Genomic DNA, 57,671 nt, shown 5'->3' on the forward strand with positions numbered 1-57,671 from the left:
GTGACGTTCGTCAGCATCGTCACGGCGTGCATCTTCGCCATCGACGACTGCATGGAGGCGTCCTCGGCGCCCTGCTCGAAGCGGCGCGCCGCGTGCAGCACGAGCTGCTTGGCCGCCTCGATGTCGGCGGCGTTCTCGGCGAGCATGAACTGGATCGCCTGGCGCTGCGTCAGCGCCTTGCCGAAGGTGACCCGGCCCCGGGCGTACTCGACCGCGAGCTGCTGGGCCCGCTCCGCGAGACCGACGCAGCTCATCGCGACCGAGATCCGCGAGGGCGTCAGGAAACCGCCGAGGAAGACGTCGAGCCCCTCGCCCTCCGCGCCGAGCCGGTGGTCGACGGGGACGGGCGTGCGGTCGAAGGTGAGCGAGGCGTGGTCCGTACCGGTGACGCCCATCGTGTTCGAGGTGTCCTCGACGCGCACGCCCGGCGCCTCGCGCGGCACGAGCAGCGCGACGGTGCCCTCGTGGCCCGTGCTGCCCTCGACCCGCGCGGCGAGCAGGTAGTAGTCGCAGCGCACGCCGAAGGTGATGAGGTGCTTCTCCCCCGAGAGGTAGTACGTGTCGCCCTCGCGCACCACGGACGTCGTGATGTCCGCGCCCGTGCCGTTGCCCGGCTCGGTGAGCGTGAAGGCGATCTTGATCTCGCCGGTGATCGAGGGGATGACGAAGCGCTTGCGCTGCTCCTCGGTGGCGTGCCCGTCCATCGCCCGCCAGATGCCGTTGACGACGTGCACGATCATGCGGACCGAGCCGTGCGAGCGGGAGAAGACCTCCATCAGCTCCATCCAGCGCGAGAACGGCAGCCCGTGCCCCCCGTACGCGACGGGCGCCGCCATCCGCAGGAAGCCCAGCTCGTTCAGCTCGGCCCACAGCGCCTCCGGGACCTCCCCGGTCTCCTCGATGCGCTCCGCCCAGCGCTCGCCGGGGCCCTCCACCCACTGTTCGACCTGGGTGCGGAGCCGCTCGAAGGACTGCTCGTCACTCATGTGCTGCCTCTTCATTCATCTCGTACGGTCCAGCTCTGCGTCGACGGGGGCACCGCGCGGCCCTCCCCGCCGTACCGGGCCCTCACGCCCGGAAGGGCCGGAGGGCGGCGCGCCGCCCTCCGGCCCCGGGGACTCAGTCCTCCTGCGGCCTCAGTTCCCTCGCTCTCTCGCGCAGTGCGAACTTCTGCACCTTGCCGATCGGGTTGCGCGGCAGCACGTCGAGCGGTTCGAGCCGTTCGGGCCAGTACTGCTTCGCCACCTGGTGCTCGTCCAGGTACGCGCGCATCCCGCCGAAGCCGAGCCGCTCGCCCTCCTTGAACACCACGAAGGCGCACGCGCGTTCACCGAGCCGCGCGTCGGGCATCGCGACGACGGCGACGTCCTCGACGGCCGGGTGCGCGAAGAGCAGCTGCTCGATCTCGGCGACAGGGATCTTCTCGCCGCCCCGGTTGATGACGTCCTTGACGCGCCCGGTGATCCGCAGATAACCGGAGGCGTCGAGCGTCGCGAGGTCGCCCGTGCGGTACCAGCCGTCCTGTGTGAACACCTCGGCGGTCAGGTCGGGCCGGTCCAGGTAGCCGTCGAACACGGTGGGGGAGCGCAGCTCGAAGTTGCCCTCGACCCCGGCCGGGAGCACGTGCCCCTGGTCGTCCGTGATCCGCAGCTCGATCCCGTCCAGCGGCCGCCCGTCCGAGCCCCAGCGCTGCGCCGGCTCGTCCCCGGGCGCCGAGAGCGCGCCGAGGCACGTCTCGGTCGTCCCGAAGGCCCCGCACACGTCCGCGCCGAGCACTCGCCCGGCCCGCTCGGCGAGCCCGCGCGGCACCTGCGCCCCGGTCGCGACGAAGATCCGCAGCTTGCGCGGCATGTCCCCGCCGTCCTCCACCGCCTTCACGAGGTCGGTCAGGAAGGGCGTGGCGGCCTGCACGAAGCTCGCGCCGTGCGTGTTGAGCGAGGCGAGCGCGCGCTTCGCGTCCCACTCGGCCTGCGTGATCTGCGGGACACCGAGGACGAGCGCCAGCGTCATCCCGTACAGGAACCCCGTCTGGTGCGCGAGCGGCGAGGGCACCCAGATCGCGTCCCCGGCGTGCAGCCCGAGGTGCCTGATCTCCATCGAGACCGCGCGCACGAGGTTCTGCGAGGGCTGCGTGACGCCCTTCGGCTCCCCGGTGGTGCCCGAGGTGAACAGGAGCTGCGCGGTCGCCTCGGGTGAGGGGACGTACGCGTCGAGCGCGGCCCGGTCCACCTCGGTGCCCGCGAGCGCCTTCTCCCAGTCGCGCACCGCGACGCCCGAGCCGTCCGCCTCGGGCAGCGCCGCGCTCCCGCCGTCCTCGGCGAGCACGAGGAGCTGTGACAGCTCGCCGCGCTCCTCCCCGTCGAGCCCGAGCACCTCCTCGGCCGGCTTCCGGTTGCGGTACCGGTCGGCGACGACGAGCACCTTCGCCCGGGAGCGGCGCAGCACGAAGCCGAGTTCCCGCTCCCGGAAGAACGGGATGACCGGGCAGCAGACCGCGCCGATCCGCAGCGCGGCGAGCGAGAGCACGACGAACTCGACGCGGTTCGGCAGCTGGTACGCCACGTTGTCCCCGGCCCGCACCCCGAGTCCGAGCAGCAGCGAGGCCGCCCGCTCGACCCGCTCGTGCAGCTCACGCCATGTCACGGTCTCGTCCGTGTCGGCCCGTACGTCGACCACCGCGACGTCGTGCGGACGGCTCGCGGCCCGCCGCCGCAGCCACTCCGGGAGCGTCACGCGCGCCGCGAGCTCCGGCTTCGTGACCTCCTTCTCCAGGCGGCGCTGCCGCGGTCGTCCCGAGGGAGCGGGCCCGTCCTCGACGCTCATCGGGACGCCGAGCGTGTTCATCGCGTCGAGGAAGGTCGGGTACGAGATCCGGTACGCGTTCGGGTACGTCAGCGTCGAGTGGCCGCGCGCCCGCGAGGACGCCACGGCGAGCGACATCAGCACCCGGTGGTCGTTGAACGAGGAGAGCTTCGCGCCCACGAGCCCCTCGACGCCGCGCACCCGCAGCGCGTCCCCGTCCAGCTCCAAATCCCCGCCCATCGCGTTGAGCTGGAGCATCGCCGCGGCGCGGTCGGACTCCTTGAGCCGGGTGTGCGCGATGTTGTGGAAGACGGACTCGCCGTAGGCGAAGGAACCGAGCGTGGAGAGGATCGGCAGCATGTCGGGCACGTCCCGGCAGTCCACCTCGACCCCCTTGAGCATCGGCGCCTCCTGCCGGATGCGCACCCCGCCGGCCGCCTCGTCCAGCTCCATCGGGACCCCCATCGCCCGGGCGATGTCGAGGAAATGGAACTCGGGGTGGTCGGCGGGACCGCCCTCCAGGCGGTTCATGCCCTTGAGCAGGACGTCCGAGGGGTGCAGCGCGGCGGCGGCGATCCCGAAGGCGGCGGAGCCGATGTCGGGCGGCAGCGTCAGCTCCGTCGCGACGGCCGATTGCCCCGGCTCGACGTCGAAGCGCCGCCAGTCCTCGGAGACCGTGACCCGCAGGCCGAACTGCCGCATCATCGCGACGGTCAGCTCCAGGTACGAGCGCTCGTTCAGCTCGCCCTCGACCTCGATCGTCGTGTGCCCGGTCGCGAAGGGCGCGAGCAGGATGAGCCCGGAGATCCACTGCGACAGCGTCCCGGCGATGCGGACGTGCCCGCCGCTCGGGCGCCGCGCGGTGACCCGCACGGGCGGGCAGTCGTCGGCCGACTCGACCCCGGCGCCCATCTGCCGCAGCGCGGCGAGCAGGGGACCCACGGGACGGCGGCGGAAGTACTTCTGCCCGGTCACCGTCACATCGCGGTCCGAGAGCGAGGCCAGGCCGATCATGAAGTAGAGGGTGGTGCCGGAGGAACCGGCGGAAACAGCGGCGCGGCGCGGGCGGTAGTGCCCGCCGAGACCGTGCACCACAAAGGTGTCGCCCTCGGTGGTGATCTTGACCCCCAGGCCGCGCAGGAGCTGCACGGTGTACTGGACGTGCCGGGCGTCGGAGAGCCCGTGCACGCGGCTGACGCCCTCGGCCAGCGAGGCGAGGATCAGCGCGCGGTGCGCGTGGTACTTGGAGTTGGGGACGAGGACTTCACCGGTGAGCTGGTGCTGAATCCCTTTGACAAGAAGGTGCATGGGGTCGTGCTTCTCCCTGGCCATGGGCGGGCACACCGAACCGCGCACGCACACGCGCCTCCCCGCCGGCCGCACACACGACCGGTGGCCGGGCAGCACGAACAGGGCCGCGGGGCATCCGTGGCTCGGTGATGGAGCCGTCTCGGGGACGGCAGTGGTTACGTTATGGAAGCGAGGCCCTACAGGCGTGCGACGTCGCCGTAGACAGCGGCGCATGGCCCGTTCGGGGGACGGGTGCCGTCTGGGTCGACGACGACTCTTGGACACGCGCGGACGGCGACATCCGGCAACGCCTGGAGAAACAGATCGGACGGCTGTCATGGCACGGGGCCTGGGTGGGGCCCGTAAGTCGTGGCAGGAGCCGAGGTGCGCTCGCGCGGCCGGGCAGGGGCCGCGCACACATAAGCGTCCGGATGACCGGCCCACGCGAAACAACGCGTTGCTCAGTCACACAATCTTTATATCAATGCGCGATGCATCTAGACAGCCCAGGTCCCGCTATGTGGCCGCAACCGTGCTGACCTGCTGTTTCTTCACGCCGAGGGGTTCGCGTAGTCGCCCATGTGAAGCCCGAGGTGCTCGTGTGGGCTTCTTCGTCGCGCAGAGAGGAGCGGCGTGGGGCGGGGTGGGCGCGCGTGCGTACGGGCATACGACTGAGGGCCCCGCTTTCGCGAGGCCCTCTTCTGTGTCCGAGGGGGGACTTGAACCCCCACGCCCGATAAAGGGCACTAGCACCTCAAGCTAGCGCGTCTGCCATTCCGCCACCCGGACAGGGTGTTCGCTCTCGGCGGTTCGGCCGGGGCGACGTGGAAAACAATAGCAAACATCCGGGGGTGTTCGATCACCCTGGCCCGCCCCCTGGTCCACCCCCGCGCCCGTGCGCGGTCCGCCCCCGGCCCCGTGTGAACGGTGTGTGTCCCGGGGGAGGGCGGTCTTGGGGGCGCGGTGGGGGGCGCGCGAGGATGGGGGGAGCGCGGCGCCGAGCAGGGCGCCGGCCGACCGACCGCCAAGGAGAGCAGCGTGAGCGAGCCGAGCACCGGAAGGGCGGCTTCGGGCCAGGACGAGGTCGTCGACCTCACCCGGGACCTGATCCGTATCGACACCAGCAACTACGGGGACCACTCGGGCCCCGGCGAGCGCGCGGCGGCCGAGTACGTCGCCGAGAAGCTGGCCGAGGTCGGCCTCGAACCGCGGATCTTCGAGTCCCACCCGGGCCGCGCCTCCGTCGTGGCCCGCGTCGAGGGCGAGGACCGCTCGCGCCCCGGTCTCCTCATCCACGGCCACACCGACGTCGTCCCCGCCAACGCCGCCGACTGGACCCACGACCCCTTCTCCGGCGAGGTCGCCGACGGCTGCGTGTGGGGACGCGGCGCCGTCGACATGAAGGACATGGACGCGATGACCCTCGCGGTCGTCCGCGACCGCCTCCGTACGGGCCGCAAGCCCCCGCGCGATGTCGTCCTCGCCTTCCTCGCCGACGAGGAGGCCGGTGGCACGTGGGGCGCCCGCCACCTCGTGGACCACCACGCGGACCTCTTCGAGGGCGTCACCGAGGCGATCGGCGAGGTCGGCGGCTTCTCCTTCACCGTCAACGAGAAGCTGCGGCTCTACCTCGTCGAGACGGCCCAGAAGGGCATGCACTGGATGAAGCTCACCGTGGCCGGGACCGCCGGGCACGGCTCGATGATCCACCGCGACAACGCGATCACGGAGCTGTCCGAGGCCGTCGGGCGCCTGGGACGGTACGAGTTCCCGATCCGCGTCACCAAGACGCTCCGCCACTTCCTCGACGAACTCGGCGACGCGCTCGGCACCGAACTCGACCCCGAGAACATGGACGAGACCCTCGCCAAGCTCGGCGGCATGGCCAAGCTCATCGGCGCCTCGCTCAAGAACACCGCCAACCCGACCCAGCTCGGCGCCGGCTACAAGGTCAACGTCATCCCCGGCGAGGCCACCGCGCACGTCGACGGCCGCTTCCTGCCCGGGTACGAGGAGGAGTTCCTCGCCGACCTCGACCGCATTCTCGGCCCCCGCGTGCGCCGCGAGGACGTGCACGCCGACAAGGCACTGGAGACCGGCTTCGACGGCGCGCTCGTGGACGCCATGCAGACCGCGCTCGGCGCCGAGGACCCCATCGCCAAGGCCGTCCCGTACATGCTCTCGGCCGGCACCGACGCGAAGTCCTTCGACGACCTCGGCATCCGCTGCTTCGGCTTCGCGCCCCTGCGGCTGCCCGCCGATCTCGACTTCGCCGGGATGTTCCACGGCGTCGACGAGCGCGTCCCCGTCGACGCGCTCCAGTTCGGCGTGCGCGTCCTGGACCGCTTCATCGACGCCTCCTGAGACGAGGCGAGTGAGGGCGCCCACTCTCGCGAGCGGCGCGCGCGCCGTGTCCGTACGCCCCCCCTGTCGCGTACGGAGGCGGCGCGCGTCCGCGCTGGTCGGCGCCGTTTTCCGGGGCTCGTCGCGACGGCCGCGCGGGTCCGGCCCGGTGCGACGCCCTGCTCGCCGCGACCGGCCGGTAATCGAGTGTCTGTACCAGTCCCACTGGTACGGGTGAATGCACTCATCCGGTCGTAGCTCGAATACTCCCTCCTCGTTACAGGTGTTGCGGTCCGTGGCTGGGACCGCGCTGTCCACCTAGGAGGAAAAATGATCAAGAAGATCGTCGCCACGGTCGCCGCGACCGGTGGCCTCGTGCTCGCCGGTGCGGGCCTGGCCTCGGCCGACGCGGGCGCCCAGGGTGCGGCCGTCGGTTCCCCCGGCGTGCTCTCGGGCAACGTCGTGCAGGTTCCCGTGCACATCCCGGTGAACGTCTGCGGCAACACGATCTCCGTGATCGGTCTGCTCAACCCGGCCTTCGGCAACACCTGCGTCAACGCCTGATCCAGGCAGGACGCCACCCCCGGCCGGGGGTGTCCTCGCGGCCCCGGAGCGCGCTCGCGCTCCGGGGCCGCGGCTCTCACCACACCGCGCACGCGCGAGGTGCCGTGCGCTTCGAAGCTGTGACTACGACAGGGAATTGCTATGCGACAGGTCACGCGCAAGGGCCTGATGACTGTGGCGGCCGCCTCCGGCGTACTCGCCGTCACCGGTGGCTACGCGGTCGCCGACTCCGGCGCCCAGGGCGCGGCCGTGGGGTCGCCCGGCGTCCTCTCGGGCAACCTCGTGCAGGCACCGGTCGACGTGCCGGTCAACGTGTGCGGCAACACGGTGGACGTCGTCGGTCTGCTCAACCCGGCCTTCGGCAACCACTGCCAGAACGGCTCGGGCCAGTCCCGTCCGGGCGGCTACGGCGACGAGGACGGCGGCGGCCACCAGAGCGGCGGCCACCACACCGGCGGCCACCAGAGCGGCGGCGGCCACACCGGCGGCGGTGCCCACGCGGGTGGTCACGCCACCGACTCGCCGGGCGTCGGCTCCGGCAACCAGGTGCAGGTCCCGGTGGACGTGCCGGTCAACGCGTGCGGCAACAGCATCTCGGTCGTCGGCCTCCTCAACCCGGTCTTCGGCAACGACTGCGCCAACGAGTCGACGCCGCAGCACCCGGGCCACCCCGAGCACCCGGGCCACCCGGAGCACCCCGGCAACCCGGGCACGCCCGAGAAGCCGGAGCCCCCGAAGACCCCGGAGACGCCGAAGCCCCCGGTCGAGCGCACCACGCCCCCGACCTCGCAGGTCTCGGTGAAGACCCCGGCGCACACCCAGCAGCTCGCCGAGACCGGCAGTGAGGTCCCCGCGGGCGCGCTCGGTGCCGCCGCGGCCGGGATGCTCCTCGCGGGCGCCGTGGTCTACCGCAAGGCCCGCGCGAACGCCTGAGCCGCGGCCGTGCGCGAGCGCGCGCCGACGCCCCCGCGCACGGCATGCCGAAGGGCCCCGCTCAGGGAGAGCGGGGCCCGACAACACGAGGAGAGCTGGTCGCCCGTCCGGGTGAGGAACGGGACGCGCGGCCGCGGCCGCCGCCCCCCGGTCTCACCACGTGGCCCGCGGCTGGCGGATGATCCTGCGCCGCAGCCGCACCCGGCGGCTGCCGTCGGGATGCAGCCTGAGGCGGTCCAACTCCCAGTGCCCGTACTCCGCGTGGTCGGTGAGCAGGCGGGTCGTGTCCTTGCGGCTGACGCCCCTGGGCACGTACACGTCGACAAATTCGTATTCCGGCATCGTATCTATTGTGCGTCCACCGGCCCGGTACGGATAGCGTCTGCACTATGTCTGATGTTGAGCAGCCCCCGGTTGCCGAGGTACGTGCCGCCGCCGAGGCGGTGAAGGCCGCGCTCGACCGTCACCTGGCCGCGGTCGAGAACCGCTCGGGCGAGGACGATCCCGCCGTCTACCAGGCTTTCAACGAGCTGGCCACCGCCGCGGAGACCTACGACGAACTGCTCTACGAGCGCTACGACGAGGTCACCCCCTTCGAGATCCCTGGGGCCGAGGACTCCTTGCCGCCCTACACCGGGCCCGAGGACCCCAGCGCCCTGAGTGTGCTGATCCGCAGGGACTACACCGTCGCCCGCCCCGACCTCCTGCTCGGCCAGGCCGAACGCGTCGCCGACCTGCACCCCGAGTCACCCGGCGCCGGGCTGCACGCGGCGCTCGGTGTTCTCTTCGGCGAGTACGAGCCGGACGAGATCGCCTCGCGACACCGGGAATTCGGCTTGGAGGAGGGCGACTCCACGTTGTGGGTCGCCGCCACCGACGACCCGCCCGAGCCCGGTGAGTGGCTCGACGCGCCCTTCGAGGGCGCCGACCCGCAGTCGGTCATCTGCCGCTTCGACGTCAGCGCGGTCTTCGACGACGACCCCGAGGACGACGTACGGCCCGCCCACCGCCCGGGCCTGCGCGGCCACGGCGGGGAGGCGGAGGACGAGATCGACGAGGACGAGGGCGAGGAGTTCTGAGAGGCCGCTGAGGGGGCGAGCGGAGCGCTCTCTCGCCCCTCAGCCCTCCGCAGGCCTGCTCAGCAGCGCCGTGAGGCGGGTGCGGCGCTCTGTGGCGGGGCGCGCGGCCACCGCCTGGGCGAGGGCCTCGCCGGTGCCCTGGACGACGGAGAGGTGCCGTTCGGCACGTCCCGCCGCCGTGTAGAACCACGCGCGGCTCAGGACAGGGACGGCGTCGCCGGGGACCACGACCACGACGGCCGCCCAGCGGTGCCCGACCGCCTGGTGCGCGGTGAGCGCCCAGGCGTGGCGCACCGCGCGCCCCGTGTCGGCGGGCGCGACGCGTACGGGGGCGCCCTCGCACTCCAGGCGCAGCCCCTCCTGGTCCGCGCCGACCACCCGTCCGAGCGCGGTGCGCCCGGGCGCGGGCGACCACACGATCCGGTCGCCCGGATCGAAGCCGCCGAATCGCCCCGGCCCCGGGTTGAGCCTTTCCTTCAGCGCCGCGTTGAGCACCCGCGTACCGGCCGCGCCGCCGTGCCCCGGGACGAGGACCTGCGTCTCCTCGGGGGCGACGCCGAGGGCGCGCGGTACGGAGTCGGTGACGAGCTGCACCGTGCGGTGCACGGCCTCGCCCGGGTCGCGGACCGGGACGACCACGACCTCGTGCCCGCCCGTGCGCGGCACCTCGAACTCCCCGACGCCGAGCCCCGAGACGAACTCGCCGACCGGGCCGGGATCGGGCGTGCGCGAGACGACGTGCGGTGCGAAGCGCGCGGCGAGCAGGTCCCCGAACACCCGCCCCGCGCCCGCCGAACCGAGCACGCCGGGGTCCCCGCTCAGCACGAGCCGCGCCCCGTCCGGGACCGACTCCGCGAGCAGGGCGGCCTCCTCGACGCCGAGCTGGGGGGCGTCGAGCACGACGAGCAGATCGAGGGCGAAGCGCCCCTCCTCGTCGCGCGCGGGCCCCTGCGTACCCGAGAGCAGCCCTGCGACGGTGAGCGCGGGCTCCTTCGCGCCGAGCAGCGCGGCGAGCGCGCGACGCCCCTCGGCCGTGTGCGTCGCGGCGAAGGCGGCGAGGCCCAGGCCGCGCGCGGCGGAGACGAGCGCGGCCGCCTCGGCACGGGCCGCCTCGCCCCCCGTGTGCAGGACGAGGGTGTGCGCGGCGGCGGCACGGATCAGCTCGGCCGCGCTGCCGCGGCCCGCCGCCTCGGCCGCGGGTCCCCAGCCGTCCTCGGTCCCCGCCTCGGCGGCGGCGATCCGGCCGAGCGCGTCCGCGAGGCTCTCCTCCGCGAGCGCGTACCGCTCCAGGCCGACGAGCACGGGGACCGGCGGCGCTTCCTCCTCCTCGCCCCCGGCGGGCGGGACACCGTCCTGGAAGAGCAGCGCGTCGCCCTCGGCGACGGCCTCCTGCACGGCCTCCTCGGCGTCGGGGACGCCGTGCTTGCCGAGCGCGGCGGCGAGTTCGGCCAGCTCGCGGACGGTGTGCCCGCGCAGCGCCGCGTCTTCGAGCAGCCGTACGGTCAGTGCCCGTCCCCGGCGTACGTCCCCGGGGCCCGCCCCGGCGCCGAGCAGGGCGCGCGCGAAGGCGTCGGCGTGCTCGGGCGTGACCCCCGTCAGCCGCAGCAACTGCCACGGATCGGACTCCAGCTCACCCGCGGCGCCGTCGCCGAGCGCGCGCACGGCGGCCGGGGCAAGCGCCTCGGGCGCGCCCCCGCGCGTGAGCAGCGCGGCGACGGCGGAGAGCGCGGCGGGGTCCGGCGCGGTGGACGGCACGGGCGCGGGTTCGGCCGGGCGGGGCGGCGGGGGAGCGGTGCGGCGCGGGGCGACGGGGGAGGCGGGGGCGTCGAAGGTCGCGGCCGGGCGCTCGCCCTGCTCGACCGCGCGGACGGCGGCGAGCAGTTCGGCGGCCTTCCCCGTGAGCTTCGTCCCCGCGTCGACGGGCTCCTCGCGGGCGGCCTTGCGCGCCGCGATCCGCGCCCGCTCGACCCGCTGGGCGGCGAGTTCGGCCTCGGCCTCGGAGAGCTGCGCGCCGGTCTTCTCGCCGGCGTCCCCGTCTTCGGCGGCGGAGGCCCCGGTCCCGTCCTCGGCGGCGGGGCTCCCGGTCCCGTCCGTGCCGGTCTCCTCGCCCGTGCCGGTCTCCTCCTCCTCGGTACGGGGCGCGACCGCGTCGGCCGCCTCCTCCGTACCGGTGTTCTCGGCTGCCGGCTCCGTGCTCACAGCGTGCTCCAGTCCTGATCGGGATAGCGGTGCACGGGCGCGGACACGTCGTCCAGGGCCCGGCAGATCTCGTCAGGAAGACTAAGGCCCTCCACCGACAGCGCCTCGCTCAGCTGCTGAGCGGTGCGCGCGCCGACGATCGGGGCGACGACTCCGGGGCGGTCGCGCACCCAGGCGAGCGCGACGTGCAGCGGCGTCGCCGCGAGCCCCTCGGCGGCCGTCGCGACCGCCTCGACGACCGCCGAGGCCGTCCCGTCGAGGTACGGGGCGATGAAACCGGCCATCGCCTCGCCCGCCCCGCGCGAGCCCGCCGGACTCGCGCCCTCGCGGTACTTGCCGGTGAGCACCCCGCGCCCGAGCGGTGAGGAGGGCAGCAGCCCCACGCCCAGGTCGCGCGCGGCGGGCAGCACCTCGCGCTCCACGCCGCGCTGGAGCAGCGAGTACTCCATCTGCGTACTCGCGAGCCTGGTCCGCGTGCCGCCGCCCGCGAGCTGCCAGGTCGCGGCCTTGGCGAGCTGCCAGCCGCTGAAGTTGGAGACGCCCGCGTACCGGGCGCGGCCCGTGCTCACCGCGAGGTCGAGCGCCTGGAGGGTCTCCTCCAGCGGCGTCACGGGGTCGAAGGCGTGCACCTGCCACAGGTCCACGTAGTCCGTCCCGAGGCGCCTGAGCGAGGCGTCGAGCGCGGCGAGCAGGTGGCCGCGCGAGGCGTTGAAGCGCCGGTCGGGGTCGGGGACGCTGCCCGCCTTCGTCGCGATGACGAGGTCGCGGCGCGGGACGAGGGACTCGACGAGCTGCCCGAGCAGGTACTCGGCCTCGCCGTCCGCGTAGACATCCGCGGTGTCGACGAGCGTGCCGCCCGCCTCCCAGAAGACCTTGAGCGAGGCGGCCGCCTCGTGCTCGTCGGTGTCCCGGCCCCAGCCGAGGGTGCCGAGCCCTATCCGGGACACACGCAGGCCGGTCCGGCCGAGATGCCTCTGCTCCATGGACGCTGAGATTACGCGTCGGACATCCGTTTGTGGGGTGGTGCGTGTGCCCGCGTTCCGCCGTGGCGCGGACCGGCGGGACGAAGCTCACCTGCTCGCCCGTGCCGCCTCCCTGTCGCCCCGTGGCAGGGGGCAGTAGAGTCCCCCGCGGTAAACGTTACTGATCAGTAAGGGGTGTGGCGCATGCGGCTCGGAATCAACCTCGGCTACTGGGGCGCGGGCATGGACGCGGACAATCTCGCCGTCGCGCAGGAGGCCGACCGGCTGGGATACGCGGTCTGCTGGGCCGCCGAGGCGTACGGCTCGGACGCGCCCACCGTCCTCGCCTACGTCGCGGCCAAGACCGAGCGCATCGACATCGGCTCGGCGATCCTCCAGATCCCGGCCCGGCAGCCCGCGATGACCGCGATGACCGCGGCGACCCTCGACTCGCTCTCCGGCGGCCGCTTCCGGCTCGGCCTCGGCGTCTCGGGCCCGCAGGTCTCCGAGGGCTGGTACGGGGTCAAGTTCGACAAGCCGCTCGCGCGCACCCGCGAGTACGTGGAGATCGTGCGCCGCGCGATGAGCCGCGAGCGCCTCAGCTTCGAGGGCGAGCACTGGACCCTCCCGCTCCCCGGCGGCCCCGGCAAGCCGCTCAAGCTCACCGTGCACCCCGAGCGCCCGCACATCCCGCTCTACATCGCCGCGATCGGCCCGAAGAACCTGGAGCAGACCGGCGAGATCGCCGACGGCGCGCTCCTCATCTTCCCGGCCGCCGCGCACCTGGAGGAGACGGCGATCAAGCCGATCCGCGCCGGCCGCGAGAAGGCGGGCAAGACGATGGAGGGCTTCGACGTCGTGCCCACCGTGCCCCTCGCGCTCGGCGACGACATCGAGGCGCTGGCCGACACCTTCCGCCCGTACACCGCGCTCTACGTCGGCGGCATGGGCAGCCGCAAGCAGAACTTCTACAACCGCCTCGCCCAGCGCATGGGGTACGAGAAGGAGGCGGCCGAGATCCAGGACAAGTACCTCGCGGGCGACAAGGACGGCGCCGCGGCCGCCGTCCCGCACAGCCTCATCGACTCCACGACCCTGCTCGGCCCCGTCGACCGCATCGCCGACGGCATGCGCGCCTACGCGGCGGCCGGGGTCACGACCCTCACCCTCGCCCCCGCCGGCTTCACGCGCGAGGAGCGCGTCGCCGCGCTGCGCGCGGGCGCCGAGGCGCTGGAGCGGGCCGGGGTGGCCTGAGCGGAGGCGGTACGGGACCCGGGCCGGCCCGCCCGGACCCCGGCGAGGGGGCGCGCGTTCACCGCGAGCGCGCGCCCTCGCCGTACCTCACCCGAACGGTCCTCCCCTCTCCGGCGCCCGCTTGCCGGACCCCGGGGCCGCGCCTTGACTCGTCGGGCGGGCACGTGCGCGCCCCGATGTGGAGGTACGGAGATGCTTTCGGCCAGGAGTCTCTTCCAGGAGATCATCGACAACGACGAGACCTACAGGCTCTTCTGCTCGGTGGCCGCCAGTGGCGAGGCCCAGGGCGGCTGGGAGAACGGGCGGATCGCCGCCCTGCTCCCCGCGAGCATGGTGCGTCTGGCTCCCAAGGTCGCCCGGCACGGCGCCGACGAGGACAAGCACGGGCGCATCTTCCACGGCCTCATGCGCCGCCGCGGGGTCGAGCCCGTCGACGTCCCGCCGGAGACCGACTACACGATGCTCCTCGAACGCGCGGGCATCGGCCTCCCGCACGCCAAGCTCGACGCCGACGAGCCGCTGAGCGAGGAGGAGGTCATCACGTACCTCGCGCACAGCCGCGTCACCGAGCAGCGGGCCTCGGACCAGATGGACATGCTGCGCCGCTACTTCGCCACGCACCCCGAGGTCGGCAACGCGGTACGGATCATCTCGGCCGACGAGGACAACCACCTCGCCTACTGCCACGAGGAGCTGCTGCGCCTCGCGGGCGAGGGCCACGGCCGCGTCATCCAGCGCGTCCTGCACGAGTGCGCGCGCGCCGAGAACCTCATCTACCGCGACGTGAGCCTCGCCGTCATGGAGCACATCGGCCGCATCCTCGGCTGGTCCCGCCCCAAGGCCGCCGTCCTCGCCACCGCCATCCACGCCGCCTACGCCTGGGAGCGCGCGGTCGGCTGGCGCCGCATGGTGACCCTCACGATGCCGCACCGCCGCGACGCCCTCGGCGGCCCGGCGACCCCGGAGCCCGAGTTCGCCTGAGGCACCCGCCACCGCCCGCCCGGCCCCCGGGGCTGGCGGGCGGCACGCGCGGTTCAGAGCCAGCCGCGCCGCTTGAACTGCTGGTACAGCAGGACTTCCAGGACGATCATCAGGGCGATGACCGCCGGGTACGACCACACCCAGTGGAGCTCCGGCATGTGGTCGAAGTTCATCCCGTAGATGCCCGCGATCATCGTCGGTACGGCCGCCATCGCCGCCCATGCCGAGATCTTGCGCATGTCGTCGTTCTGGCGCACGCCCATCTGCGCGAGGTGCGCCGAGAGGATGTCGGACACGAGGCGGTCCAGGCCCTCGACGGACTCGTTGACGCGGGTGAGGTGGTCGCTCACGTCGCGGAAGAAGGGCCGTACCGCGTCGTCCACGAAGGGCACGGCCGCGGCGAAGGGGCCGTTGCCCGCGAGCCGCAGCATCGGCATCGCGAGCGGGCCGGTGGCGCGGCGGAACTCCAGGATCTGGCGCTTGAAGTTGTAGATGCGCGAGGCGGTGCTCGCCCCCGTGCCGGAGGTGGAGCCGTCGGGCGAGAAGACGGCGGTCTCCAGCTCCTCCAGGTCGTTCTGGAGCTCGTCGGCGACCACCAGGTAGTGGTCCACCACCTCGTCCGCGATCGAGTAGAGGACCGAGGTCGGCCCGTGCCGCAGCATCTCGGGCTTCTCCTCCAGTCGCTTGCGCAGCTCCGCTATCGGCGTCCCGTCGCCGTGCCGCACGGTGACGACGAAGGAGTCGCCGAGGAAGAGCATCAGCTCTCCCGAGGAGACCGTGTCGCTGTCGGGCTCGTAGTGCACGGGCTTGAGGACGACGAAGAGCGAGTCGTCGTAGACCTCCAGCTTCGGGCGCTGGTGCGCCTTGAGCGCGTCCTCGACGGCGAGCGGGTGCAGCTTGAACTCGTCCGTGACGTGCGTGAACTCCTCCTCGCTCGGCTCGTGCAGGCCGATCCACACGAAGGCGTCGCCGGCGGCACGGGCGGCGTCGAGAGCGTCGGAGAAGTCGCTGGGGCCATCGGTGCGATGGCCGTTCCGGTAGATGCCGCAGTCCACGATCACGGAACCCATAGTGCCCTGCCCTCCGGGGGGTATACGTGGCTGGTGGGCCTGCTTGCGAGGAGGTTCGCCGCTCTGCCGGGCCGGGCCGCCTCGGGGCTCCGCCCCGGACCCCGCTCCTCAATCGCCGGAGGGGCTGGAATGTGGTGCGGGCCGGGGAACGCCGGAGGGGCTGGAATGTGGTGCGGGCCGGGGAACGCCGGAGGGGCTGGAATGTGGTGCGGGCCGGATTTTCGCTCCGCGTAAGGTGGAGCGCATGACCACCCTCATCCTCGTGCGCCACGGACGGTCGACCGCCAATACCGAAGGGGTGCTGGCCGGGTGGATGCCCGGGGTGGCCCTGGACGAGCGGGGGCGGGAGCAGGCCGCGGCGCTGCCGGGGCGGCTGGAGGGGCTGCCGCTCGTGGCCGCCGTGGCGAGTCCGCTCCAGCGGTGCGAGGAGACGCTCGCGCCGCTGCTCAGCGCGCGGCCCGGGCTGCCGCTGCACAGCGAGGAGCGGATCGGGGAGTGCCACTACGGGGACTGGACGGGCCGCAAGCTCAAGGAGCTGAGCGGCGAACCGCTCATGGACGTGGTCCAGAACCACCCCTCCGCCGCCGCCTTCCCCGGCGGCGAGTCCATGCGCGCGATGGCCGCCCGCTCCGCCGAGGCGGTACGGGAGTGGAACGAGCGCCTCACCGAGGAGCACGGCGAGCAGGCGATGTACGTCATGTGCTCGCACGGCGACATCATCAAGTCCCTCGTCGCCGACGCCCTCGGCCTCCACCTCGACCAGTTCCAGCGCATTCACGTCGATCCCTGCTCCGTGACCGTCATCCACTACACGCGGTTGCGGCCCTTCCTCGTCCGGCTCGGCGACACGGGTGACCTCGCGGGACTCAGGCCCCGTGCCGAGGGCGGCGAGCAGGGGCAGGCCACGGTCGGCGGCGGCGCGGGAGCGGCCTGATCGTCACCGGCAGTAGGCTGTCCGGTACCCGTGGCCCCGTGGGCCCCGCTCCCCCCGACTTCTGATCCCAAGGAGAGTCAAGGACGTGTCCCGTCAGGTGTTCCTCTACGACCCGCCGGAGCGCTTCGTGGCCGGTACGGTCGGGCTCCCCGGGCGCCGTACCTTCTTCCTCCAGGCTTCGGCCGGTGGCCGGGTCACCAGCGTCGCCCTGGAGAAGACCCAGGTGGCGGCGCTCGCCGAGCGCATGGACGAGCTGCTGGACGAAGTGGTGCGGCGCAGCGGCGGCAACGCCGCGGTCCCGGCCGTCGCGCCCGCCGAGGTCGCCGACTCGGGGCCGCTCGACACCCCCGTCGAGGAGGAGTTCAGGGTCGGCACGATGGCGCTCGCCTGGGACGGCGACGCCGAGCGCATGATCGTCGAGGCCCAGGCCCTCGTCGAACTCGACGCCGAGTCCGAGGACGAACTCGCCGCCGCCGAGGAGCAACTCCTCCAGGACGACGAGAACGGCCCGCCCATGCTGCGGGTCAGGCTCAGCGGCTCCCAGGCCCGTGCCTTCGCCAAGCGCGCGCTCGACGTCGTCAACGCGGGCCGGCCGCTGTGCCCGCTGTGCAACCTCCCGCTCGACCTCGAAGGACACGTGTGCCCGCGACAGAACGGATACCGCAGGTCGGCGTGAGCGAGCCCACCGAAGCCCTCGATCCGGCTCTCGTCCGTGACATCCTCACGCGTGGCGAGCTGACGGTACGCGGGCAGATCACCCAGGCGTCCAACGCCGTCCTGCTCTGCGACGCCGTACTCGACGGGCGGAGCCTCGCCTGCGTGCACAAGCCCGTCGCGGGGGAGCGGCCCCTGTGGGATTTCCCCGACGGCAACCTCGCCCGCCGGGAGGTCGCCGCGCACGAGGTGTGCCGGGCGATGGGCTGGGACTTCGTCCCGCTCACCGTGCTCCGCGAGGGGCCCTGGGGCGAGGCGATGACCCAGCTGTGGATCGAGACGTCGGCGGACGGCGGCGGGCTCCTGGCCCTCCAGGACGGCGAGGAGCCCGAGGAGGGCTGGAAGGCGATCGGGCTCGCCGAGGTCGAGGAGGACCGCACCGCCCTGCTCGTCCACCGCGACGACCCCCGCCTGCGTCTCCTCTCCGTCCTGGACGCCGTCATCAACAACGCCGACCGCAAGGGCGGCCACCTGCTCCCCACCCCCGAGGGCCGCCTCCACGCCATCGACCACGGCGTCACCTTCCACACGGACAACAAGCTCCGCACGCTGCTGTGGGGCTGGGCGGGCGACCCGCTGCCGACCGAGGCCGTCGACGCCCTGGCGCTGCTGTCGGAGGCCCTGGACGGCCCCCTGACACCCACCCTGACCCCCCTCCTCACGGAGCCGGAGATCACCGCCCTGCGCACCCGGGTGGCGACCCTGCGCGAAACGGGAGTCCACCCGGAACCGAGCGACGAGTGGCCGACGATCCCGTGGCCACCGGTGTAAGAAAGTTCAGCCCGTCCGGCGGCGAACCAATACCCAGCCCGTCCGGCGTTTGAGGACCCGCCGGAGGCGAGAAACCCGCGCACAGGGCGAACCCGACCACCGGGCCCGCCCCAGGCCGGTTAACCTCGACTTATGCATTCCTGGCCCGCTTCCGAGGTCCCCGCTCTGCCCGGCAAGGGCCGCGACCTCCGAATACACGACACCGCCACCAACGGTCCCGTGACGCTCACCCCCGGCGAGGTGGCCCGTATCTACGTCTGCGGGATCACCCCGTACGACGCGACACACATGGGACACGCGGCCACCTACAACGCCTTCGACCTCGTCCAGCGGGTCTGGCTCGACTCCGGGCGCCAGGTGCACTACGTGCAGAACGTCACCGACGTCGACGACCCGCTCCTCGAGCGGGCCGTGCGCGACGGCGAGGACTGGACCGGGCTCGCCGAGCGTGAGACGGCCCTGTTCCGCGAGGACATGATCGCGCTGCGGATGCTCCCCCCGCGTCACTACATCGGCGCCGTCGAGGCGATCCCCGGGATCGTCCCCCTCGTCGAACGGCTGTGCGCGATGGGCGCCGCCTACGAGCTGGAGGGCGACATCTACTTCTCGGTCGCCTCCGACCGCCACTTCGGCGAGGTCTCGAACCTCGACGCCGAGGCGATGCGGCTGCTCTCCGCCGAGCGCGGCGGCGACCCGGAGCGTCCCGGCAAGAAGAACCCGCTCGACCCGATGCTGTGGATGGCCGCCCGAGAGGGCGAGCCGAGCTGGGACGGCGGCAGCCTCGGCGACGGCCGCCCCGGCTGGCACATCGAGTGCGTCGCCATCGCGCTCGACCACCTCGGCATGGGCTTCGACGTGCAGGGCGGCGGCTCCGACCTCGCCTTCCCGCACCACGAGATGGGCGCCTCGCACGCCCAGGTCCTCACCGGCGAGCACCCCTTCGCGCGCTCCTACGTGCACGCGGGGATGGTCGGTCTCGACGGCGAGAAGATGTCGAAGTCGAAGGGCAACCTGGTCTTCGTCTCGCAGCTTCGCAAGGACGGCGTCGACCCGGCGGCGATCCGCCTCGCCCTGCTCGCGCACCACTACCGCGCGGACTGGGAGTGGACCGCCGAGGGCCTCCAGGAGGCCGTGGACCGGCTCGCCCGCTGGCGCGCCGCCGTCTCGCGGCCCGACGGCCCCTCGGCGGAGGCGCTCGTCGAAGAGGTACGGGACGCGCTCGCCGACGACCTCGACTCGCCCCGCGCCCTGCTCGCCTTCGACCGCTGGGCCGCTCGCCAGCAGGAGACCGGCGGCGAGGACACGGGCGCGCCGGGCCTCGTCTCGCGCACGGCCGACGCCCTCCTCGGCGTCGCGCTGTGACCCGTACGGCGCCCCGCGCGGCCTAGGCGCGGATACGGAGGAGGGGCGAGCTGCCGACCGGCACCTCGCCCCTCCTCCGTATGCGCAACCCCGGCCAGGACGCCAGGACGCCGAGCTCAGTCCTTGCCCGGCCCGTCCTCGTCCGGGCGCTTCTTCTCCTTGGCGGAGGACTCCGGCGCGTCCGTCTCCGGCGCCTCCGCCTCGGGGGCGTCCGCCTCCTGGGAGTCCGCCTCCCGGGCGTCCGTCTCCGGCGCCTCCGGCTTCTCGTCCGTCGGCCTCGGCTCCTTCGGCTCCTCCGCCCGCGTGGGCCGCGTGGACCGCGCTCGGTCCCCGCCGGGGCCCGTCTCGCGCCCGAATCCGCCCGGCGCTCCACCCGGCCCTCCGCCCGGTTCCCTGCGCCGCAGGTACCGCTCGAACTCGCGGGCGATCGCCTCGCCGCTCGCCTCCGGAAGCTCCGCGGTGTCCCGCGCCTCCTCCAGCGACTGCACGTACTCGGCGACCTCGCTGTCCTCGGCCGCGAGCTGATCGACCCCGAGCTGCCAGGCGCGCGCGTCCTCGACCAGCTCGCCGAGCGGGATGCGCAGGTCGAGCAGGTCCTCCAGGCGGTTGAGGAGGGCGAGCGTCGCCTTCGGATTCGGCGGCTGCGAGACGTAGTGCGGTACGGCGGCCCACAGGCTCACCGCCGGGACCCCGGCGTGGGTGCACGCCTCCTGGAGGATGCCGACGATGCCCGTGGGGCCCTCGTACTTCGACTCCTCCAGGTCCATGGTGCGCGCGAGATCGGGATCGGAGGTGACCCCGCTCACCGGGACCGGGCGGGTGTGCGGGGTGTCGCCCAGGAGGGCGCCGAGCACCACGACCATCTCGACGCCCAGCTCGTGCGCGAAGCCGAGCAGTTCGTTGCAGAACGAGCGCCAGCGCATCGAGGGCTCGATACCGCGCACGAGCACGAGGTCGCGCGGGCGTTCACCGGTGATCCGGACCACGGAGAGTCTGGTGGTGGGCCAGGTGATCTTCCGCGTGCCGTCCTCCATGAAGACGGTGGGCCGGTTGACCTGGAAGTCGTAGTAGTCCTCGGCGTCCAGCGCCGCGAAGACCTCGCCCTTCCACTCCTGCTCCAAGTGCGCGACCGCGCTGGAGGCGGCGTCGCCGGCGTCGTTCCAGCCCTCGAACGCGGCCACCATGATGGGGTCGATCAGCTCGGGGACCCCTTCGAGCTCGATCACCCACCGCCTCCTTCGGACGTGTTCCCAGACATACGCCCCACCTTACGGCGTGGGCGGGAGACCACCGCGGTCCCCTGCGGGGAGAACGCCGGATCACTGCCCCGCACGCCCCGGCTTACTCCTCCCCGCTCTCCCCGCCCTCCTCCCACAGCGTCGTCGGCGCCTCGCGGCGCACGACAGGGAGCACCTCCTCGGCGAAGCGCCGCAACAGCTCCAGCTGCTCGCCGCGTTCGAGCCCGAAACCGTCGACGCTGATCGACTGGAGGTCGTGGCGGTACGAGGCGTGGAAGCCGAGGAGCTTGTCGATGACCTGCTGCGGCGAGCCGATGAGCTGCGGCCCTTCGGCGATCGCCTCCTCGATCGTCGCGAAGGGGGTGTTGTAGCCGGCCTTGCCCGCGAGGTGGGGTTTGAAGTTGCGCCGTACGGAGGCCTCGTACAGCTCGCGGTAGCGGCTGATCGCCTTCTCGGCCGTGTCCGCGAGGAGCAGACCGCCGGAACCGGCGGCGACGCGGGCCTTCGCGGGGTCGTGCCCGTGGGCGGCGAACCGCTCGCGGTAGTGAGCGACGAGACGTACGTACGCCTCGCGCGGCTGGATGGCGTTGGCGGTGAAGAGGGGGTCGCCGTGGCGCGCGGCGAGTTCGGTGGAGTGGAGGCTCGTCGCCGAGCCGTGCCAGACGGTGGGCGGGCCCGCGTACGGGCGCGGCACCGTCGTGACGTCCTTGAGCGGCGGCCTGAACTCGCCCTCCCAGTCGACGCCCTCCTCCCGCCACAGCCGGCGCAGCAGCGCGTACTTCTCCGCCTGGAGGTCCCACTGCCGTTCCTCGTCGAGGCCGTAGAGCGAGAAGTGCCCGGCCTCCGCGCCCTTGCCGATGACGAGTTCGAGGCGGCCGGCGGCGAGCTGGTCGAGCGTCGCGTAGTCCTCGGCGACCCGCACCGGGTCGAGGATCGCGAGCACCGTCACCCCGGTGAGCAGCTTGATCCGCTCCGTACGGGCGGCTATCGCGCCGAGCACGACGGTGGGCGAGGAGGAGAGGAAGGGACCGGCGTGCCGCTCGCCGACCGCGAAGGCGTCGAAGCCGAGCGCCTCGGCCGCCTCGGCGAGCGCGAGAACGTCCCGGAACCGCTCGGCCGCCGGTCGCGAGGCGGAGGTGAGGGGATGGGGTGCGTGCTGGATGAGGCTGAGCACCTGAAACTTCATGACGACCACTGTGCGCGGCGAGTGTTGCGGCACTGTGGCGGCGGTGCGAAGGCGGGGCGTGCGGGGGAGTGGTGCGGGAGCGGGAAGGGCGGGCAGTGGTGCGGGTACGGGGGCGGGGCGGCCGCTCGTTCGCGTACCGCCCCGCCCCGCCCCGCCCGCGCCCGTGAGACGCCAGACGCCCGTATGAGACACCCGTATGAGACGCCCGTACGAAACACCCGTATGAGACGCCCGTACGAAACGCCCGTACAGGCCCCCCGCGGCCTCTCAGCTCTGGCGCTCCGCCAGGACCTTGGCGACCCGCTCGCGCAGCGCGTCGTCCGTGAGGCCGCGGATGGTCAGCGTCGTGCGGCGCCGCAGCACGTCGTCGGGGGTCTCGGCCCACTCGTGGTCGCGGGCCCATACGACCTGCGCCCAGATCTCCGGCGCCTCCGGGTGGATGCGCTCGCCCAGCTCGGGGTGCTCGTTGGCGAGGCGCGCGATGTCGAAGGCGAGGGAGCCGTAGTGCGTCGCGAGGTGCTGCGCGGTGTCGGCGGCCATCTCGGTGCCCGCGCCCTGGTGGTCGACGAGCAGCCGGTGCTTGACGGCGAGCGGGTTGGCGACGCCGGGCAGCGGCATCTTGGAGGGCAGCTCGGAGATGGGCTCCATGTCGTCGCCGAGTGGGTGCCCGGGGAGCGAGGCGAGCTTGTTCATGACCGTGCGGCCGATGTGCCGGAACGTGGTCCACTTGCCGCCCGCGACGGAGAGCATCCCGCCCCTGCCCTCGGTCACGACCGTCTCGCGCTTCGCCTTCGAGGTGTCGCCCGGACCGCCGGGGAGCACGCGCAGGCCCGCGAAGGAGTACGTGATGAGCGAGCGGTCCAGCTGCTGGTCGCGCACCGAGAAGGCGGCCTCGTCGAGGATCTGCGTGATGTCCTTGTCGTTGACCGCGACATCGGCCGGGTCGCCCTCGTACTCCTCGTCGGTCGTACCGAGCAGGAGCATGTCCTCCCAGGGGAGGGCGAAGGTGATGCGGTACTTGTCGATCGGCGTCGCGAGCGCGGCGTTCCACGGCGAGGTGCGCTTGAGGACGAGGTGCGCGCCCTTGGAGAGCCGGACGGACGGGGCCGCGTTCGGGTCCTCCATCCGGCGCAGGTGGTCCACCCACGGGCCGGTCGCGTTGAGGACGAGCCGCGCGTTGACACCGAACTCGGTGCCGTCCGTGCCGTCCTTCAGCTCGGCGCCCGTGACGCGCCCGTTGGTGAAGCGCAGCCCGGTGACGGCCGCGTGGTTGAGGACGACGGCCCCGGCCTCGACGGCCGCGCGGACGGTCATGACGGCCATGCGCGCGTCGTTCATCTGGTCGTCGCCGTAGACCGCGACCGCCTTCAGGTTCTCGGTGCGCAGCTCGGGCACGTCGCGCTGGGCGCGCGCGGGCGAGAGCAGGTGCCCGACGCCGTCGCCGAAGGCGGAGAGCGCCGAGTAGGCGAAGACACCCGCGCCGAGCTTCGCGGCCCCGTGCGGGCCGCCCTTGTAGACGGGCAGGTAGAAGGTGAGCGGGTTGGCGAGGTGCGGGGCGACCTGCCGGGAGACCGCGCGCCGCTCGAAGTGGTTCTCCGCGACGAGCTTGACCGCCCCCGTCTGGAGGTAGCGCAGACCGCCGTGGAGCAGCTTCGAGGAGGCGGAGGAGGTGGCCCCCGCGAAGTCGCCGCTCTCGACGAGGGCGACGCGCAGCCCGGACTGCGCGGCGTGCCAGGCGGTGGAGATGCCCAGGATGCCGCCGCCGATCACCAGGAGGTCGTAGCTCGCGCGGGCGAGCTGTTCGCGGGTCTCGGCGCGGCTCGGGCCTGTCCCCGTGGCCGGGTGGGTCCCGAGGCTCGGCAGGTGCTGGACAGTGGTCATGTCGTGCTCCTCGTCATGCGTTCCGGAGGTGGTCGCGGGGCGCGCCTTCTGGGCGGGGCGACCGCGACGCCCTCCGGTGATCCGGGTCGGTTCCCGGAGGGGGGCCGGGGCAGGGTCCGGAGCGGGGGGCGCGACCTCTTCGTCACGTGCGCCCGCCCCGGGCCCCGGCCCGGTGGGGGTTCAGCTCTCTTCGTCGTCCAGCCAGCCCATGGTGCGCTGGACGGCCTTGCGCCACTTCTTGTACTCGGCCTCGCGGGTCTCCTCCGGCATCTTGGGCGTCCACTCGGCCGCCCGCCGCCAGTTGGCCCGCAGTTCCTCGACGTCGTTCCAGAAACCGACCGCGAGGCCGGCCGCGTACGCCGCTCCCAGACACGTGGTCTCGGCCACCATCGGCCGCACCACGGGCGCGTCGAGCACGTCCGAGAGCGTCTGCATCAGCAGGTTGTTCGAGGTCATGCCGCCGTCCACCTTGAGGGCGGTCAGCTCGACCCCGGAGTCCTTCTTCATCGCGTCCGCGATCTCCCTGGTCTGCCACGCGGTGGCCTCCAGGACGGCGCGGGCGATGTGCGCCTTGGTCACGTACCGGGTGAGCCCGGCGATCACGCCGCGCGCGTCCGGGCGCCAGTAGGGGGCGAAGAGCCCGGAGAAGGCCGGGACGAAGTAGGCGCCGCCGTTGTCCTCGACGGAGGAGGCGAGCGTCTCGATCTCGGCCGCCGAGTTGATGAGGCCCATCTGGTCCCGCATCCACTGCACGAGCGAGCCGGTGACCGCGATCGAGCCCTCCAGGGCGTACACGGGAGCCTGGTCGCCGATGCGGTAGCCGACCGTGGTGAGCAGTCCGCTGTACGAGTTGATCGCCTTCGTGCCGGTGTTGATCAGCATGAAGGTGCCGGTGCCGTACGTGGACTTCGCCTCGCCCTCGGCGAAGCAGGTCTGCCCGAAGAGCGCGGCCTGCTGGTCACCGAGCGCCGAGGCTACCGGGATGCCGCCGAGCACATCCCCGAGCAGGCCGCCCTTGACCTCGCCGTAGACCTCGGCGGAGGAGCGGATCTCGGGGAGCACCGACGTGGGCACGCCGATCGAGGCGCAGATCTTGTCGTCCCACTCCAGCGTGCGCAGGTTCATCAGGAGGGTGCGCGAGGCGTTGGTGACGTCCGTGACGTGCACGCCGCCGTTGACGCCGCCGGTCAGGTTCCAGATGACCCAGGAGTCCATCGTGCCGAAGAGCAGGTCGCCCCGGTCGGCGCGCTCCTGGAGCCCGTCCACGTTGTCGAGCAGCCAGCGGATCTTCGGGCCGGCGAAGTACGAGGAGAGCGGGAGGCCCGTCTCGCGCCGGAAGCGGTCCGCGCCGACGTTGCGGCCCAGCTCCTTGCAGAGCGCGTCGGTACGGGTGTCCTGCCAGACGATCGCGTGGTGCACCGGCTCGCCGGTGTGCCGGTCCCACAGCATCGTGGTCTCGCGCTGGTTGGTGATGCCGATCGCCTTGACGTCGGCCTTGGTGATCCCGGCCTTACGGATCGCCCCGGCGACGACCTCCTGCACGTTGTCCCAGATCTCCGAGGCGTCGTGCTCGACCCAGCCGGGCTTCGGGAGGAACTGCTCGTGCTCCTTCTGGTCGACCGAGACGATCCGGCCGTCGCGGTCGAAGACGATGCAGCGACTCGACGTCGTGCCCTGATCGATCGCGGCGATGAAGGGGCCGGTGCCGTGTCCTGTGGTGGGGGTGCTCATGAGTGGCGCTCCTGTTTACGTCATACGTCGGTGTACGTCGTGGGCGCGGGCGGGCCGTGGGACCCGGGCCGCGGTACGGGGCTTCGCTCAGGCGAAGCAGAGCTTGTAGACCCCGCCGGCCGCCGCGGCGCCGATGAGCGGCGCGATGACCGGAATCCACGCGTACCCCCAGTCCGAGCCGCCCTTGTTCTTGAGCGGGAGGAGGGCGTGGATGATGCGCGGGCCGAGGTCACGTACCGGGTTGATGGCGTACCCGGTCGGGCCGCCGAGCGAGAGGCCGATACCGACCACGACGAGGGCGGTGATGAGCACGCCCAGGGTGCCGAGACCCTTGCCGCTGTCGTTGAGGCCCTGCGTGAGGATCGCGAGGACCAGTACGAAGGTGGCGATGATCTCGGTCATCACGTTCTGCACGGGGTTGCGGATCTCGGGGCCCGTGGAGAAGACGCCGAGGACGGGGCCCGCCTTGGGGGACGCCTGCTTCTCGATGTCCACGAGGCCTTCCTCGCCCTTGGGGCCGGGACCCACGAACTCGGGGTCCGAGAGGTGTGCCCGGAACTGCCCGTAGTACGCGAGCCAGACGAGCACGGCGCCGACCATGGCGCCGGCCAGCTGCGAACCCATGTAGAGCGGTACGTCGCTCCACTTGGTGCCGCCCTCGATGGCGAGGCCCAGCGTGACCGCCGGGTTGAGGTGGGCCCCGGAGGGCCCGCTCGCGATGTAGGCACCGGTGAGGACCGCGAAACCCCAGCCGAAGGCGATGGCGACCCAGCCCGCCTCGAAAGCCTTCGACCGCTTGAAGGTGACGGCGGCGCACACACCGCCACCGAGCAGGACCAGTACGGCGGTTCCGATGAACTCGCCGAAGAAAATGTCGGAGCTGGACACCCGCGACTCCTTTGTCCTTCGTCCAGGGGTGGCGAACCCCTCTTCCCCGGGGGGGTGGGCCACCTCCGATGGAGAGGGGCGCCGCCGACCCGTGGCGTCTAGCCACCCTAACGCTGATTCTCGGCAACTGTTCGACAATGCCGACCAATGACCGGCAGTTTTCTCCTCAGGCGGCACCCCGTCAACCCTCCTGCGCGCTGGATCGCGGGCCACTCGCCTCCTCAGTGTGGTGTGCGACACACCGTCCGGCGAGCGGGCGGCGAGCTCCCGTACGGCGGTGCGCGCCTTTTGCCCGTGTACGCGCGGGAAGCGGCCGTGCCCGCCCCGGAACCGCGCCTGCGGCGAACGGGTGACGGGGCGGGGGCGCGGGACGAGGCCCTGAAGGCCCCGGGACCCCGGTGGGCGACCACGCGGGGCCGGGGTGCGTGCCGAGCCCCGCCTCCCGTCAGCCCGCTAGAACCGGGCCGCCCCCAGGTCCCTGGAGACGGCGCGGGCGCATTCGCGGACCGCGGCGATCAGCTCCGGGCGCAGGGTGCCGTCCGGGCACAGGCGCTCGACCGCGCCCGTGACGGCGACCGCGCCGACCGGGAGGGCGCGGCGGTCGTGGATGGGGGCGGCCACCGAGGTCACGCCCTCCCAGGTCTCCTCCAGGTCGGCGGCCCAGCCCCGCTTGCGGGTCTCGTCGAGCGCCGCCGTGAACTCCTCCGTGCCCGTCACCGTGCGCGCCGTGAACGGCTTGCGCTCGTTCTCCAGGGCCTCGCTGCGGGCCACCGGGTCGAAGGCGCACAGGACCTTGCCGAGACCCGTGGAGTGCAGCGGCTGCATCGCGCCCACCTCCAGGACCTGCCGGCTGTCGTCGGGCCGGAAGACGTGGTGCACCACGAGGACGCCGCCCAGGTGCAGCACGCCCAGGTGCACGCTCTCACCGCTGGAGCGCGCCAGGTCGTCGGCCCACACGAGCGCCCTGGCCCGCAGCTCGTGCACGTCGAGGTAGCTGTTCCCGAGCCGCAGCAGCTCCGCGCCCAGCTGGTACCGCCCCGAGGCCGGGTCCTGCTCCACGAAGCCCTCCGCCTGGAGGGTGCGCAGGATGCCGTGCGCGGTGCCCTTGGCCAGGCCGAGGGTCGCGGAGATGTCCGACAGGCCCAGTCGCCGCTCGCCGCCGGCGAGCAGCCGCAGCATCGCCGCGGCCCTCTCCAGCGACTGGATGTTCTTCGCCATCAGCCCGGTGTCTCCTCAGCTCTCCGCGGGCCGGCGCCGCCCGGACCCTCCACGTGCGGCACCCATGATCCCGCACCTCGCGCACTCCTCATGGTCGGCCATGCTGAACATCATGCGCCTATGCCGAAGGCGTGTCACGGGCATGCACGAACAACCCGGGCGCGCCGCGCGGCCCGGTGACCGCGAATGGGCGTACCGCGCTGTCGGCGGGCGCGCGGCGGCCATAGCGTGACGAAAGACCCGCGGGCGGCCGGTATCCAGCCCCTCGTTCGCCCGTGCCCGTCCACCAGAGCAGGGACACCACCATGCCGCAGGAACACTTCCCCGCCCCGGATTCCGGGATGCTCCTCAGCTACTTCCTCACCGTCGCCGACGTGCCCCGCTCGCGCGCCTTCTACACCGAGGTCCTCGGCGGCGAGCTGGTGCTCGCGGAGAACCCCTGCACCGTCCGCCTGGCCAACAGCTGGCTCATCATGAACCCCGGCGGCGGGCCCACCCCGGACAAGCCGGGCATCACCCTGCACCCGCCCGAGGACCCCTCCACCGCGACGTGCTTCCTCAACATCCGGGTGGCCGACATCCAGGCGGTCTACGAGGAGTGGAGCGCGAAGGGCGCCACGTTCGTCACGCCCCCGATCGACCGCAAGGCGGAGATCCGCTGCTACCTGCGAGACCCCGACGGCTACCTCATCGAGATCGGTCAGGCCACCGGAATGCTGCACGGCGTCTACGCCGACCCGCCCGCCGGCCGGAGCTGATCCGGACCCCGCGCCACGGGGCGCGAGCGTCCGCCACGTGGTCCGGGCCGACGAGCGAGGCGCCGCCCCGGTTACGCTGCCTTCGTGCGGTGCCCGCGAAGGCGCCGCAAAGCCGACAGCCGTCGCACCTCAGGGAGCACACCCATGGCCCACCCGTCCCTCCATGCCGCAGATCGCGTCACCGCCCTCCGCGAAGCCCTCGCCTCCCGCGTGGTCGTCGCCGACGGAGCGATGGGAACGATGCTCCAGGCGCAGAACCCCACGCTGGAGGACTTCCAGGACCTGGAGGGCTGCAACGAGGTCCTCAACGCCACGCGCCCCGACATCGTCCGCTCGGTGCACGAGGCGTACTTCGACGTCGGCGTCGACTGCGTGGAGACGAACACCTTCGGCGCCAACCACTCCGCCTTCGGCGAGTACGACATCCCGCACCGCATCCACGAGCTGTCCGAGGCAGGCGCCCGCCTCGCCCGCGAGACCGCCGACGGCTACACCGCGCGCGACGGCCGCACCCGCTGGGTGCTGGGCTCGATCGGCCCCGGTACCAAGCTGCCCACGCTGGGCCATCTCCCGTACGGCGTGCTGCGCGACGGTTTCCAGCAGAACGCCGAGGGCCTGCTCGCGGGCGGCGCCGACGCGCTCATCGTCGAGACGACGCAGGACCTCCTCCAGACGAAGGCCTCGGTCCTCGGCGCCCGCCGCGCGCTGGACGCGCTCGGCGCGGACGTCCCGCTCATCGTCTCGCTGGCCTTCGAGACGACGGGCACGATGCTCCTCGGCTCCGAGATCGGCGCCGCGCTCACCGCGCTCGAACCCCTCGGCATCGACCTCATCGGCCTGAACTGCTCGACGGGGCCCGCCGAGATGAGCGAGCACCTGCGCTACCTCGCCAAGCACTCCCGCATCCCGCTCACCTGCATGCCCAACGCGGGCCTGCCCGTCCTCACGAAGGACGGCGCGCACTTCCCGCTCACCGCCCCCGAGATGGCGGACTGGCAGGAGAACTTCGTCAACGACTACCACCTCTCGCTCGTCGGCGGCTGCTGCGGCTCCACGCCCGAGCACCTGCGGCAGGTCGTCGAGCGGGTACGCGGCATGGCGCCGGGCTCCCGTGAGCCGCGCCCCGAGCCGGGCGCCGCCTCGCTCTACCAGACGGTCCCCTTCCGGCAGGACACCTCCTACCTCGCGATCGGCGAGCGCACCAACGCCAACGGCTCCAAGAAGTTCCGCGAGGCCATGCTCGAAGGCCGCTGGGACGACTGCGTCGAGATGGCACGCGAGCAGATCCGCGAGGGCGCGCACATGCTCGACCTGTGCGTCGACTACGTCGGCCGCGACGGCGTCGCCGACATGCGCGAACTCGCCGGGCGCTTCGCGACCGCGTCCACGCTCCCGCTCGTCCTGGACTCGACGGAGGTGAACGTCCTGGAGGCCGGGCTCGAAATGCTCGGCGGCCGGGCCGTCATCAACTCCGTCAACTACGAGGACGGCGACGGCACCGAGTCCCGCTTCGCGCGGGTCACCGCGCTCGCCCGCGAGCACGGCGCCGCGCTCATCGCGCTCACCATCGACGAGGAGGGCCAGGCCCGTACCGTCGAGACCAAGGTCGCCGTCGCCGAGCGCCTCATCGCGGACCTGACGGGCAACTGGGGCGTCCACGAGTCGGACATCCTCATCGACTGCCTCACCTTCACCATCTGCACCGGGCAGGAGGAGTCCCGCAAGGACGGCATCGCGACGATCGAGGCCATCCGCGAACTGAAGCGCCGGCACCCCGACGTGCAGACGACGCTCGGCCTCTCCAACATCTCCTTCGGCCTCAACCCGGCCGCGCGCATCCTCCTCAACTCCGTCTTCCTCGACGAGTGCGTCAAGGCCGGACTCGACTCGGCGATCGTGCACGCGAGCAAGATCCTCCCGATCGCCCGGTTCAGCGAGGAGGAGGTCACCACCGCGCTCGACCTCGTGTACGACCGCCGCGCCGAGGGCTACGACCCGCTCCAGAAGCTCATGCGGCTCTTCGAGGGCGCGACGGCCAAGTCCCTCAAGGCCGGCAAGGCCGAGGAACTCGCCGCGCTGCCCCTCGACGAGCGCCTCAAGCGCCGCATCATCGACGGCGAGCGCAACGGCCTGGAGGCCGACCTCGACGAGGCGCTCCAGACGCGCCCCGCGCTGGACATCGTCAACGCGACGCTCCTGGACGGCATGAAGGTCGTCGGCGAGCTGTTCGGCTCCGGGCAGATGCAGCTGCCCTTCGTGCTCCAGTCCGCCGAGGTCATGAAGACCGCCGTCGCGCACCTGGAACCGCACATGGAGAAGTCCGACGCAGAGGGCAAGGGCACCATCGTGCTCGCCACCGTGCGCGGCGACGTCCACGACATCGGCAAGAACCTCGTGGACATCATCCTGTCCAACAACGGCTACAACGTCGTCAACCTCGGCATCAAGCAGCCCGTCTCCGCGATCCTGGAGGCCGCCGAGGAGCACCGCGCCGACGTCATCGGCATGTCCGGGCTCCTCGTCAAGTCCACCGTGATCATGAAGGAGAACCTGGAGGAGCTGAACCAGCGCGGCATGGCGGCGGACTACCCCGTCATCCTCGGCGGCGCGGCCCTCACCCGCGCCTACGTCGAGCAGGACCTCCACGAGATCTACCAGGGCGAAGTGCGCTACGCCCGCGACGCCTTCGAGGGCCTGCGCCTCATGGACGCCCTCATCGGCGTCAAGCGCGGCGTGCCCGGGGTGGCGCTGCCCGAGCTGAAGCAGCGGCGGGTGAGGCCCACCGCGAGCGCCGTCGTCACGGAACTCGCCGAGGGCGAGGAGGAGGGCCAGGTCCGCTCCGACGTCGCGACCGACAACCCGGTGCCCACGCCGCCCTTCTGGGGCAGCCGCGTCGTCAAGGGCATCCCGCTCAAGGACTACGCCTCCTGGCTCGACGAGGGCGCGCTCTTCAAGGGCCAGTGGGGCCTGAAGCAGAACCGCACGGGCGAGGGACCGGCGTACGAGGAACTCGCCGAGACCGAGGGCCGCCCGCGGCTGCGCGGCTGGCTCGACCACCTCCAGCGGGAGAACCTCCTCGAAGCCGCCGTCGTGTACGGCTACTTCCCCTGCGTCTCCAAGGGGGACGACCTGATCCTCCTCGGCGAGGACGGCTCCGAGCGCACCCGCTTCACCTTCCCCCGCCAGCGGCGCGGACGGCGCCTGTGCCTCGCGGACTTCTTCCGCCCCGAGGAGTCCGGCGAAACCGACGTCATCGGCCTCCAGGTCGTCACCGTCGGCTCCCGCATCGGCGAGGCCACCGGCAAGCTCTTCGCCGCCGACGCCTACCGCGACTACCTCGAACTGCACGGCCTCTCCGTCCAGCTCGCCGAAGCCCTCGCCGAGTACTGGCACGCCCGGGTCCGCGCGGAACTCGGCTTCGGCGGCGAGGACCCCGCCGACGTCGAGGACATGTTCGCGCTCAAGTACCGCGGCGCCCGCTTCTCACTCGGCTACGGCGCCTGCCCCGACCTGGAGGACCGCGCCAAGATCGCGGCGCTCCTGGAGCCCGAGCGCATCGGTGTCCAGCTCAGCGAGGAGTTCCAGCTCCACCCCGAGCAGTCCACCGACGCCCTCGTCATCCACCACCCGGAAGCGAAGTACTTCAACGCCCGCTGAGCGAAGAACCAGCCCCTCTGGGGGTCCCCCCGGCCGGAGGCTGGGGGAGAGTGAGGAGCGGGGTCTGGGGCGGAGCCCCGGAAAAGGGGCCAGTCGCAAGAAGGCGAGCTAAACTGACTGGCCCCCCGCTCTCGGCACCCCACGGAGGTTCGCCGGATGACGAGCACCATCCCCACCACCCCCCTCCGCCCCGGCGGCGCGCAGCGTCTGTCGGCCGTCCTGCTCGACATGGACGGCACGCTGCTCGACACCGAGGGCCTGTGGTGGGAAGCGGAGGTCGCCGTCTTCGCGCGCCTCGGGCACCGGCTCGACGAGTCCTGGCGCGGCGTCGTGGTGGGCGGCCCCATGACCCGTAGCGCCGGATACCTCATCGAGGCCACGGGCGCCGCGATCGCGTTGGAGGAGCTGAGCGGTCTGCTCAACGACGCCTTCGAGGAGCGCATCGCCCGCGACCTGCCGCTCATGCCGGGCGCGGCGCGGCTGCTCGCCGAGCTGCACGGCGCCGGCGTGCCCACCGCCCTCGTCTCCGCCTCGCACCGCCGCATCATCGACCGCGCCCTGCCCGCGCTCGGCGCGCACCACTTCGCGCACACCGTCGCGGGCGACGAGGTGACCCGTACGAAGCCCCACCCCGAGCCGTACCTGCACGCGGCGCGCAGGCTCGGGGTGGACCCGGCCAGGTGCGTCGTGATCGAGGACACCGCGACCGGCGTCGCCTCCGCCGAGGCGGCCGGCTGCCTGGTCCTCGCCGTCCCCTCCGTGGCCCCCATCCCGGCGGCGGCGCGCCGCACGGTGGTGCCTTCACTCGACTCCGTGGACCTGGGTTTCCTGCACGGGTTGTGTACGGACTGAGGTGAACCGACGCCCACATGGCAGACGGCCGGACCGATATCCGGACAGGCGGACCGTATACGGGACGTGACTGCCGGACGCCGGAAAGCAGCCGTCGCCATAAGAGGGCCGCTTGCCCCATTCGCGCGTCATGTGGTGAGCTTTCTCACTCCGGGCCCCATCGACAGTGACCACGCGCTGTGCCCGCGTCCGGTATCCGGTGCGCGGGGCCGCGCCTTTGTGTCCGCATTTGGTGATCCTTCGGTGAAACCTCACCCGGCCGGTGCTCCGTACCGTTGACAGCCTGTTTCCCTGCGTGTTCCTCCCGCGCGCCCGCTCCGCCCGACCGGCCGTCAAAGGCCCGTGCCGGGAGCATTAATCTCAACGCGGGACACGACGGTGTTACTTCTCGCACAAACCCGGCGGGGCCGCGCACAACCCTGCGCCTGGCCCGGGACCGACAGCTCTGGAGACATACGCGCATGAACCGCAAGACTTGGGCGCTGCCCGTCGCCATCGGCGTGCTCGCCCCCGTGCTCGCCGGCTGCGGCGGCTCGGGCAGTGGCGACGGCGGTGGCAAGGCCATCGTGGTCGGCACCACCGACGCGTACGAGAAGAGCGCCGACGCGCCCGCGCCGCTCGACCCGGCGTACGCCTACGACAGCTCCCTGTGGAACGTGCTGCGCCAGACGATCCAGTCGCTCGTCCGCGTCCCCAAGGGCGGCGGCCAGCCGCAGCCCGACGCTGCCAAGTCCTGCAAGTGGGTCGGCTCCGGCGGCACCGTCTACACGTGCGAGATGCGCGACGGGCTCCAGTTCCCCGACGGCACCGGGATCACGTCGAAGGACGTGAAGTACTCGATCCAGCGCGTGCTCGACATCAAGGACCCCAACGGCGCCGTGGGTCTGCTCTCCGGCATCAAGACGATCGACACGCCGGACGAGAAGCACATCACCTTCCACCTGAGCAGCCCCGACGCGACGCTGCCGTACAAGCTCGCCACGCCCGTCGCCGGCATCGTGCAGCAGAAGTACTACCCGCCGAAGTCGCTGCGCAAGGGGTACGTCCTCGACGGCTCGGGCCCCTACACGCTGGAGGCCGAGACCAACAGCAAGGCCATGACGAAGGTGAAGTTCACCAAGAACCCGAAGTACAAGGGCTCGCTGACGGTGAAGAACAACCGTGTCGACCTCGTCTCGTACGCGGGCGCCTCCGCGCTCGGGGACGCCCTGGAGGCCGGGAAGATCGACGTCATGACCGGGAAGTTCGACCCCGCGCAGGTCGAGTCCCTGCTCGACAACCCGCCCGAGCACATCCAGTTCATGGAGATGTCGGGCCTTGAGACGCACTACATCATCTTCGACACCGACAACCCGGCCACGTCCAAGCCGGTCCGGCAGGCGGTGGCCCAGCTCGTCGACCGCGGCGAGATAGCCAGCAAGGTGTACTCGCCCACCGCCGAGCCGCTCTACTCGCTCGTCCCGGCCGCCATCGCGGGGCACACCAACTCCTTCTTCAACCGCTACGGCAACCCGAACGTGGCGAAGGCGAAGTCCATCCTGGAGAAGGCCGGGATCACCACCCCGGTCAAGTTCGACATGTACTACTCCAAGGAGCACTACGGGCCCGCCAAGGAGAAGGAGTACAAGCTCATCCAGAAGCAGCTCAACAGCACCGGGCTCTTCGACGTGACGCTCAAGGACGTCGCCGACTGGACGAAGTACCGCAAGGACGGGATGGACGGCAAGTACCCCGCCTACACGATGGCGTGGGCGCCCGACTTCCCCGACGCGGACAACTACATCGCCCCGTTCCTCGACGCGGACAACTTCCTCAACTCGCCGTACAACAGCAAGGACATCCGCAAGAACCTGATCCCCGCCGAGCGGCGCGGCTCGGACCGCGGCGAGGCCGCCCCGGACCTGGAGAAGATCCAGGACATCGTCGCCGAGGACGTGCCCGTCGTCCCGATGTGGCAGGGAAAGCAGTACATCGGCGCCCGCGACGACATCACCGGCGTCGAGTGGTCGCTGAGCACCTCCACCGACCTCCAGCTCTGGGAGCTGGCCCGCGGCGTGGGCGACTGACCGGCTCGGACGGCTGACCGGCTCGGACGGCTGACCGGCTTCCGCGTGAGCCGGGTTTCCCGCGGGCGCGGGCCCGGCGGCCCAACTCCCCCGCAGGGCCTGCCGTATGACCATACCGGGGGGTAACTCCCCGTCCACTGTGCGGACTTCACACCCCACTCCGCTGTGACCTTTGTCACCGTCCCCGCTGTCGACAACGGGCGGCGCCTGTGCAGGCGCCGCCCGTTCGGCATGCCCCAGGGCGCCCATGTGTCCCGGTTCATCGACAGGTGCGCGAAAATCTTCCCCCGGCACGCCGGTCACTCCCGGCGACCCCGGCTGCGCTGCGTGATCACCGGCCGCACCCACTTCCCGGAGCCCCCGCCGAGCGCGCACTAGTGTCGTCGCGAGCACCACGGCGTTACCCCTTCCGCAGCTCCTGGCGCTACCTCCCGCACGCCCGCACGCCCGGCATGTCCGGTGCTTCCTCATGCCCGTACGTCGCGCACGTCCGCCGGAGACCAGGGGCCGACAGCTCTGGAGAACGACCAGCATGAACCGCAAGACTTGGGTGCTGCCGTCCGTCATCGGACTGCTCGCGCCCGTGCTCGCCGGCTGCGGCGGGCTGACGGGCTCGGACGACAAGGACAAGCCCATCGTCGTGGGCACCTCCGACGTCTTCTCCGTCAGCAAGGACATCCCCGCCCCCCTGGACCCGGCGTACTCCTACGACATCTCCTCCTGGAACCTGCTGCGGCAGACGGTCGAGCCCCTCATGCGCATCCCGCGCGGTGGCGGCGCCCCGGCCCCCGAGGCCGCCCAGGAATGCTCCTTCACCGATGCCGGGCAGCAGCGCTACGTCTGCAAGCTGCGCTCGGGCCTGCGGTTCTCCAACGGGCACCCCATCACCGCGAAGACCTTCAAGTACTCGATCGAACGTGTCGTCCGCATCAGCGCCGATTCAGGCGTCAAGGCGCTGCTCACCAACATCGACACCATCGAGACGCCCACCGACCACGACCTCGTCTTCCAGCTCAAGACGCCGGACGCCACCTTCCCGTACAAGCTCTCCACGCCGACGGCGGGGGCCGTCGACCCCACGCTCTACCCGAAGGACAAGCTCCGCCCCGGCTTCACCCTCGACGGCTCCGGTCCCTACACCGTCAAGCTGGAGAACGACGGCAGCACCCTCACCAACGCCGCCTTCACCCGCAATCCGAAGTACAAGGGCGGCATCAAGGTCCAGAACGACCGCATCGACCTGCGTCCCTTCAAGGACGGCGAGGGGCTCGGCGCCGCCGTCGCGGACGGCCAGGTCGACATGGTGGTCAAGGGACTGACGACCAGTGAGTCCGAGAAGTGGCTGGCGAAGCCGCCGGAGCACGTCGGTGTCACCGAGCTGCCGGCGCTGGAGATCCGCTACCTCGCCTTCGACACCGACGACCCGCTGGTCACCAAGCCCGTCCGGCAGGCGATGGCACACGTCATCGACCGGGGCCAGATCGCCTCCGAGGTCTACGGGACCGCCGCCGAACCGCTCTACTCACTCGTACCCCAGGGCGTCGCCGGGCACAGCAACTCCTTCTTCAACGCCTACGGCGAACCCAGTGTCTCCAAGGCGCGCGGGGTGCTCACCGACGCCGGGATCCAGACCCCGGTCAAGCTCACACTCCATTACACGACGGACCACTACGGGGCGCGCACCAAGGGCGAGTTCGAGGTCCTCAAGAAGCAGCTCAACGCCTCGGGTCTCTTCGACGTGGACATCAAGGGCCGCCCCTGGGTCGTCCACAAGCCCGAGGAGCAGAAGGGCAAGTACGAGGTCTACGGGATGGGCTGGTTCCCGGACTTCCCCGATCCCGACAACTTCATCGCCCCCTTCCTCGACAAGCCGAACTTCCTCAACTCCCCGTACGACAACAAGCGGATACGCGAGGAACTCCTCCCCGAATCGCGCCGCGCCGCCGACCGCCTCTCCACCGCCAACGGCAGCCTCCAGAAGATCCAGGACCTCGTCGCCGAGGACGTCCCCTACCTCCCCTTGTGGCAGGGCAAGCAGTACGTCGCCGCCCGCGACGACATCACCGGCGTCGAGTGGTCCCTCAGCGCCTCCTCGATCCTCCAGCTCTGGGAACTCGACCGCGGCGTGGGAAGCTGAGCCACCGCCCGCACGACCGCGGCCCGCCCCGTGCACCGGGGCGGGCCGCCGTACGTTCGGGCGCGGGCCGTACGTCCGGGGAAAGCGCGGCGAGCGCGGGCTCACTGCCCGCCCGGCCGCACCAGCCCGCTCTCGTACGCGTACACCGCCGCCTGCACCCGGTCCCGCAGGCCCAGCTTGGTGAGCACGTGCCCCACGTGCGTCTTCACGGTGGTCTCGCTCACGAACAGGTCCGCCGCGATCTCCGCGTTCGACAGCCCCCGCGCCACGAGCTTGAGCACCTCCACCTCCCGCTCCGTGAGCGTCTGGAGCGTGCTCGGCGGCTGCTCCTCGCCGGAGGGCAGGTGCCCCGCGTACTTGTCGAGCAGCCGCCGCGTCACGCTCGGCGCGAGCATCGCCTCGCCGCTCGCCACCACCCGGATCGCCTGCACCAGCTCGTGCGCCGGCGCGTCCTTGAGCAGGAAGCCGCTCGCCCCCGCCCGCAGCGCCTCCACGACGTACTCGTCGAGGTCGAAGGTCGTCAGCACGAGCACCTTGACCGGACCGTCGCGCTCGGGCCCCGTGATCTGCCGCGTCGCCTCCACGCCGTCCATACGGGGCATACGGATGTCCATGAGCACCACGTCCGGCTGGAGCGCCCGCACCTGGTCGAGCGCCTGCGCCCCGTCCCCGGCCTCGCCCACCACGGCCACATCGGGCTCGGCCTCCAGGATCATCCGGAAGCCGGTGCGCAGCAGCGGCTGGTCGTCCACCAGGAGGACACGGATCGCCACGGGAAGTCTCCTTCGTTAGCCCCGCGCCATTGTGCCCTGCGCCCTGGAGCGGCAGAGGGGCGGTACGGGTTCAGGCCCCGGCGCCCGCCGCGGGCGCGTCCCCGGCAGGGCGGACCGGGAGCGGGTACGGCGGGGGAGTGCCGCCGAACTCCGGGCACACCGCCCGGTGGTCGCACCAGCCGCACAGCTTCGAGGGGCGCGGCCGCCAGTCGCCGCTCGCCGTCGCCTCCTCGATCGCCCGCCACAGCGCGTGCAGCTTCCGCTCGACGCGCTCCAGGTCACCGGGGACCGGGTCGTACGTGAGCACGTCACCGCTGCCGAGATAGACGAGCTGGAGCCGGCGCGGCACGACGCCCTTCAGGCGCCACACCACGAGCGCGTAGAACTTCATCTGGAAGAGCGCGCCCTCCGCGTACTGCGGGCGCGGCGCCTTGCCCGTCTTGTAGTCGACGATGCGGACGTCCCCGGTCGCGGGCGCGACGTCGACACGGTCGATGATGCCGCGCAGCCGCAGGCCCGAGTCGAGCGAGGTCTCCACGAACATCTCGCGCTCGGCGGGCTCCAGGCGGGTGGGGTCCTCCAGCGTGAACCACCGCTCGACCAGCCGTTCGGCCGAGGCGAGCCACGCGGCGAGCCGCTCGCCCGCCGATCCGGGCGCGCCCCCGTCCTCGACCTCGGCGAACAGCGCGTCCAGCTCGGGCCGCGCCGCGCGCAGCTTCTCCCACTGCCCCGGGAGCAGGGCCGTGGCCCGCTCCGCCGTGCGCTCGGCGGCCGGCGCGTCGAAGAGCCGCTCCAGGACCGCGTGCACGAGCGTGCCCCGCGTCGCCGCCTCGCTCGGCTTCTCGGGCAGCCGGTCGATGACGCGGAAGCGGTAGAGCAGCGGGCACTGCATGAAGTCGCTCGCGCGCGAGGGCGAGAGCGAGGAAGGAGGCGCCGGCGGCCTCGGCGCCGGTACCGGCACGGCCGGTGGTGGTACGGAACCGGGCGTCGCCGTTCCGGGGGACACGCCCCCGTCCGCCGGGATCACCCCCGCCACCCCGCTCCCTGCGTCGCCCGTCCCACGGGCCTCCGGCACCGACGCCTGCACCGCACTGCTCTCCATGACCCCCGACCCTACGGCCCCGTACCGACATCCCGCCGCATACCATCGACTGCGTCAAGGCACCGACGAGGGGAACCTTTCACCGTGGACGAACGCGGCGAGAACGGGCAAGCGCCCACCGGGGGTCCCGGCGGTCGTCCGCCCGCCCCGCACGGCCCGCCCCGCAAACGTCCCGCGCGCGCACCGGGTGAGCCGGGCAACGGCTTCCTCGTGGGACGCCCCTTCGGCGTACCGGTGTACGTCGCACCGAGCTGGTTCCTCGTCGCCGCGCTCATCACCTGGGTCTTCGGCGGACAGCTCGACCGCGTCCTGCCCGAACTCGGCGCCGTCCGCTACCTCGTCTCGCTCTTCTTCGCCCTCGCCTTCTACGCCTCCGTCCTCGTCCACGAACTCGCCCACACCGTCGCGGCCCTCCGCTTCGGCCTGCCCGTGCGCCGCATCCAGCTCCAGTTCTTCGGCGGCGTCTCGGAGATCGAGAAGGAGAGCGAACGCCCCGGGCGCGAATTCGTCCTCGCCTTCGTCGGGCCGCTCCTCTCCCTCGTCCTCGCCGCCGTCTTCTACGGCTTCCTGTACGTGGTCGAGCCGGGCACCGTGCCCGGCGTGCTCGTCGCCGGGCTGATGATCTCCAACCTCATCGTCGCCGTCTTCAACCTGCTCCCCGGGCTGCCGCTCGACGGCGGCCGGATGCTGCGCGCCGTCGTCTGGAAGTGCACGGGCAGCGCCATGAAGGGCAGCGTCGCCGCCGCCTGGGCCGGGCGCGCACTCGCCGTCGCCGTCCTGATCGGGCTCCCGCTGCTCACCCAGTCGGACCTGCTCGGCGACGCCCCCGAGACGGTGAGCGCCAGCGACACCGTCTTCGACGCGCTGCTCGCCGCGATCCTCGCCGCCATCATCTGGACCGGCGCGGGCAACGGCCTGCGCATGGCCCGCCTGCGCGAACACCTCCCGGAGCTGCGCGTGCGCACCCTCACCCGGCGCGCCATCCCCGTCGAGGGCCCGACCCCGCTCTCCGAGGCGCTGCGTCGCGCCAACGCGGCGGGCGCCCGCGCCCTCGTCGTCGTCGACGGGCACGGGACACCGCAGGCCCTCGTCCGCGAGAGCGCCATCGTGGCCGTGCCCGAGCACCGCCGCCCCTGGGTCGCCGTCTCGACCCTCGCCCAGGACCTCACCGACGACCTGCGCGTCTCCGCCGAACTCGGCGGCGAGGAACTCCTGGAGCGGCTGCGCGCGCACCCGGCCAGCGAGTACCTCGTCATCGAGGAGACCGGCGAGATCTACGGCGTCCTCTCCGCCGCCGACGTCGACCGCGCCTTCGTACGGGCCATGGCCCGGCCGTGACGGCTCTGTCCGGGAGCACCCGGACGGGCCGGTAGGCTTGCGCACATGTCCGAACCGACCGGTGCCGCCCGCCGACGCGGGCCCTTCAAGGTCGGGGATCAGGTACAGCTCACCGACCCCAAGGGCCGCCACTACACCTTCACGCTCGAAGCCGGGAAGAACTTCCACACCCACAAGGGTTCCTTCCCGCACGACGAGCTGATCGGCTCCCCCGAAGGCAGCGTGGTCCGCACCACCGGGAACGTCGCCTATCTGGCGCTGCGCCCCCTGCTCCCCGACTTCGTCCTGTCCATGCCCCGCGGCGCTGCCGTCGTCTATCCCAAGGACGCCGGGCAGATCATCGCCTTCGCCGACATCTTCCCCGGCGCGCGCGTCGTCGAGGCCGGCGTCGGCTCCGGCTCGCTGAGCGCCTTCCTGCTGCGCGCCATCGGCGACCACGGGATGCTGCACAGCTACGAGCGGCGTGCCGACTTCGCGGAGATCGCGCAGGGCAACGTGGAGCGCTACTTCGGCGGCCCGCACCCCGCCTGGGAGCTCACCGTCGGGGACCTCCAGGACCACCTGAGCGACACCGAGGTCGACCGCGTCGTCCTCGACATGCTCGCGCCCTGGGAGTGCCTGGAGGCCGTCTCCAAGGCGCTCGTGCCCGGCGGCATCCTGTGCTGCTACGTGGCGACGACGACGCAGCTCTCGCGCACCGTCGAGACGATCCGCGAGCACGGCTGCTTCGCCGAGCCGCAGCCGTGGGAGTCGATGATCCGCAACTGGCACGTGGAGGGCCTCGCGGTCCGCCCCGACCACCGCATGATCGGCCACACCGGCTTCCTCGTCACCGCCCGCCGCCTCGCCGACGGCGTCGAGCCCCCCATGCGCCGCCGCCGCCCGGCCAAGGGCGCATACGGAGACGACTACGAGGGCCCGGGCAGCGGCAACAGCCACTGACCGCCGGCCCCGCCGCGCGCAGCCTGTCCGCCCCGTCCCGCCTTTCCCCGCTGTGCCCGTCCGACCCGCCCGGCGGGTCGGGCACAGATGGCCCCGCCGGTGAACGGCGCCCGGCGGGGCCACCCCGCCCTACCCCACCCCTGTGAGGTATGGCACGATGCCGACCACCCCACCGGCACGCGCCCACAGCGGGAGACACACCCTCGTGCAGCACTCCGTAGAACCGGAACTCGCCCACACCCGCACCACCCCCCTGCACTGGCTCGCCGTCGCCGCGGCGCTCTGCGCGGTGATCTCCCTCTCCTCGGTGTTCCAGCCCGACGAGGCCGACGCCAGCACACACCACGCCCCCGGCGCCAAGCCCTCGGTCCACGCGCCGGCCCGCCCCGTGCCCGCGCCGGACGCCTCGCTCGCCACGTACCCCCTCACCTGCCCCACTCCACCCGGCGAGAAGGCGAAGCCGCCGACGCTCGCCGAGCACGTCGCGGGCGACCTCGACGGGGACGGCAGCCCGGAGACCGTCGCGCTGGTCCACTGCGCGGCCGGCTCCGGCAATCCGCCCGAGGGCCTGTACGTCCTCACCCGCACGGCGGCCGAGCGGAAGCCCCGCGTGATCGCGACCCTCCTCGACCCCACCGAGCAGCGCACGGTCGAGGAACTGACGGTCCAGCGCGGCGAGGTGCGCGCGAGCGTCCTCGGCTACTCCAGCCTGGACGTCCCCCGCTGCTGCCCCGACGTCCACCAGTCCACGGCCTGGGCCTGGCACGGGAACCGCTTCACCCGCACCAGCCCCGGCGCCCCCGCGGGCGACGGCCTGGCCTGAATCCGCGTCAGCCGATCCCGGCATGCGGCCCGCCCCACCGCGGGTGACGATGGGCGCTGTCCGCCGTCGCCCCGGTCAGGAGCCCCGCCATGTCCCCTCCGCGCGTTCTGGTGATCGGCGCGGGTTTCGCCGGAGTCGAGTGCCTGCACCGCCTGGAGCGGACGCTGCGCCCCGAGGAAGCGGAACTCGTCCTCGTCTCGCCCGAGGACTACCAGCTGTACCTCCCCCTGCTCCCGCACGTCGCCGCCGGACTGCTCACGCCCCAGTCCATCGCCGTGTCCCTGCGCCGCCGGCTGCGCCGCACCCGGTACGCCCCGGGCATCGCCGTCGGCGTCGACCACGAACGGCGCCACGTCACCGTACGGACCCCCGAGGGACACGAGCGGGCGCTGCGCTACGACATCCTGCTCCTCGCCGCGGGCAGCACGACGCGACTCCTCGGCATCCCGGGCGTGCGCGAACACGCCCTCGGTATGAAGACCCTCGCCCAGGCCGCCTATCTGCGCGACCACGTCATCGGCCAGCTCGACGCCGCCGCGGTCGCCACCGATCCCGCCGAGCGCGCCGAACGCCTGCGCTTCCTCGTGGTCGGCGGCGGCTACGCGGGCACCGAGACCGCCGCCTCGCTCCAACTCCTCACCCGTGCCGCCGTGCGCCGCTTCCCGCGCCTGGACCCGGCCGAGCTGAGCTGGCACCTCGTCGACATCGCCCCGCGTCTGCTCCCCGAGATCGGCGAGCGCCTCGGGGACGACGCCCTGCGCGCCCTCCGCGCGCGCGGCATCGAGATCTCGCTCGGCACGAGCGTCGCCCGGCTCACCCCGCGCTCCGTCGAGCTGACGGACGGCCGGGTCCTGCCCACCCGCACGCTCGTGTGGACGGCCGGGGTCGCGGCGAGCCCGCTCATGACGACCGTCGAGACGGAACTGGCGCGCGGGCGGCTCGTGACGACGGCCGAGATGGCCGTGCCCGGCGCGCCGGGGGTCTTCGCCGTCGGGGACGCCGCCGCCGTGCCCGACCTCGCCAAGGGCGGCGACGCGATCACCCCGCCCACGGCCCAGCACTCGCAGCGGCAGGGCAAGGCGGTCGCGTACAACATCGCGGCCCGGCTGCGCGGCACCGAGCCGCGCCCCTACTACCACCGCGACCTCGGCCTCGTCGTGGACCTAGGCGACAAGTACGCCGTCTCCCGGCCGCTCGGCATCGGCCTCACCGGGCTGCCCGCCCAGGCGGTGGCCCGCGGCTACCACCTCGCGGCGCTCCCGACGCTGACCGCGCGCGCCCGGGTCCTCGTCAACTGGACGCTCAAGGCGGCCACCGGCGACGACTTCGTCAGCACCGGCTTCCAGCGCGGCCGCCCCGCGACCCTCCCGCACTTCGAGCACTCGGAGCTGTACGAGGGCGCGGAGAAGGGCGCCGCGGAACCGGAGCCGGGGTGAGGCCCCTCCCATACGGAGGCGGGGGGCTCAGCCCGCGTCCGCCTCCGGCCCGTAGACCTCCACGCGGTCCGTGACCCGGCGCACGTGGATGCACTCGCCGGGGCACTCCTTCGCCGAGTCCACGACGTCCCGGAGCAGCGGGAGCGGGACGCGGGTGGTCGCGCCTGGGGCCTGGAGGAGTTCGTCGTCGCCGCTCTTGACGTACGCGAGCCCGTCGATGTCCAGCTCGAAGACCTCGGGCGCGTACTGCGCGCAGATGCCGTCGCCCGTGCACAGGTCCTGGTCGATCCAGACCTCCAGCGGTTCGTCCTCCCGCGCCGCGAGCCCGGACTCCTGCTGTGCGGTCATGTTTCCTGCCGTTTCCTCTGCGTGAAGCCCGCCACCGTCAAGGGGCGTTGAACACCTCGACGATACAACCGGGCCGCTTCAGCGGGAGATGGGTGGGTATTCCCCTCGGGAGAGGGAGAGCGCAAGGGTGAACATCGGACACGCCCCACCGTCTTTTTGATCTAGGGGTTTCAACCGGCACCCGCCCAGGTAGGGTCTGGAAGCGTCCAGCTCCCTTTGGAGGAGGTGAGGACCGTGGCAGCCCACGACGACGACATGAACCGCGGCATCCGCCCGGGCCGGGGGTCCGAGGACCCGCTCGCCCAGGTCGCCCAGCTTGAGCAGGAGATCGCCGTCCTGCGGCGCAAGCTCGCCGACTCACCGCGTCACACAAGGATTCTTGAGGACCGGATCGTCGAGCTTCAGACCAACCTGGCCGGGGTGTCCGCGCAGAACGAACGACTGGCGAACACCCTCCGCGAGGCCCGCGACCAGATCGTGGCCCTCAAGGAGGAAGTGGATCGCCTCGCCCAGCCCCCCGCGGGCTTCGGTGTCTTCCTCGCGGCGAACGAGGACGGCACCGTCGACATCTTCACCGGGGGCCGCAAGCTCCGGGTGAACGTCAGCCCCGAGATCGAGACCGACACCTTGCAGCGTGGCCAGGAGGTCATGCTCAACGAAGCGCTCAACGTGGTCGAGGCCATGGAGTTCGAGCGCGCGGGCGACATCGTCACCCTCAAGGAGATCCTGGAGGACGGCGAACGCGCCCTCGTGGTGGGGCACACCGACGAGGAGCGCGTGGTGCGCCTCGCCGAGCCCCTCATGGGCGTCACCATCAGGGCGGGCGACGCCCTGCTCCTCGACTCCCGTTCCGGGTACGTCTTCGAGATCGTGCCCAAGAGCGAGGTCGAGGAACTGGTCCTGGAAGAGGTCCCGGACATCGGCTACGAGCAGATCGGCGGTCTGGGCAACCAGATCGAGCTGATCCGCGACGCCGTCGAGCTCCCGTACCTCTACCCGGACCTCTTCAAGGAGCACGAGTTGCGGCCGCCGAAGGGTGTGCTGCTCTACGGCCCGCCCGGCTGCGGCAAGACGCTCATCGCCAAGGCCGTCGCCAACTCGCTCGCCAAGAAGGTGGCCGAGGTCACCGGACAGGCGGCGGGCAAGAGCTACTTCCTGAACATCAAGGGCCCCGAGCTGCTCAACAAGTACGTCGGCGAGACCGAGCGGCACATCCGCCTGGTCTTCCAGCGGGCCCGGGAGAAGGCGAGCGAGGGCACCCCTGTCATCGTCTTCTTCGACGAGATGGAATCCCTCTTCCGCACCCGGGGTTCCGGCGTCAGCTCGGACGTGGAGAACACCATCGTCCCCCAGTTGCTCGCCGAGATCGACGGTGTGGAGGGCCTGGAGAACGTCATCGTCATCGGGGCGTCGAACCGCGAGGACATGATCGACCCCGCGATTCTGCGCCCCGGCCGTCTCGACGTGAAGATCAAGATCGAGCGTCCGGACGCCGAGGCGGCGAAGGACATCTTCGCGAAGTACCTCACCGACCGGCTCCCGCTGCACACCGACGACCTCGCCGAGCACACGGGCGACAAGGCGGAGACCGTCCACGGCATGATCCAGTCCGTGGTCGAGCAGATGTACGCCGAATCGGACGAGAACCGCTTCCTCGAAGTGACCTACGCCAACGGTGACAAGGAAGTCCTGTACTTCAAGGACTTCAACTCCGGCGCCATGATCGAGAACATCGTCGGCCGCGCCAAGAAGATGGCCATCAAGGCCTTCCTCGAACAGAACCAGAAGGGGCTTCGCGTCTCCCACCTCCTCCAGGCCTGCGTGGACGAGTTCAAGGAGAACGAGGACCTGCCCAACACCACCAACCCGGACGACTGGGCCCGGATCTCCGGCAAGAAGGGGGAACGGATCGTCTACATCCGCACCCTCGTCACCGGGAAGCAGGGCGCCGACACCGGTCGCTCGATCGACACGGTGGCGAACACCGGGCAGTACCTGTAGGGATCAGTACCCGCAGAGACACGCACGCGCAGGAGGCCGCGGTCGCTCCCCGGAGCCCCGCGGCCTCCCGCGTTGGCGACGGTAAAGGAATAAGCCCCACCAGCGACGCACAAGCGTTCTAGGCTCAGCGATATCACCGGGCGGCGCGACGCGGGACGGGGACCGGGCGCGCGCCCGAGCGCGCACGGTACTGGAGCGCGGCTCCCGCGGGGGAGCGGCGCCGGGCAAGGAGGGCCGCATGACCGTACGGCGAGTAATGGGCATCGAGACGGAGTACGGGATCTCCGTGCCCGGTCACCCGAACGCCAATGCCATGCTCACCTCGTCCCAGATCGTCAACGCCTACGCGGCGGCGATGCACCGGGCCAGGCGGGCACGCTGGGACTTCGAGGAGGAGAACCCGCTGCGCGACGCGCGCGGCTTCGACCTCGCCCGCGAGTCCGCCGACTCCACCCAGCTCACCGACGAGGACATCGGCCTCGCCAACGTCATCCTCACCAACGGCGCCCGGCTCTACGTGGACCACGCCCACCCCGAGTACAGCTCCCCGGAGATCACCGGCCCGCGGGACGCGGTGCTGTGGGACAAGGCGGGGGAGCGGATCATGGCCGAGGCCGCCGAGCGCGCGGCCGCCGTGCCGAACACGCATCCCATCCACCTGTACAAGAACAACACCGACAACAAGGGCGCCTCCTACGGCACCCACGAGAACTACCTGATGTCCCGCGAGACCCCCTTCGGCGACATCGTCCGGCACCTCACGCCCTTCTTCGTCTCGCGACAGGTGATCACGGGCGCCGGCCGCGTCGGGATCGGGCAGGACGGCCGCGAGCACGGCTTCCAGCTCAGCCAGCGCGCCGACTACTTCGAGGTCGAGGTGGGCCTGGAGACGACGCTGAAGCGGCCGATCATCAACACCCGCGACGAGCCGCACTCGGACGCCGAGAAGTACCGCAGGCTCCACGTCATCATCGGTGACGCGAACCTCTCGGAGATCTCCACCTACCTCAAGCTCGGCACCACCTCGCTGGTCCTCGCGATGATCGAGGACGGCTTCATCGCCGTCGACCTCGCCGTGGACCAGCCGGTCCGCACCCTCCACCAGGTCTCGCACGACCCCTCGCTCCAGCAGCTCGTGAAGTTGCGCGACGGCCGCAGCCTCACCGCCGTCCAGCTCCAGATGGAGTACTGCGCCCTCGCCCGCAAGTACGTGGACGAGCGGTACGGGAGTGACGCGGACGAGGAGACCACCGACATCCTCAGCCGCTGGGAGGACACCCTCGACCGCCTGGAGCGGGACCCCGGCAGCCTCTCCAGAGAACTGGACTGGGTCGCCAAGCGCGAGCTGATGGAGGGCTACCGGCGCCGCGACGGACTCGACTGGGACGCCGCGCGGCTCCACCTCGTCGACCTCCAGTACGCCGACGTACGGCCCGACAAGGGGCTCTACAACCGGCTCGTCGCCCGCGGCAGCATGAAACGGCTGCTGAGCGAGGAGGAGGTGTCCCGGGCGGTCTTCGACCCGCCGGAGGACACCAGGGCCTACTTCCGCGGGCGCTGCCTGGCACAGTACGCGGACGAGGTCGCCGCCGCCTCCTGGGACTCGGTGATCTTCGACCTGCCCGACCGCGACTCCTTGCAGCGCGTCGCGACGCTGGAGCCCTTGCGCGGTACACGTACCCACGTCAAGGATCTTCTCGACCGCTGCCGCACGGCCGAAGAGCTGGTCAGGGCCCTGACCGGTCCGTGAGCGGAGCCAATCCGTGACCTCGTGGGGGCCTGAAAAGGTCCCCACGAGGGAAACATCAGGGCAGGCAGCGCGTTGAGCAATCACGGGGCCGGATCGCGGCCCTGCTTGTAGGGTCGGAGAGAACCGATCTTGGGGCCGGGAAAGTCCCGGCACACCACGACACATCCAGCGGGGCACACCGAGCGGGGTGAGGCAGATGGCGACCAAGGACACCGGCGGCGGACAGCAGAAGGCGACGCGGTCCACCGAGGAGACCGAGGAACAGACCCAGGACGCACAGGACTCCTCGGATCTCAAGGAGCGCCAGGAGAAGCTGAGCGACGACGTGGACTCCGTCCTGGACGAGATCGACGACGTCCTGGAGGAGAACGCGGAGGACTTCGTGCGCAGCTTCGTCCAGAAGGGCGGGGAGTAGCGCACCCCGGTGGGGCCGCGACCCCACGAGCGCACGTACGGACGCGGGACGTCCCGGCAGACCCCGGGGCGTCCCGCGCCGTGCTTTTCGCCCGGCCCCTCCCGTGCCGCTCCGTCAAGGCGCAGGTCAGCGGCCCGCGCATCCGTGGGGCACGGGTTTGCCACTGTGGGTGGTTCCGCCCGCCGTGGCGGGTAGGGTCCGAGGCGTACGCACCGTCATCAACCGCTACCGGGCCCGTCGGCGCGGATGAGCGCCCCCGTGGCGCCGCGACCGGACCGCCGCCCGACCGGAGGGAAACATGGGAGCACACACGCGTCACACCGGGCGTCTGCCCGCCGCCTTCCTGACACCCGGTTCCTCCTCGTTCCTGGACTTCCTGTCCGAGCATCAGCCCGAACTGCTGCCCGGCAACCGGCAACTGCCCGTCAAGGGAGCCATCGAACTGCCGCACGGGACCACGATCCTGGCCCTCGCCTTCGAGGGCGGCGTCATCCTCGCCGGTGACCGCAGGGCCACGATGGGGAACGTCATCGCCCAGCGGGACGTCGAGAAGGTCTTCCCCGCCGACGAGTACTCGGCCGTCGGCATCGCGGGCACCGCCGGGCTCGCCGTCGAGATGGTCAAGCTCTTCCAGCTGGAACTGGAGCACTTCGAGAAGGTCGAGGGCGCCCAGCTCTCCCTGGAGGGCAAGGCGAACCGCCTCGCCACGATGATCCGCGGCAACCTCGGCATGGCCATGCAGGGCCTCGCCGTCGTCCCGCTCTTCGCCGGCTACGACGTCGACCGCGGCACGGGCCGCATCTTCTCCTACGACGTCGCGGGCGGCCGCTCCGAGGAGTACGGCTACGCCTCGACGGGCTCGGGCTCGGTCTTCGCCCGGGGCGCGCTCAAGAAGCTCTACCGTCCCGGCCTCAGCTCCGACGAGGCGAGCGTCCTCGCCATCCAGGCGCTCTACGACGCCGCCGACGACGACTCGGCGACCGGCGGCCCGGACCTGGGCCGCCGCATCTTCCCGATCATCAGCGTCATCACGGACGAGGGCTACCGCCGCGTCTCCGAGGAGGAGACCGCCCGTATCGCCGAGGACGTGCAGCGCCGCAGGCTCGCGCAGCCGGACGGGCCGCGCGCCGAACTCCTCTGACCCCGACACTCCGAAGACCTCCCCCGACCCCGACAGAAAGCGACGGTCAGCCGGTGTCCACGCCGTTCTACGTCTCACCCCAGCAGGCGATGGCCGACCGGGCGGAGTACGCCCGCAAGGGCATCGCCCGAGGCCGCAGCCTCGTCGTGCTCCAGTACGCCGACGGCATTGTCTTCGTCGGCGAGAACCCCTCCAGGGCCCTCCACAAGTTCAGCGAGATCTACGACCGCATCGCCTTCGCGGCGGCCGGCAAGTACAACGAGTACGAGAACCTGCGCATCGGCGGCGTCCGCTACGCCGACCTGCGCGGCTACACCTACGACCGCACCGACGTCACCGCGCGCGGACTCGCCAACGTCTACGCGCAGACGCTCGGCACCATCTTCTCCAGCAACGCCGAGAAGCCGTACGAGGTCGAACTCGTCGTCGCCGAGGTCGGGGACACCCCCGACGGTGACCAGATCTACCGGCTCCCGCACGACGGCTCGATCGTCGACGAGCACGGCTCGGTCGCGGTCGGCGGCAACGCGGAGCAGATCAGCGGCTGGCTCGACCAGCGCCACCGCGACGGGATGACCCTCGCCGAGGCCCTCAAGCTCGCCGTCCAGGCCCTCGCCCGCGACGCCAACGGCAGCGAGCGCGAGATCCCGGCGGAGCGCCTGGAGGTCGCGGTCCTCGACCGGACGAGGGCGCAGCAGCGCAAGTTCCGCCGCATCACGGGCACCCACCTGGCCCGCCTCCTCGCGGGCGAGGCGGAGCAGGACGAGGCGGAGGACACCGGGGCCCCGGCCGCTCCGGCCAAGGACGAGGACGAGGACGACAGCTGAGCCCCGGCGGGCGGCCACCGGCCGTCCGGCGGGATCACGGCCCCGTGCCCCTGGTGGGTGCGGGGCCGTCGCGCGCGGTGGACGGGCCGTCAGGCGGGCGCCGGGCCCGTCGAGTCGCGTACGACGAGCTCCACGGGCAGCGGGTCCGTGCGCGGCTGTGTGCCGTCCAGGAGCGCGAGCAGGGCCCTCATGCCGCGGGCGCCGAACTCCTCGGCGGGCAGCCGCACGGTGGTCAGTTCCGGATCGAGGGCGCGGGCGAGCGTGAGGTCGTCGACGCCCGTGACCGAGAGGTCCTCGGGCACGCGCAGGCCGATGCCGCGCGCCGCCTTCAGCACGCCCGCCGCCATCAGGTCGTCGTCGCACACGAGGGCCGTGGGCCGCCCCGGCGCGCCGAGCAGGCCCAGCGCCGCCTCGCGCGCGCCCGCGATGGACAGCGGGGCCCGCACGGTGGCGAGGTCCGCCCCCGGCAGGGCCCCGGCGAGGGCGGTGGCGCGGCTCGTGAACGTCCACGAGTCCACGTCGGCGGCGAGGTGCGCGAAGCGCCGGTGGCCGAGCCCGCGCAGGTGCGCGGCGATCTGCCGCATCCCGTCCGCGAGGGCGAGGTTGACCGTGGCGGTACGGGCTCCCGGCCGCGGTTGGGCGTCGAGCATGACGAGCGGCAGCGTGTCCCCGCGGATCGCGGCGAGCGCCTCGGCGGCCATCGAGGAGGCGAGGACCCCGTCGAGCGCCGCGCGCGCGGAGCCGAAGGGATCGCGTGCGGGGCCGATGCCCTCCGGCGAGGGGTAGAGCACGAGCCCCGTGCCGTGCGCGGCGGCGACCCGCGCGGCCCCCGTGTACACCCCGGCGAAGAACTCGCTCGTGAGCGCGGGCACCACGAGCAGCGCGGTGCGCGTCCGCCCGAGCCGCAGATTCCGCGCCGCCAGATTCGGCCGGTACCCGAGCCCGTCCGCCGCCTCCCGCACCCGCTCGGCCGTGGCGGCCCCCACCCGCCCCCGCCACTTCCCGCTCAGCACGAGCGACACGGCGGCCTGCGAGACCCCGGCGGCACGGGCGACGTCACGACTCGTGGGGCGGGAGGCGGAGTCGGGCGAGGGGCTGCCTGGGGCGGGCACGGAACTCCTTGGCGGCTGGACCGGTGGGCGAGGTCATGGTACGTATGAGCGGCGACGTTATACGTACAACCGAGGGGTGGGCATGGCGGGCGGATACCTGGGGGTGCTGCGGGCTCCGTACGCGAGCCGGCTGCTCTCCTCGACACTCCTGGGGCGGCTGCCCAACGCGGTCGGGCACATCGCGCTCGTCGTCTTCGTCCGCGAACAGGGCGGCGGCTACGCCCTCGCCGGTGCCCTCGCCGCCGTCTACGGGCTCGCCACCGCCGTCGGACAGCCGCTCCTCGGCCGCGCCGTGGACCTGCGCGGGCAGCGCGCCGTACTGCTGCCCGCCTCGGTCCTCTCCGCGCTGGCCATGGCCGCCTTCGCGCTCACGGGGATCACCCCGCGCCCCCTCGCGTACCTCCTCGTCGGCCTCGCCGGACTCACCACCCCGCCGCTGGAGGGAGCCCTGCGCGCGCTGTGGCCGAGCGTCCTCGGCCGCGCGGACCACGTCCACACCGCCTACGCCCTCGAAGCGGTCGCGCAGGAGGTGATGTTCACCGTCGGCCCGCTCCTCGTCACGCTCCTGGTCGCCCTCCGCTCGGCGACGGCCGCGCTCCTCGTCGTCAACGTCCTCGGCGTGCTCGGCGCCCTCTCCGTCGTCCTCGCGGGGCCCTCGCGCGCCTGGCGCGGCGCCGCGCGCGAGGCGCACTGGCTCGGCGCGCTGCGCTCGCCCGGACTCCTCGCGCTGCTCGGCGCCTTCCTCTTCGTCGGCGTCGCGCTCGGCTCCATCACGGTCTCCGCGCTCGCCTACTCCGACGGGGCGGGCGGCGAGACGGCGTACGGGGCGATCATGGCCGCGCTCGGCGGCGGCGCCCTCATCGGCGGCCTCGCCTACGGCGCCCGCGACTGGACCGGCCGCCCCGAGCCCCGCCTGCGCCTCCTCGTCGCGCTGCTCGCGCTCGGCTACCTCCCCCTGCTCCTGACGCCGGGCCGGTACCCGATGACGGGCCTCGCCCTCCTCTCCGGGGTCTTCCTCGCCCCCTCGCTCGCCTGTGCCTTCGTCGCGGTGGACCGGCACGCCCCGCGCGGCACCGTGACCGAGGCCTTCTCCTGGCTCGTGACGACCTTCGGTGTCGGCAACGCGCTCGGCACGGCGCTCGCCGGCCCCGCGCTCGACGCGGGCGGCGTCCGCGCCGGCTTCGCCGTGGCGGCCTGCGGCGGCACGCTCGCGGCGCTCGTCCTCCTCGTCACGGCACCGGTCCTGGAGGGCCGTACGGGCCGGGCCGCCGCGCCCGAGACGACCGAGCCCTGAACGACGCGGCAGGTCGGCGGGGGGCCGCGCGGTGAAAATGATCCGAACCCTCACGCCCGAGCCGGTTTCAGGAAGTGGTCTAAGGCGTAATGTTCAAGCATGGACCGCCGCATTTTCGGGCTGGAGAACGAGTACGGCGTCACGTGCACGTTCCGGGGACAGCGCCGTCTGTCTCCGGACGAGGTGGCGCGGTACCTCTTCCGCCGTGTCGTGTCATGGGGCCGCAGCAGCAATGTCTTCCTGCGCAACGGCGCCCGGCTCTACCTGGACGTGGGCTCGCATCCGGAATACGCCACACCCGAATGCGACAACATCACCGAACTGGTGACCCACGACAAGGCCGGTGAGCGCATCCTCGAAGGCCTGCTCACCGACGCGGAACGCCGCCTGCACGAGGAGGGAATCGCGGGCGACGTCTATCTCTTCAAGAACAACACCGACTCAGCGGGCAACTCCTACGGCTGTCACGAGAACTACCTCGTGGCCCGGCACGGGGAGTTCTCCCGGCTCGCCGACATCCTCATTCCCTTCCTCGTCACCCGGCAGTTGCTGTGCGGGGCCGGAAAGGTGCTCCAGACCCCGAGGGGCGCGGTCTTCTGCGTCAGCCAGCGGGCCGAGCACATCTGGGAGGGCGTCAGCTCGGCGACCACCCGTTCCCGGCCGATCATCAACACCCGCGACGAGCCGCACGCCGACGCCGAGCGCTACCGCAGGCTCCACGTCATCGTCGGCGACTCGAACATGTCCGAGACCACCATGCTCCTCAAGGTCGGCGCCACCGACCTCGTCCTGCGCATGATCGAGGCCGGCACGGTCATGCGCGACCTCACCCTGGAGAACCCGATCCGGGCGATCCGCGAGGTCAGCCACGACATCACGGGCCGTCGCAAGGTGCGCCTCGCGAGCGGCAGGGAAGCCTCCGCGCTCGAAGTCCAGCGCGAGTACTACGAGAAGGCGCTCGACTTCTGCGAGCGCCGCGGCATCAACACCGGCACCGTCGCCCAGGTCCTCGAACTGTGGGGCCGCACCCTCGACGCGATCGAGTCGGAGGACCTCGACCGGATCGGTACCGAGATCGACTGGGTCATGAAGTACAAGCTGATCGAGCGGTACCGCGCCAAGCACAACATGACGATGTCGAATCCGCGGGTCGCGCAGATAGACCTCGCCTACCACGACATCCACCGTCGCCGGGGGCTGTACTACCTCCTGGAGAAGAAGGGACAGGCCGCGCGGATCTGCAACGACCTGCGCATCTTCGAGGGAAAATCCGTTCCCCCGCAGACCACGCGGGCGCGGCTGCGCGGCGATTTCATCCGCCGGGCACAGGAGCAGCGGCGTGATTTCACCGTGGACTGGGTGCACCTCAAGCTCAATGACCAGGCGCAGCGCACGGTGCTGTGCAAAGACCCCTTCAGGTCGGTCGACGACCGGGTGGAGAAGCTGATCGCCGGAATGTGACCGGCGGTTTATGAAAGCGGAGCGAATTCCCTTTCCCCACACGGAGCCACCGAAACCTGTGGAAAGGCCGGGCACCCGCTGTGCCCGGCCTTTCCACGCCTGTGAACTGGTGGTTTCACCGCCCGCGACCGGCCTCTTTCGCCCCCTCGGTCGGCAGCGGCCCGGGGGCGCGCGCGGCCGATACACGCACCTCGCTGAAAAGCGCCGCCGCGTTCCCTGTCGCCGTGGTGGGAGGGCCTAGAGTGACGGAACCGTATCCGCAACACTCTGGGGATCTTGTGCATCGCCGACTCGCAGCCTTCATCATCGTGCCCGCCCTGGCACTCGTCGCCACCGCCTGCGGTGGTGACGACGACAGCAAGGACAAGGCCGATTCGTCCAGCTCGCCCTCGGCGTCCGCTCCCGCCGAGTCCTCGGCGCCCAAGCCGGTCTCCTCGGCCTCGCCGATGCCCACGATCTCCGGCGCCAAGGACAAGCAGCCCAAGATCACGATCCCCAAGGGCAGCCCGAGCAAGAAGTTCGTCGTCCACTCCGAGAGCGCGGGCGACGGCAAGACCGTGCAGAAGGGCGACTTCGTCTCCTTCGACTTCACGGGCAAGATCTGGAAGAGCGGCAAGGACTTCGGCTCGACGTACGAGAAGGGCGGCCAGCCGCAGGTCATCCAGGCCGGCTCGGCGGGGATCATCCCCGCCTTCGCCCAGGCCATGGCCGGGCACAAGGAGGGCGAGCGCGTCCTCGTCGTCGCCCCGCCCTCGGCCGGCTTCGGCGCCCAGGGCAACCAGCAGGCCGGGGTGGCCGCCGACGACACCCTCGTCTTCGTCGTCGACATCAACAAGATCGTCCCGACCACCGAGGTCAAGGGAACGCAGGCGTCGATCCCCTCGGACCTGCCGCAGATCAAGGTCGACGACAAGACCCACAAGGCCGACATCACGATCCCGAAGAACGACCCGCCCACGAAGCTCACCAGCAAGGTGCTCATCCAGGGCAAGGGCGAGAAGATCGAGTCCGGCAACAACGTGATCATGGAGTACAGCGGCGCCGCCTGGAAGATCAACGAGGGCAAGAAGCCCGCGACGCTCTTCGACACCTCCGCCAACCGCGGCGAGCCCTTCGTCACGCCGATCGGTACCGGCGCCGTCATCCCCGGCTGGGACAAGGGCCTCGTCGGCAAGCACGTCGGCGACCGCGTCCTCCTCGTGATCCCGCCGGCCGACGGCTACGGCGACCAGGCCCAGGGCGACACCCTGCCGGCCAAGTCCACGCTCGTCTTCGCCGTCGACATCGTCGGCGTCGCGAAGTGAGGCCGCGCGGCAGCGGCGTACGGCCCCCGTACGCACACCGCCGCGCCACCCGGTGACAGACTGGGCCACGAACAACGGACCGCCCCGCCGCCCGCGGCGGGGCGGTCCTCCTGCCAACACTGGAGCCTTTACGTGAGCATCGAGAAGCCCGAGGTCGACTTCCCCGGTGGCGAGCCCCCGGCGGAGCTGGAGATCAAGGACATCTGGGAGGGCGACGGGCCCGTTGCCAAGGCCGGGGACAACGTCCGCGTCCACTACGTGGGTGTGGCCTTCTCCACCGGCGAGGAGTTCGACGCCAGCTGGAACCGCGGCGCCCCGCTCGCCTTCCCGCTCGGCGCCGGCCGCGTCATCGCGGGCTGGGACCAGGGTGTGCAGGGCATGAAGGTCGGCGGTCGCCGCCAGCTGATCATCCCGCCGCACCTCGCCTACGGCAGCCAGTCCCCGAGCCCCCTGATCAAGCCCAACGAGACGCTGATCTTCGTCTGCGACCTCGTCTCCGTCTGAGCCGGGACGCGGACCCCGCGCGGCCCCGGGCACGTACCCCCGCGGTACGGGCCCGGGGCCGCGCGCGTGCGCAGCCACGCCCGAACTTTTCCCGCGCCCCCGCGGAGCGGTACGGTCGACGCGGACGAACAGCGGCAATGATCCCCGCGCGGGCGGGGGTGGCCCCAGCAGAGAGGGCGTCGATGGCGATCGCCAAGGCCGAGCGGCTCATGAACCTCGCGCTGTGCCTGCTCGGGACCCGCAGGCCGCTGAGCAAGCGTGAGCTGCGCGAGTCCATCGAGGCGTACCTCGAAGCCGCCTCGGACGAGGCGTTCAACCGCATGTTCGAGCGCGACAAGGACGATCTGCGCGAACTCGGCCTCGTCATCGAGACGGTCGAAGGCCTCGACGGGGAGATCGGCTACCGCGCGGGCCGCGACAGCAACCGCCTGCCGCCCATCACGCTCGACGCCGAGGAGGCCGCGGCCCTCGGGCTCGCGGCGAAGGTCTGGCAGCAGGCCAGGCTCGCCGGAGCCGCGAGCGGCGCCCTCCAGAAGCTCCGCGCCGCCGGGCTCCCCGAGGACGTCGATCCCTACGGCACCCACACCGCGCTCGAACCGCGCATCCCCGTGCACGAGGCCGCCTTCGAACCCCTCATGCTCGCCTGCCGCGACCGCCGCCCCGTCGTCTTCGACTACCGCAAGTCCACCGCGCCCCGCCCCGAGGCCCGGCACGTCGAACCCTGGGCCCTGGAGTGCTGGCGCGGCCACTGGTACCTCGCCGGGTACGACCGCGAGCGCGGCGCCGAACGCGTCTTCCGCCTCTCGCGCATCACCGGCAGGGTCCGCGCCACCCGCGGCGCCTTCAGCAGCGAGGTGCCCCCGGTCGTCACCGTCCGCGAGACCGTCGCCGCCTGGGCCGGCGAGAACGCCGACCGCAGCGCCTTCATCCGGCTGCGCGCGGGCTCCGGCTACCCGCTGCGCGCCAAGGCCATCAACGTGCGCTCCGTGGACGGCGGGTGGGACGAGCTGGAGATCCCGTACGGGCACGGGCTCGACGCCTGGCTCGTCGAGTTCGGCCCCGACGTGGTCGTCCTGGAACCGGCCGAGCTGCGCGCGGACGTACGCGACCGGCTGCGCGCCGTGGCCGGGGTCTGAACGGGCTTCCCGCACAGGCGGGCCGCCCGAGCCCCGTCCCCCTCGATCCACACAGACGCGACCACGCCCCCCGACCACGCGAAGGAGCAGGCACATGGCGGCCAACGCCATCGACCAGACCCGGCGGATGCTCTCGCTCGTCACCTACCTGCGCGAGCGCCCGGGCGCCTATGTCGCCGACGTGGCCCGGGCCTTCGGCATCACCGAGGACGAACTCATCTCCGACCTCGACGTGCTGCCGCTGTGCGGCACCAGCTTCCGCGGCGGTGACCTGCTCGACATCGACACCGACGGCGAGCGCATCTGGTGGCACAACGCCGACGACGTCGCGGCCCCGCTCCGGCTCGCCGCCGACGAGGCCACCGCGCTCCTCGTCGCCGCCCGCGCCGTCACGACGCTGCCCGGACTGCGCGAGAGCGACCGGCAGGCCCTCCTGCGCGCGACCGCCAAGCTGGAGGCCGCCGCGGGGGACACCGCGGGGGCGAGCAGCAGGCTCTCGGTGACCTTCGAGTCCGAGGGCGGCGTCTTCGCAGAGGTGGACCGTGCGATCGCGGAGCGGCGGCGGCTGTGGCTGCGCTACTACTCGCCCGCGCGCGACGAGCTGACCGAGCGCGAGGTGGACCCCATCCGGCTCTTCGCCGTGGGGCACACCTACATGGAGGCGTGGTGCCGCCTCTCGGAGGACCGGCGCACCTTCCGTCTCGACCGCGTCGCCGCGATCCGCATCCTCGACGAGCCCTCCTCGCCCCCCGAGATGGAGCTGCGGGACCTGTCGGCCGGACTCGTGCAGCCCGCCGCCGACGACCCCGAGGTCACCGTCGAGGTCGCGCCCGCCGGGCGCTGGGTCGCCGAGTACTACCCGCACGACAAGGCCGAGGAACTCCCCGACGGCGGACTGCGCATCACGCTGCGCACCCCCGACCCGGCGTCCCTGCGCCGCCTCGCGCTCCGGCTGGGCGCCGACGGCCGTATCGTCGCCCCCGAGGAGCTGGCCACGAGCGCCCGCGAGGCGGCGCGGCAGGCTCTCGCCGCGTACGGCGAGGAGCTGTGAAGCCCCGTACGCCCGTCCGACACCGCGAGCCCGCCCGCCGAGG

At 72.1% G+C, this 57,671-nt stretch carries 46 protein-coding genes and 1 tRNA gene (1 of these 47 running past the window's edge); 30 read left to right on the forward strand and 17 right to left on the reverse strand.

The window, feature by feature from the left end:
• From ACIP4O_RS20840 to ACIP4O_RS20850, 3 genes are all read right to left on the reverse strand, one after another.
• A protein-coding gene (locus tag ACIP4O_RS20840) for an acyl-CoA dehydrogenase family protein (RefSeq protein ID WP_401576409.1) crosses the window boundary here: on the reverse strand, window positions 1–986 show its 5' portion. Its footprint begins 184 nt before the window's first position; only the first 986 of its 1,170 coding nucleotides appear in the window; its start codon is at window positions 984–986; its stop codon lies beyond the left edge, outside the window.
• 133 nt (window positions 987–1,119) lie between these two features.
• The gene (gene aroA / locus ACIP4O_RS20845; protein WP_401576411.1) at window positions 1,120–4,110 is read right to left on the reverse strand and encodes a 3-phosphoshikimate 1-carboxyvinyltransferase; all 2,991 of its coding nucleotides are present in this window, start codon (window positions 4,108–4,110) and stop codon (window positions 1,120–1,122) included.
• Between the two features lie 686 nt (window positions 4,111–4,796).
• Window positions 4,797–4,881: transfer RNA gene (locus ACIP4O_RS20850), tRNA-Leu, on the reverse strand.
• A gap of 249 nt (window positions 4,882–5,130) precedes the next feature.
• Between ACIP4O_RS20850 and ACIP4O_RS20855 the strand changes: the two genes are divergently transcribed.
• The 3 genes from ACIP4O_RS20855 to ACIP4O_RS20865 all read left to right on the forward strand — a co-directional run bounded on the left by ACIP4O_RS20855 (window position 5,131) and on the right by ACIP4O_RS20865 (window position 7,932).
• Window positions 5,131–6,456: a M20/M25/M40 family metallo-hydrolase gene (locus ACIP4O_RS20855; protein WP_361331727.1), complete on the forward strand. Its 1,326-nt coding sequence runs from the start codon at window positions 5,131–5,133 to the stop codon at window positions 6,454–6,456.
• A 309-nt stretch (window positions 6,457–6,765) separates the two neighbouring features.
• Entirely contained in the window at window positions 6,766–6,999 is a 234-nt protein-coding gene (gene chpH, locus ACIP4O_RS20860) for a chaplin ChpH (RefSeq protein WP_164281857.1), read from the forward strand.
• Window positions 7,000–7,140: 141 nt separating this feature from the next.
• Window positions 7,141–7,932, forward strand: coding sequence for a chaplin (locus ACIP4O_RS20865; RefSeq protein ID WP_401576414.1), 792 nt, complete (start codon window positions 7,141–7,143; stop codon window positions 7,930–7,932).
• A 153-nt stretch (window positions 7,933–8,085) separates the two neighbouring features.
• Here the strand turns inward: ACIP4O_RS20865 and ACIP4O_RS20870 are convergent, their stop codons facing one another.
• Entirely contained in the window at window positions 8,086–8,274 is a 189-nt protein-coding gene (locus ACIP4O_RS20870; protein WP_009063724.1) for a DUF5703 family protein, read from the reverse strand.
• 47 nt (window positions 8,275–8,321) lie between these two features.
• Here ACIP4O_RS20870 and ACIP4O_RS20875 point away from each other — a divergent pair, with 47 nt between their 5' ends.
• Window positions 8,322–9,011, forward strand: a complete 690-nt coding sequence (locus tag ACIP4O_RS20875; protein ID WP_401576415.1) for a hypothetical protein — start codon at window positions 8,322–8,324, stop codon at window positions 9,009–9,011.
• Window positions 9,012–9,050: 39 nt separating this feature from the next.
• Here the strand turns inward: ACIP4O_RS20875 and ACIP4O_RS20880 are convergent, their stop codons facing one another.
• Complete coding sequence (locus ACIP4O_RS20880) at window positions 9,051–11,210, reverse strand: helix-hairpin-helix domain-containing protein (RefSeq protein WP_401576417.1); 2,160 nt, start codon at window positions 11,208–11,210, stop codon at window positions 9,051–9,053.
• Window positions 11,207–12,193 (reverse strand): aldo/keto reductase, encoded by a 987-nt coding sequence (locus tag ACIP4O_RS20885; RefSeq protein ID WP_361327539.1) that lies wholly within the window; start codon window positions 12,191–12,193, stop codon window positions 11,207–11,209. The genes ACIP4O_RS20880 and ACIP4O_RS20885 overlap by 4 nt, the downstream gene beginning before the upstream one ends.
• Window positions 12,194–12,376: 183 nt before the next feature.
• Between ACIP4O_RS20885 and ACIP4O_RS20890 the strand changes: the two genes are divergently transcribed.
• The gene (locus ACIP4O_RS20890) at window positions 12,377–13,426 is read left to right on the forward strand and encodes an LLM class F420-dependent oxidoreductase (RefSeq protein WP_361327542.1); all 1,050 of its coding nucleotides are present in this window, start codon (window positions 12,377–12,379) and stop codon (window positions 13,424–13,426) included.
• Window positions 13,427–13,618: 192 nt separating this feature from the next.
• Window positions 13,619–14,407 (forward strand): ferritin-like domain-containing protein, encoded by a 789-nt coding sequence (locus tag ACIP4O_RS20895; protein ID WP_401576419.1) that lies wholly within the window; start codon window positions 13,619–13,621, stop codon window positions 14,405–14,407.
• A gap of 53 nt (window positions 14,408–14,460) precedes the next feature.
• Here the strand turns inward: ACIP4O_RS20895 and corA are convergent, their stop codons facing one another.
• Entirely contained in the window at window positions 14,461–15,468 is a 1,008-nt protein-coding gene (corA, locus tag ACIP4O_RS20900) for a magnesium/cobalt transporter CorA (protein ID WP_401576817.1), read from the reverse strand.
• A 253-nt stretch (window positions 15,469–15,721) separates the two neighbouring features.
• Here corA and ACIP4O_RS20905 point away from each other — a divergent pair, with 253 nt between their 5' ends.
• From ACIP4O_RS20905 to mshC, 4 genes are all read left to right on the forward strand, one after another.
• Window positions 15,722–16,411, forward strand: coding sequence for a histidine phosphatase family protein (locus tag ACIP4O_RS20905; protein ID WP_361327550.1), 690 nt, complete (start codon window positions 15,722–15,724; stop codon window positions 16,409–16,411).
• A gap of 85 nt (window positions 16,412–16,496) precedes the next feature.
• The gene (locus ACIP4O_RS20910; RefSeq protein ID WP_164288847.1) at window positions 16,497–17,087 is read left to right on the forward strand and encodes a DUF3090 domain-containing protein; all 591 of its coding nucleotides are present in this window, start codon (window positions 16,497–16,499) and stop codon (window positions 17,085–17,087) included.
• Window positions 17,084–17,896, forward strand: coding sequence for an SCO1664 family protein (locus ACIP4O_RS20915; RefSeq protein WP_401576819.1), 813 nt, complete (start codon window positions 17,084–17,086; stop codon window positions 17,894–17,896). The genes ACIP4O_RS20910 and ACIP4O_RS20915 overlap by 4 nt, the downstream gene beginning before the upstream one ends.
• Before the next feature lie 132 nt (window positions 17,897–18,028).
• Window positions 18,029–19,258 (forward strand): cysteine--1-D-myo-inosityl 2-amino-2-deoxy-alpha-D-glucopyranoside ligase, encoded by a 1,230-nt coding sequence (mshC, locus tag ACIP4O_RS20920; protein WP_401576421.1) that lies wholly within the window; start codon window positions 18,029–18,031, stop codon window positions 19,256–19,258.
• A 116-nt stretch (window positions 19,259–19,374) separates the two neighbouring features.
• On the opposite strand, the gene ACIP4O_RS20925 is transcribed toward mshC, so the two are convergent.
• The 6 genes from ACIP4O_RS20925 to ACIP4O_RS20950 all read right to left on the reverse strand — a co-directional run bounded on the left by ACIP4O_RS20925 (window position 19,375) and on the right by ACIP4O_RS20950 (window position 27,400).
• Window positions 19,375–20,484, reverse strand: coding sequence for a PAC2 family protein (locus ACIP4O_RS20925; RefSeq protein WP_401576423.1), 1,110 nt, complete (start codon window positions 20,482–20,484; stop codon window positions 19,375–19,377).
• A 115-nt stretch (window positions 20,485–20,599) separates the two neighbouring features.
• On the reverse strand, window positions 20,600–21,682 hold the full coding sequence (locus ACIP4O_RS20930) for an LLM class flavin-dependent oxidoreductase (RefSeq protein WP_401576425.1): 1,083 nt from the start codon (window positions 21,680–21,682) through the stop codon (window positions 20,600–20,602).
• A gap of 267 nt (window positions 21,683–21,949) precedes the next feature.
• The gene (locus ACIP4O_RS20935; protein ID WP_401576427.1) at window positions 21,950–23,563 is read right to left on the reverse strand and encodes an FAD-dependent oxidoreductase; all 1,614 of its coding nucleotides are present in this window, start codon (window positions 23,561–23,563) and stop codon (window positions 21,950–21,952) included.
• A 180-nt stretch (window positions 23,564–23,743) separates the two neighbouring features.
• A complete protein-coding gene (glpK, locus tag ACIP4O_RS20940; RefSeq protein WP_401576429.1) occupies window positions 23,744–25,294 on the reverse strand; it encodes a glycerol kinase GlpK in 1,551 nt (516 codons plus the stop codon).
• An 87-nt stretch (window positions 25,295–25,381) separates the two neighbouring features.
• Window positions 25,382–26,182, reverse strand: a complete 801-nt coding sequence (locus ACIP4O_RS20945) for an MIP/aquaporin family protein (RefSeq protein ID WP_401576431.1) — start codon at window positions 26,180–26,182, stop codon at window positions 25,382–25,384.
• A gap of 453 nt (window positions 26,183–26,635) precedes the next feature.
• Complete coding sequence (locus tag ACIP4O_RS20950; RefSeq protein ID WP_401576433.1) at window positions 26,636–27,400, reverse strand: IclR family transcriptional regulator; 765 nt, start codon at window positions 27,398–27,400, stop codon at window positions 26,636–26,638.
• Window positions 27,401–27,705: 305 nt separating this feature from the next.
• Between ACIP4O_RS20950 and ACIP4O_RS20955 the strand changes: the two genes are divergently transcribed.
• The 5 genes from ACIP4O_RS20955 (at window position 27,706) to ACIP4O_RS20975 (ending at window position 36,870) form a co-directional block, all read left to right on the forward strand.
• The gene (locus tag ACIP4O_RS20955; protein WP_401576435.1) at window positions 27,706–28,158 is read left to right on the forward strand and encodes a VOC family protein; all 453 of its coding nucleotides are present in this window, start codon (window positions 27,706–27,708) and stop codon (window positions 28,156–28,158) included.
• 144 nt (window positions 28,159–28,302) lie between these two features.
• Window positions 28,303–31,815 (forward strand): methionine synthase, encoded by a 3,513-nt coding sequence (gene metH / locus ACIP4O_RS20960; protein ID WP_401576437.1) that lies wholly within the window; start codon window positions 28,303–28,305, stop codon window positions 31,813–31,815.
• Window positions 31,816–31,971: 156 nt separating this feature from the next.
• The gene (locus ACIP4O_RS20965) at window positions 31,972–32,667 is read left to right on the forward strand and encodes an HAD family hydrolase (protein ID WP_401576438.1); all 696 of its coding nucleotides are present in this window, start codon (window positions 31,972–31,974) and stop codon (window positions 32,665–32,667) included.
• Window positions 32,668–33,128: 461 nt separating this feature from the next.
• The gene (locus ACIP4O_RS20970; protein ID WP_401576440.1) at window positions 33,129–34,733 is read left to right on the forward strand and encodes an ABC transporter substrate-binding protein; all 1,605 of its coding nucleotides are present in this window, start codon (window positions 33,129–33,131) and stop codon (window positions 34,731–34,733) included.
• A gap of 532 nt (window positions 34,734–35,265) precedes the next feature.
• On the forward strand, window positions 35,266–36,870 hold the full coding sequence (locus ACIP4O_RS20975) for an ABC transporter substrate-binding protein (protein ID WP_401576442.1): 1,605 nt from the start codon (window positions 35,266–35,268) through the stop codon (window positions 36,868–36,870).
• Between the two features lie 101 nt (window positions 36,871–36,971).
• On the opposite strand, the gene ACIP4O_RS20980 is transcribed toward ACIP4O_RS20975, so the two are convergent.
• Window positions 36,972–37,643: a response regulator transcription factor gene (locus tag ACIP4O_RS20980; protein ID WP_164288870.1), complete on the reverse strand. Its 672-nt coding sequence runs from the start codon at window positions 37,641–37,643 to the stop codon at window positions 36,972–36,974.
• 70 nt (window positions 37,644–37,713) lie between these two features.
• Entirely contained in the window at window positions 37,714–38,745 is a 1,032-nt protein-coding gene (locus tag ACIP4O_RS20985; protein WP_401576444.1) for a RecB family exonuclease, read from the reverse strand.
• An 84-nt stretch (window positions 38,746–38,829) separates the two neighbouring features.
• Here ACIP4O_RS20985 and ACIP4O_RS20990 point away from each other — a divergent pair, with 84 nt between their 5' ends.
• The 4 genes from ACIP4O_RS20990 to ACIP4O_RS21005 all read left to right on the forward strand — a co-directional run bounded on the left by ACIP4O_RS20990 (window position 38,830) and on the right by ACIP4O_RS21005 (window position 43,284).
• A complete protein-coding gene (locus ACIP4O_RS20990; RefSeq protein ID WP_401576446.1) occupies window positions 38,830–40,083 on the forward strand; it encodes a site-2 protease family protein in 1,254 nt (417 codons plus the stop codon).
• 45 nt (window positions 40,084–40,128) lie between these two features.
• Window positions 40,129–41,025: a tRNA (adenine-N1)-methyltransferase gene (locus tag ACIP4O_RS20995; RefSeq protein ID WP_361327593.1), complete on the forward strand. Its 897-nt coding sequence runs from the start codon at window positions 40,129–40,131 to the stop codon at window positions 41,023–41,025.
• A 205-nt stretch (window positions 41,026–41,230) separates the two neighbouring features.
• Window positions 41,231–41,848 (forward strand): hypothetical protein, encoded by a 618-nt coding sequence (locus ACIP4O_RS21000; RefSeq protein WP_401576821.1) that lies wholly within the window; start codon window positions 41,231–41,233, stop codon window positions 41,846–41,848.
• A gap of 89 nt (window positions 41,849–41,937) precedes the next feature.
• The gene (locus ACIP4O_RS21005) at window positions 41,938–43,284 is read left to right on the forward strand and encodes an NAD(P)/FAD-dependent oxidoreductase (RefSeq protein ID WP_401576448.1); all 1,347 of its coding nucleotides are present in this window, start codon (window positions 41,938–41,940) and stop codon (window positions 43,282–43,284) included.
• Between the two features lie 27 nt (window positions 43,285–43,311).
• On the opposite strand, the gene ACIP4O_RS21010 is transcribed toward ACIP4O_RS21005, so the two are convergent.
• Window positions 43,312–43,632 (reverse strand): ferredoxin, encoded by a 321-nt coding sequence (locus ACIP4O_RS21010; RefSeq protein WP_164288878.1) that lies wholly within the window; start codon window positions 43,630–43,632, stop codon window positions 43,312–43,314.
• A 234-nt stretch (window positions 43,633–43,866) separates the two neighbouring features.
• Here ACIP4O_RS21010 and arc point away from each other — a divergent pair, with 234 nt between their 5' ends.
• The 5 genes from arc to prcA all read left to right on the forward strand — a co-directional run bounded on the left by arc (window position 43,867) and on the right by prcA (window position 49,766).
• On the forward strand, window positions 43,867–45,633 hold the full coding sequence (gene arc / locus ACIP4O_RS21015; protein WP_164288880.1) for a proteasome ATPase: 1,767 nt from the start codon (window positions 43,867–43,869) through the stop codon (window positions 45,631–45,633).
• Between the two features lie 238 nt (window positions 45,634–45,871).
• Window positions 45,872–47,383: a depupylase/deamidase Dop gene (gene dop / locus ACIP4O_RS21020; RefSeq protein ID WP_401576451.1), complete on the forward strand. Its 1,512-nt coding sequence runs from the start codon at window positions 45,872–45,874 to the stop codon at window positions 47,381–47,383.
• A gap of 196 nt (window positions 47,384–47,579) precedes the next feature.
• The gene (locus ACIP4O_RS21025; protein WP_007828998.1) at window positions 47,580–47,798 is read left to right on the forward strand and encodes a ubiquitin-like protein Pup; all 219 of its coding nucleotides are present in this window, start codon (window positions 47,580–47,582) and stop codon (window positions 47,796–47,798) included.
• A 298-nt stretch (window positions 47,799–48,096) separates the two neighbouring features.
• On the forward strand, window positions 48,097–48,939 hold the full coding sequence (gene prcB, locus ACIP4O_RS21030; protein ID WP_164288884.1) for a proteasome subunit beta: 843 nt from the start codon (window positions 48,097–48,099) through the stop codon (window positions 48,937–48,939).
• A gap of 53 nt (window positions 48,940–48,992) precedes the next feature.
• Entirely contained in the window at window positions 48,993–49,766 is a 774-nt protein-coding gene (prcA, locus tag ACIP4O_RS21035; protein ID WP_401576452.1) for a proteasome subunit alpha, read from the forward strand.
• An 89-nt stretch (window positions 49,767–49,855) separates the two neighbouring features.
• On the opposite strand, the gene ACIP4O_RS21040 is transcribed toward prcA, so the two are convergent.
• A complete protein-coding gene (locus ACIP4O_RS21040; RefSeq protein ID WP_401576454.1) occupies window positions 49,856–50,878 on the reverse strand; it encodes a LacI family DNA-binding transcriptional regulator in 1,023 nt (340 codons plus the stop codon).
• A gap of 82 nt (window positions 50,879–50,960) precedes the next feature.
• On the opposite strand from ACIP4O_RS21040, the gene ACIP4O_RS21045 reads away from it, so the two are divergent.
• From ACIP4O_RS21045 to ACIP4O_RS21070, 6 genes are all read left to right on the forward strand, one after another.
• Window positions 50,961–52,172 carry an MFS transporter gene (locus tag ACIP4O_RS21045; RefSeq protein ID WP_401576456.1) on the forward strand — a complete coding sequence of 404 codons (1,212 nt, stop codon included), beginning with the start codon at window positions 50,961–50,963 and terminating at the stop codon, window positions 52,170–52,172.
• A 99-nt stretch (window positions 52,173–52,271) separates the two neighbouring features.
• A complete protein-coding gene (gene pafA, locus ACIP4O_RS21050) occupies window positions 52,272–53,633 on the forward strand; it encodes a Pup--protein ligase (protein ID WP_007829021.1) in 1,362 nt (453 codons plus the stop codon).
• Between the two features lie 278 nt (window positions 53,634–53,911).
• Window positions 53,912–54,937 carry an FKBP-type peptidyl-prolyl cis-trans isomerase gene (locus tag ACIP4O_RS21055; protein WP_361327621.1) on the forward strand — a complete coding sequence of 342 codons (1,026 nt, stop codon included), beginning with the start codon at window positions 53,912–53,914 and terminating at the stop codon, window positions 54,935–54,937.
• A gap of 132 nt (window positions 54,938–55,069) precedes the next feature.
• Window positions 55,070–55,441 carry an FKBP-type peptidyl-prolyl cis-trans isomerase gene (locus ACIP4O_RS21060; protein WP_401576459.1) on the forward strand — a complete coding sequence of 124 codons (372 nt, stop codon included), beginning with the start codon at window positions 55,070–55,072 and terminating at the stop codon, window positions 55,439–55,441.
• 182 nt (window positions 55,442–55,623) lie between these two features.
• A complete protein-coding gene (locus ACIP4O_RS21065) occupies window positions 55,624–56,577 on the forward strand; it encodes a helix-turn-helix transcriptional regulator (protein WP_401576461.1) in 954 nt (317 codons plus the stop codon).
• Window positions 56,578–56,671: 94 nt separating this feature from the next.
• Window positions 56,672–57,628: a helix-turn-helix transcriptional regulator gene (locus ACIP4O_RS21070; RefSeq protein WP_401576462.1), complete on the forward strand. Its 957-nt coding sequence runs from the start codon at window positions 56,672–56,674 to the stop codon at window positions 57,626–57,628.
• The last annotated feature ends 43 nt before the right edge of the window (window positions 57,629–57,671 follow it).

The organism is Streptomyces sp. NPDC088923 (assembly GCF_044749745.1).
In the GTDB taxonomy this organism is placed as follows: Bacteria; Actinomycetota; Actinomycetes; order Streptomycetales; family Streptomycetaceae; genus Streptomyces.

What these genes read in the sequence shown, in the direction of transcription:
- dop (WP_401576451.1), top strand. Translation starts at nt 45,872, where the DNA reads ATGACCGTACGGCGAGTAATGGGCATCGAGACGGAGTACGGGATCTCC.
- glpK (WP_401576429.1), bottom strand. Translation starts at nt 25,294, where the DNA reads ATGAGCACCCCCACCACAGGACACGGCACCGGCCCCTTCATCGCCGCG.
- aroA (WP_401576411.1), bottom strand. Translation starts at nt 4,110, where the DNA reads ATGCACCTTCTTGTCAAAGGGATTCAGCACCAGCTCACCGGTGAAGTC.
- mshC (WP_401576421.1), top strand. Translation starts at nt 18,029, where the DNA reads ATGCATTCCTGGCCCGCTTCCGAGGTCCCCGCTCTGCCCGGCAAGGGC.
- ACIP4O_RS20995 (WP_361327593.1), top strand. Translation starts at nt 40,129, where the DNA reads ATGTCCGAACCGACCGGTGCCGCCCGCCGACGCGGGCCCTTCAAGGTC.
- ACIP4O_RS20870 (WP_009063724.1), bottom strand. Translation starts at nt 8,274, where the DNA reads ATGCCGGAATACGAATTTGTCGACGTGTACGTGCCCAGGGGCGTCAGC.
- ACIP4O_RS21025 (WP_007828998.1), top strand. Translation starts at nt 47,580, where the DNA reads ATGGCGACCAAGGACACCGGCGGCGGACAGCAGAAGGCGACGCGGTCC.
- ACIP4O_RS20865 (WP_401576414.1), top strand. Translation starts at nt 7,141, where the DNA reads ATGCGACAGGTCACGCGCAAGGGCCTGATGACTGTGGCGGCCGCCTCC.
- ACIP4O_RS20975 (WP_401576442.1), top strand. Translation starts at nt 35,266, where the DNA reads ATGAACCGCAAGACTTGGGTGCTGCCGTCCGTCATCGGACTGCTCGCG.
- ACIP4O_RS20950 (WP_401576433.1), bottom strand. Translation starts at nt 27,400, where the DNA reads ATGGCGAAGAACATCCAGTCGCTGGAGAGGGCCGCGGCGATGCTGCGG.
- ACIP4O_RS20985 (WP_401576444.1), bottom strand. Translation starts at nt 38,745, where the DNA reads ATGGAGAGCAGTGCGGTGCAGGCGTCGGTGCCGGAGGCCCGTGGGACG.
- prcB (WP_164288884.1), top strand. Translation starts at nt 48,097, where the DNA reads ATGGGAGCACACACGCGTCACACCGGGCGTCTGCCCGCCGCCTTCCTG.
- ACIP4O_RS20930 (WP_401576425.1), bottom strand. Translation starts at nt 21,682, where the DNA reads ATGAAGTTTCAGGTGCTCAGCCTCATCCAGCACGCACCCCATCCCCTC.
- pafA (WP_007829021.1), top strand. Translation starts at nt 52,272, where the DNA reads ATGGACCGCCGCATTTTCGGGCTGGAGAACGAGTACGGCGTCACGTGC.
- ACIP4O_RS20965 (WP_401576438.1), top strand. Translation starts at nt 31,972, where the DNA reads ATGACGAGCACCATCCCCACCACCCCCCTCCGCCCCGGCGGCGCGCAG.
- ACIP4O_RS20895 (WP_401576419.1), top strand. Translation starts at nt 13,619, where the DNA reads ATGCTTTCGGCCAGGAGTCTCTTCCAGGAGATCATCGACAACGACGAG.
- metH (WP_401576437.1), top strand. Translation starts at nt 28,303, where the DNA reads ATGGCCCACCCGTCCCTCCATGCCGCAGATCGCGTCACCGCCCTCCGC.
- chpH (WP_164281857.1), top strand. Translation starts at nt 6,766, where the DNA reads ATGATCAAGAAGATCGTCGCCACGGTCGCCGCGACCGGTGGCCTCGTG.
- ACIP4O_RS20970 (WP_401576440.1), top strand. Translation starts at nt 33,129, where the DNA reads ATGAACCGCAAGACTTGGGCGCTGCCCGTCGCCATCGGCGTGCTCGCC.
- ACIP4O_RS21065 (WP_401576461.1), top strand. Translation starts at nt 55,624, where the DNA reads ATGGCGATCGCCAAGGCCGAGCGGCTCATGAACCTCGCGCTGTGCCTG.
- ACIP4O_RS21070 (WP_401576462.1), top strand. Translation starts at nt 56,672, where the DNA reads ATGGCGGCCAACGCCATCGACCAGACCCGGCGGATGCTCTCGCTCGTC.
- ACIP4O_RS20935 (WP_401576427.1), bottom strand. Translation starts at nt 23,563, where the DNA reads ATGACCACTGTCCAGCACCTGCCGAGCCTCGGGACCCACCCGGCCACG.
- ACIP4O_RS21005 (WP_401576448.1), top strand. Translation starts at nt 41,938, where the DNA reads ATGTCCCCTCCGCGCGTTCTGGTGATCGGCGCGGGTTTCGCCGGAGTC.
- ACIP4O_RS21045 (WP_401576456.1), top strand. Translation starts at nt 50,961, where the DNA reads ATGGCGGGCGGATACCTGGGGGTGCTGCGGGCTCCGTACGCGAGCCGG.
- ACIP4O_RS20875 (WP_401576415.1), top strand. Translation starts at nt 8,322, where the DNA reads ATGTCTGATGTTGAGCAGCCCCCGGTTGCCGAGGTACGTGCCGCCGCC.
- ACIP4O_RS20955 (WP_401576435.1), top strand. Translation starts at nt 27,706, where the DNA reads ATGCCGCAGGAACACTTCCCCGCCCCGGATTCCGGGATGCTCCTCAGC.
- ACIP4O_RS20885 (WP_361327539.1), bottom strand. Translation starts at nt 12,193, where the DNA reads ATGGAGCAGAGGCATCTCGGCCGGACCGGCCTGCGTGTGTCCCGGATA.
- ACIP4O_RS20905 (WP_361327550.1), top strand. Translation starts at nt 15,722, where the DNA reads ATGACCACCCTCATCCTCGTGCGCCACGGACGGTCGACCGCCAATACC.
- ACIP4O_RS21010 (WP_164288878.1), bottom strand. Translation starts at nt 43,632, where the DNA reads ATGACCGCACAGCAGGAGTCCGGGCTCGCGGCGCGGGAGGACGAACCG.
- ACIP4O_RS20890 (WP_361327542.1), top strand. Translation starts at nt 12,377, where the DNA reads ATGCGGCTCGGAATCAACCTCGGCTACTGGGGCGCGGGCATGGACGCG.